Genomic DNA, 56,457 nt, shown 5'->3' with positions numbered 1-56,457 from the left:
TACCAGCTCGTGACCAGCACAGCGCTATGGATGTCCTTGTCCGCGAGCGTCTGGCGCGTCATCCGAGCGTTTTCCATCGTGCTGCCCGATTCGCATTCATGGTCGATGCGATCCGCCGGCACGCCGGCCATCACAAGGCGGCGCACGATCACCAGGCAATCGCCCTGCCCGCTCACGAACACACGCGGCGCCACGCCTGCGTGATACAGCTCGGCCGCGCCGATCACACGCTGGCCCGATTCCCCACCCAGCACGACGATCACGTCTGCGCGGGCGGGTACCGACTCCTCCCGTAACCAAGCCTTGGACTCGCGCACGAGCACGGCACCAATCACCACGGCGACGATAGCGCCAGCGCCAATCACAGCCAATACGTTGCGAACTGCCGGGCGACGAAAAACCGGACCAAAAACCATATCGAGAATGCGCATTTGAGGACAAATCCAGGCGCCGGACGCGCCTGAAGCCAAGCCGGTATCATCGCCACTGTTCAGCGGGCAATGCAAACACTGGGGCACCGGGTTGTATCCTGCCCACGCACATTGCGTCAATCGGATTCAAAAGCAGGTGTTTATGGAACTGCAAGGCAAACATTTCGTGCTCGGCCTGACGGGCGGCATCGCGTGCTACAAGTCGGCCGAACTGGTACGGCTGCTGACCAAGGCCGGCGCTACGGTGCAGGTGGTAATGACCGACGCCGCCACGCACTTCATCACGCCGGTGACGATGCAGGCGCTTTCCGGGCGCCCCGTCTTCACGTCCGAATGGGACAACCGCATCGGCAATAACATGCCGCACATCGACCTCTCGCGCGAGGCCGATGCCATCGTCATTGCCCCAGCGTCGACGGACTTTCTCGCCAAGCTCGCGCACGGCATGGCGGACGATCTGCTCTCCACGCTGTGCATCGCGCGCGACTGCCCGCTGCTCGTCGCTCCCGCCATGAACCGGCAGATGTGGGCCGCGCCCGCCACGCAACGCAACGCCACCCAACTGCGCGCCGATGACGTCACCCTGCTCGGCCCCGATGCCGGCGATCAGGCCTGCGGCGAAGTCGGCGACGGCCGCATGCTGGAGCCGGAAGACATCGTCGAGCGGCTCATCGGCTTCTTCCAGCCCAAGCTGTTGCGCGGCCACCGCGTGTTGCTGACGGCCGGGCCGACATTCGAGCCGATCGACCCGGTGCGCGGCATCACGAATCTGTCCAGCGGCAAGATGGGCTTTGCGCTGGCGCGGGCCGCATCGCAGGCCGGTGCAGAAGTCACGCTCGTCGCGGGGCCGTGTCACCAGGACACGCCCGCCGGCGTGCTGCGCATTGATGTACAGACCGCCCAGCAAATGCACGACGCCGTGATGCGCGAGCTGGATACAAGCAAGAACGACATCTTCATCGCCGTGGCTGCCGTGGCCGACTGGCGTGTCGCACAAGCCGCCGATCAGAAGCTCAAGAAACAGAACGACACCGACGTGCCCACGCTCGCGTTCACGCAGAATCCGGACATCCTGGCTGGTGTTGCTCGCCGCCCGAACGCGCCGTTCTGCGTCGGCTTTGCGGCCGAAACGGAGCGTCTGGAAGAGTTCGGTGAGGCCAAGCGCCAGAAGAAAGGCATTCCGCTGCTGGTCGGCAACCTCGGCCACCAGACCTTCGGCCGCGACGACAATGAAGTCGCGCTGTTCGACGCCAAGGGCATCACGCGCCTGCCGCGCGCCGACAAGCTGACGCTGGCGCGCCAGATCGTCGCCGCCATCGCTGATCGTGTGAACGGAGCGCGCTCATGAGCACCCCCATTCGCCTATCCGTCCTCGACCAGAGCCCGGTCATCTACGGCCACAGCGCGCGCGATGCCATCGCCGCGACGGTCGACTTAGCGCAACTCGCTGATTCCCTCGGCTACACGCGCTACTGGTGCGCCGAGCACCACGGCCTGCGCGGCGTCAGCAACCCCGCGCCGGAAGTGATGATCGCCCGCGTGGCGAGTGCCACGAAGCATCTGCGCGTCGGCTCCGGCGGCGTGATGCTGCCCTACTACAGCCCGTTCAAGCTGGCCGAGCAATTCCGCCTGCTGGAAGCGCTGTTCCCCAACCGCATCGACCTGGGCGTCGGCCGCGCACCGGGCGGCGACATGCGCACGGCTGCTGCCGTCGCCATGGGCGACTACAACCGCGGCGACATCTTCCCGCAGCAGGTGCAGGAACTGATCTGGCACCTGACGGGCACGCTGCCGTCCGATCACCCGGCTTATGGCGTGCTCCTGCAACCCGAGATCGACACCAAGCCTGAGCTGTGGATGCTCGGCTCCAGCGATTTCGGCGGCGCACTGGCGGCCCGTCTGGGCATCCGCTTCGCCTTCGCGCACTTCATCAACCCGCACGTCGGGCACATCGTCACGCAGCAGTACCGCACGGACTTCGAACCGAACTACGACGCACGCCCGTACAGCGCCGCCGCTGTCTTCGTGATTGCCGCAGACACGGAGGCCGAAGCGCGCCGCTACGAAGCCGCCGTCGACCTGCGCCGCCTGCAGATGGCACTCGGCGCCAACGGCCCGATCCCGACGGTCGAGCAAGGCGAAGCCCACGTCTATACCGAACGCGATCAGGCCATCGTCATGCGCGAGCGGCCGCGCAGCATCATCGGCACGCCCGAGTCCATCGCCGACCAGATGCACACACTCAAGGACCGCTTCGTCGCCGACGAACTGATCGTGCTGACCGTCGCACCGAGCTACAAGGCCCGCCTGCGCTCGTACGAGTTGCTGGCCGAGGCGTTTGCGCTACCATCTCCCGCTTCTGTCACCTCCTCTTCGGCCTGCCCCGCATGAAACTCGACGTCAAGATCCTCGACGCCCGCCTGCACGAACAGCTCCCGCAGTACGCCACCACCGGCAGCGCCGGGCTGGACCTGCGCGCCTGCATCGATGCCCCGCTCACCATCGAGCCCGGCACCACGCACCTGATCCCGACCGGCATGGCCATCCACCTGGCCGACCCCGGCTATGCGGCGCTGATCCTGCCGCGCTCGGGCATGGGCCACAAACACGGCATCGTGCTCGGCAACCTGGTCGGCCTGATCGATTCGGACTACCAAGGTCAGTTGATGGTCAGCACGTGGAACCGTGGCAGCACAGCCTTCGTGCTCAACCCGATGGAGCGCCTTGCGCAACTGGTGATCGTGCCCGTGGTGCAGGCCGAACTGAACATCGTCGATGACTTTGCGGAAAGCGACCGCGGCGCAGGTGGCTTCGGCAGCACTGGGCGTCACTAAGCATCGTCCACGCACATAAAAAAACGGCCCGGGATTTCCGGGCCGTTTTGTTTTGGAGCGATCGACTGAACGTCAGGCTTCCGCTTCTTCCTGCGCGGGTGCCGGCGGCGCCTCGTTCTCGGAGAACTCCAGCTTCACCGCATCGGCATCGTCCAGGTCCACAACCACCTTGCCGCCGTTGGTCAGCTTGCCGAACAGCAACTCGTCGGCCAGCGCCTTGCGGATCATGTCCTGGATCAGGCGCTGCATCGGGCGCGCGCCCATCAGCGGGTCGAAGCCCTTCTTCGCCAGGAAGCGACGCAGGCGCTCGGTAAAGATGGCATCCACCTTCTTCTCGTGCAGTTGCTCTTCCAGCTGCATGAGGAACTTGTCGACCACGCGCATGATGATTTCCTCATCCAGCGAGCGGAAGCTGATGGTCGCATCCAGGCGGTTGCGGAACTCCGGCGTGAACATGCGCTTGATGTCGGCCATCTCGTCGCCCTGCTCGCGCGTCGTGGTGAAGCCGATGGTCGCCTTGTTCATCGTCTCGGCGCCCGCGTTGGTCGTCATGACGATGATCACGTTGCGGAAATCCGCCTTGCGGCCGTTGTTGTCGGTCAGCGCGCCATGGTCCATCACCTGCAGCAGGATGTTGAAGATGTCCGGGTGCGCCTTCTCGATTTCGTCCAGCAACAGCACGCAGTGCGGCTTCTTGGTCACGGCTTCCGTCAGCAGACCGCCCTGGTCGAAGCCCACGTAGCCCGGAGGCGCACCGATCAGCCGGCTCACCGCATGGCGCTCCATGTACTCCGACATGTCGAAGCGGATCAGCTCGATGCCCAGGATGAACGCGAGCTGCTTGGCGACTTCCGTCTTGCCCACACCGGTCGGGCCACTGAACAGGAATGAGCCGATCGGCTTGTCCGTCTTGCCCAGCCCCGCACGCGACATCTTGATGGCCGAAGCCAGCGCATCGATGGCCGGGTCTTGACCGAACACGACCGACTTCAGATCGCGCTCCAGCGTCTGCAGCTTGCTGCGATCGTCCTGCGACACGCTTTGCGGCGGGACGCGGGCGATACGCGAGACGATGTCTTCGATCTCGCTCTTGCCAATCGTCTTCTTCTGCTTCGACTTCGGCAGAATGCGTTGCGCGGCACCCGCTTCGTCGATCACGTCGATCGCCTTGTCCGGCAGATGGCGGTCGGTGATGAAGCGTGCCGACAGCTCAGCCGCAGCGGTCAGCGCCGACGATGCGTACTTCACGCCGTGGTGCTCCTCAAAGCGCGACTTCAGCCCGCGCAGGATCTGCACGGTCTGGTCGACAGTCGGTTCCACCACGTCGATCTTCTGGAAGCGCCGCGACAGCGCTGCGTCCTTCTCGAAGATGCCGCGATATTCCGTGAACGTGGTCGCGCCGATGCACTTGAGCGCACCCGACGACAGCGCCGGCTTGAGCAGGTTGCTCGCGTCCAGCGTGCCGCCCGACGCGGCGCCCGCACCGATCAGCGTGTGGATCTCGTCGATGAACAGGATCGCGTTCGGGTTGTCCTTGAGCGACTTCAGCACGCCCTTCAGGCGTTGTTCGAAGTCCCCACGGTACTTGGTACCGGCCAGCAGCGCGCCCATGTCGAGCGAGTAGACAACGGACTTCGACAGAATGTCCGGCACCTCGCCCTTGGTGATGCGCCATGCCAAACCTTCCGCAATGGCGGTCTTGCCGACACCAGCCTCGCCCACCAGCAGCGGGTTGTTCTTGCGGCGGCGGCACAGCACCTGCACCACGCGCTCGACTTCCTGCTCGCGGCCGATCAGCGGATCGATCTTGCCGGCCTTGGCCAGACCATTCAGGTTCTGAGTGAATTGCTCCAGCGGGCTTTCCTTGCCGTCGCCGCCTTCACCTTCGGGGTTGGCGTCACCGTGCTTGGCCGGTTCTGCCTGATCCTTGCGGATGCCGTGGCTGATGAAGTTGACGACGTCCAGCCGGGTCACGCCCTGTTGCTGGAGGTAGTACACCGCGTGGGAATCCTTCTCGCCGAAGATGGCGACCAGCACATTGGCACCCGTCACCTCTTTCTTGCCGTTGGAGGTGGATTGCACGTGCATGATGGCGCGCTGGATCACACGCTGGAAACCTAGCGTGGGCTGCGTGTCCACCTCGTCCGTGCCGGGCACCACCGGGGTGTTGTCGGCGATGAAGTTCTTCAGATGCGTTCGGAGGTCTTCGATATTGGCGGCGCAGGCACGCAGCACCTCCGCGGCCGTCGGGTTGTCCAGCAGCGCAAGCAGCAGATGCTCCACCGTAATGAATTCGTGGCGAGCCTGGCGGGCTTCGACAAACGCCATGTGCAGGCTGACTTCCAGTTCTTGCGCGATCATGCTTCCTCCATCACACACTGCAGCGGGTGGCCCGCCTGCCGTGCATGGGTTGACACCAATTCCACCTTCGTCGCGGCGATATCCCGGGTGTAGATACCGCACACGCCCTTACCTTCCCGATGCACAGTCAGCATGATCTGTGTGGCCGTCTCCCGGTCTTTGCTGAAATATTGCTGAAGGATCATCACGACGAATTCCATCGGGGTGTAGTCGTCGTTGAGCAGCAGCACCTTGTACATCGCGGGCGGTTTGAGCGCTTGCTCTTTCCGCTCGAGGACGGTGCCTGCATCGTGTTGTGGAGTGGTCGCTTGCCGGATTGCCATGGTCTTATTCTAACCACTCCTTTCGACTTCGCAATTTAGGGAAATAACGCCGATTTCAAGCCCTGCAAATGGTTTGGCCTGAATTGCGTTCGCCTGTCGGCACTCTGGGCGAGGGCGCTCCGCCGGCCAGCCGAGGGCTGGAAACGGGAGACGCGCCAAGCTTGAATGCTGAGCGTTTCCGGCACGTGGGGACGATTTGCGGAATTTCGAGCAAAACCTCTTCAAAAACTGACCGATTTTCGCCACAAACCCACCTTTGGTAGCCTTGACAGTCAGTTACTTTCCTCGAACAATCGAATTCAACATGTGCGTCTTACTGCCCCAAAAACACTTGGCAGCAAGCCTCATGAATGGTGAGCCCGGGAGGCCTCACACCAGTCGACAACAGATCGACAACCGCATCAGGCTGTGGCGTTTGCCACAAGAAGACCGATCGCTGGCGGCGCGGTTCCACCCGCGCCTTTCGTCGTACCTCAAGCACGACGATCCGGCGATGACTGCGCGGTACCGCTCTGGACTGCCCCGACAGGCATACCCTCCCGGCTTGGACTTGTGTTTTCTCGGAGGGGTTTTCATGGCACTCGGTACGGTCAAATGGTTTAACGACGCCAAGGGTTTCGGCTTCATCTCGCCTGACGAAGGCGGCGAAGAGCTGTTTGCGCATTTCTCGGCCATTCAGATGGCTGGCTTCAAGACGCTCAAGGAAAATCAGCGCGTCTCGTTCGAAGTGACGCAGGGCCCGAAGGGCAAGCAGGCCACCAACATCCAGGCTGCCTGATTGGCGTCATCCGGTACCCGGCCCCTGGCAAGGGTACTGAAATGCAAAAAACCCGGCGACCTGCCGGGTTTTTTGTTGCCCTGGCGGTGGAAAATGGCGGCAACACCGCACTTGCGCAACCCGCCATTTCGGCTGGCCGTGCGCTACGGTAGTGGTGCCCCCCCCCCCCGTTTGTCCGCCTCATCCCCTCAAGGAGCCCCGTATGACTTGCCACCTGATCCGCACCACTGCTGCCCTCGCCCTGGTTGCCGCGTTGCTGCCCGCCACCGCCCAAGCCCAGATCGGCGATCTCATCAAGGGCGCGACACAGAGCAACAGCCAGGGCGCATCCGGAGGCCTGGGCAGTCTTGGCAATCTCGGTGGATCGGGCGGTCTGCCCTCGCTGGGCTCGCTCACCTCCGGCAGCACCGGCAACGTGGCCGGCGTGCTGGAGTTCTGCCTCAAGAACAACTACCTGGGTGGCGCATCGGATGCGGCTTCGGTCAAAGACAAGCTGCTCGGCAAACTGGGAGGCGCCCCGGCCTCTGACACTGGATACAGCAATGGCACGAAGGGCCTGCTCACCGGCTCCAGCGGCAGCACGTTCGACTTGAGCAGCGTGAAGGAGCAGATCACGAAGCAGGCCTGCGACAAGATCCTGTCGCAGGGCAAGTCGTTGCTGTAAGTCAGCCGGGCAGGCGCGCGGGCACTACACTGCCACTATCGGCAAGCGCCCGTCTGCCTGCCCGAACGCGCAAGGAGCCCCATGCTGGAAACTGCCGCGCTGGCCGCAGGCCTGTCCTGGACCAGCGGATTCCGCCTCTACCTGGCCGTGTTTGCCGCCGGTGTACTGGGCCGCACAGGCTGGCTGCACCTGCCGCCGGGGCTGCAGATGCTCGAATCGTGGTGGGTGATCGGGCTGGCCGGTGTGCTGGCCGTGGCTGAGTTCCTAGCCGACAAGATTCCGGGGTTCGATTCCGTCTGGGACAGCATCCAGACCTTCATCCGCATTCCTGCCGGGGCCATCCTGGCGGCAGCCGCTTTTGGGCAACTCGATCCGCAATGGATGGTGGCGGCGGGGTTGATTGGCGGCACCTTGGCTGGAACGGCGCACGCCACCAAAGCCGGCACGCGTGCGCTGATCAACGCTTCTCCCGAGCCGTTTTCGAACTGGGTGGCGTCGTTCAGTGAGGACATCACGGCGACTGGCGGGCTGTTGATGTCGTTCTTCCTGCCAGTCGCATTCTTGGTGGTGCTGGCGATCTTGCTGCTGGTGGCTGTCTGGCTGCTGCCGAAGCTATGGCGTGGTGTGCGGCGCCTGCGTGATGTGCTGCGCGGGCGCACATCGGAGCCGCCTGCTGCCGGCCCCACCCGCCTGCCGCGCTGACGCTTCACCCCAAGAAGCGCAGCAACCCAAACAGCGCCAGGGCCAGCGCGCAGGACCACCCTGAAAACAACACGCGCCACACCCGGTGGCGCGGAATGAACCCCACACCACGCACCAACCCCGCACTCATCGCCCAGAACAGCAGCATGGCGAGGGTGTGGTCCGCATGGCCAGCGCCATTGGCGACGATGTACGGGTACACCGTGCCGACCGCCATGACGATCAGTCCGGCAGCTAGGCTGGCTGCGTGGATGCGCGGCTTATGGGCGTCGCTCACTTCGGCCGTGCTCACACGCGGTCCTCGTCAGTGGCGGCACCAGCGGCGCGTGCGTCGCTCACCTCACCCCACATCGCATTGAGCACAGCCAGCAGCACGGCAAAGCCGACGCCCAGGACCCAAGTGAAGTACCACATGTCATGTCCTCCGGTGGCTAGCAGGGTTAGTAGAGCGAGTGCTCGTTGGCCCGGATATGTTCGACCGTTACCTTGCCGCGCATCACGCGGTAACACCAGCTCGTATAGACGAGGATGATCGGCGTGAAGATGATCGCTGCCCAGAACATCAGGCCCAGCGTGAAGTGGCTGGAGACGCTGTCCCACACCGTCAGGCTGGCGGCTGGCATGCTGGACGATGGCAGTACGAACGGAAACATCGATGCGCCCGCCGTGGTGATGATGCCCGCCAAGCCCAGCGCGGACAGCACGAAGGCCATCAAGGTACGCCCTGCCCGCACCAGCACCGTCGCCAGCAGCGGCCCAATCACGCCGAGCAAGGGCAACAGCCAGAGCAACGGCTGCACTTGGTAGTTGTGCCACCACGCATCGGCGGCGCGCGCCACCGTCTTGGCCATCGGGTTGGACACGCCAGCCGGGTCGATGGCTGAGGTGACGGCATAGCCTTCGATGCCACCCCAGCGCAGCCATGCACCCGCCGCGACGAAGGCAATCACGGCGACAATCGCGGCGCCGGTTGCGGCCTTCGTCGCACGTTGCTGGATCGCCCCTTCGGTACGGTGCGCGAGATAGATGCCGCCGTGCATGGTGATCATCGCGCTCGACACCACGCCGGTCAGGATGGCGAACGGGTTCAGCAATTGCCAGAAGGTGCCGGTGTACGTCACCACCATGAAGGTGTCGAAGTGGAACGGCACACCCTGCAGCAGATTGCCGAACGCCACACCAAAGATGAGCGGCGGCACCGCGCCCCCGATGAAGAGCCCCACGTCCCACGCTTTGCGCCACGTGGCGTTGTGGATCTTGCTGCGGTAATCAAACCCGACCGGGCGGAAGAACAGCGCCCACAGCACCGCGAGCATCGCCCAGTAGAACCCGCTGAACGCCGTGGCATACACCAGCGGCCACGCGGCAAAGATCGCGCCGCCGCCGGTGATGAACCAGACCTGGTTGCCGTCCCAGTGCGGGGCGATGGTGTTGATGGCGACACGGCGCTCGTCGTCGGTCTTGCCGACAAACGGCAGCAACGTGCCAACGCCCATGTCGTGCCCGTCCATGATGGCGAAGCCGATCAGCAGCACGCCGATCAGCAGCCACCAGATGACCTTGAGGGTGGGATAGTCAAACATGGTGGCCTCCTCAAGCGTGGGCGGCTTCGAAATCGTAGCGACCGGTGCCGAGGCTGCCGGGGCCCTGCCGTGCGAACTTGATCATCAGGTACATCTCGACAATCAACAGCAGCGTGTAGAAGCCGATAAAGCCTGCCAGCGAGCCGTACAGGCTGGCCTCGCTCAGCGTCGACACGCTCAGGTGCGTGGGCAGTACGCCGTAGATCGTCCACGGCTGGCGACCGTACTCGGCGACCACCCAGCCAAGCTCAGCGGCAAGCCACGGCGCGGGCAGCATCCACAGTGCCCACCGCAGCAGCCAAGCCGGCGCCTTGCGCTGTGGCCGCAGCGTGCTCCAGAACGACAGGCCGAACAGCGCCAGCATCAGGAAGCCCAATCCGACCATGGCACGGAAACCCCAGAACATCGGCCACACGCGCGGCACGGTGTCGTCGACCGCCTTGTCGATGATCTCGGGCGTGGCTTGGCGTACGTCGGTCACATACTTCTTGAGCAGCAAGCCGAAGCCCAGGTCTTGCTGATGGATCTGCAGCGTTTGGTGGGCAGCGGCATCGTCCGGGTTCTTGCGCAGCGTTTCCAGTGCGGCCACGGCTTCGATGCCGCTCACAATACGACCGCGGTTGCGCACCTTGATCTCGTGAATACCCGGAATCTGCTTCGACACGGAGCGCGTGCCGATCAAGCCCATCACATAGGGAATCTCGACCGCCCAGTCGTTCTTCTGCTCGCGCTGGTTGATCGACGCAATCACGTTGAAGCTGGCCGGTGCGGGCTCGGTCTCCCACATGGCTTCGATGGCGGCCATCTTGGTTTCCTGCGCTTCGCCCACCGTGTAACCGGATTCATCGCCCAGCACGATCACAGAGAGCACGCTGGCCAAGCCAAACGCCGCCGCCACACGAAAGCTGCGTCGCGCGAATTCCACATCGCGCCCGCGCAGCAGGTACCAGCTTGAGATCGACAGCACGAACATCGCGCCTGTCACGTAACCGGCTGACACCGTGTGCACAAACTTGGCCTGCGCCACCGGGTTGAAGACGACGGCCCAGAAGTCCGACATCTCCATGCGCATGGTCTGCCAGTTGAAATCCGCACCCACCGGGTTCTGCATCCAGCCATTGGCGATCAGGATCCACAGCGCGGAAAGGTTGGTGCCGATCGCCATGAGCGTCGTCACCAGCAAATGCTGCGTCTTGGTGAGGCGATCCCACCCGAAGAAGAACAGGCCGATGAAGGTGGATTCCAGGAAGAACGCCATCAGCCCTTCAATGGCCAGCGGCGCCCCGAAGATGTCGCCCACGTAGTGCGAGTAGTACGCCCAGTTGGTGCCGAACTGGAATTCCAGCGTGATACCGGTGGTCACCCCCAGGGCGAAGTTGATGCCGAACAACTTGCCCCAGAAGCGCGTCATGTCTTTCCAGATGACCTTGTTGGTCATCACGTAGACGCTCTCCATGATGACCAGCAGCCAGACCATGCCCAGCGTGAGCGGCACGAACAGGAAGTGGTACAACGCCGTCGCCGCAAACTGCAGCCTGGATAGATCGACCAAGTGCTCGGATATCACGGATGCCCTCCCTGCGCGGGTGTTGTCACGCCAAACCGGTCGGCGGCCCGCTCGGCATCGACCGGCACCTGGTGATCCCGCACGAAGACCCACCACAGCACGGCCAGCACCGCCACCTTGATGGTGACGGCAACAAACAGATGGCGCGCAAGGCGGCGATCGTTGGGGCTCACAGGGTCGGGCGCTCCAGGGGCGGGCCAGTGCCATCGGCGAAGCTTCCTGCCGATGGTACAGAAAGTCACATGGGAGCCAGTCTAGTCACCGTTGCGGTGACTGACAAACGTTTCCCGACCGCATTTGTGAGGTATTGCCCACCCGCAGCCGCGTCACGACGGTGTGCGACGCGTGCTGCACCGCGCCAGCACGGACGCACCGCTAGCCAATGGGGCTTTATCTGACCCGCGAGCCTGACGCTAACTGCAGAGCCGCTGCAATCCGGCAAGGTCGCCACGGGTTGCCAGCTGGTGCACCTGGGTGGCAAACGCCTCGCACTGCGGATGCTCGGCGCGCAGCGCATCGGCCCAGTCGATCAGGTCGGAGATGGCGCCGAGGTCGATCAACGCCAGTGCAACGGCGCGTGCCTGCGGCGGCGGTCCGACCAGCGGAGCGGCCTCCGAGGTGTCCGTCACCGGTGGATGACGCCGCAGCCCCAGCAGCTGCGCCAGCGTCTCCTGCAACTCGGCCAGGTTGATCGGCTTGAGCAGCGCCGCATCAAATTCGGGCGCGGCGGGGTCGTCGCCAGCCGTCGTGGTTTGAAGAATTGCCGACAGCACCACCACGGGAACCCCCGGGAGGTGTGCTCGGGCGGCACGCAGCACAGCAAGGCCGTCGGCGCCGGGCATCAGATAGTCGGTCAGTACCAGGTCGGGGTGTGCACCGCCCGGCTGCGTCATCCGCTCGATGAGCGACGCGCCATCGGGCGCGGTTTCAACAGCAAAGCCGAGACTGGACAATTCATCGGCAAGCAGGCGACGGATGTCGGCGGTGTCCTCCGCAACCCAGATGCACAGGCCTGTGCCGTCGATGCTGGGTACCGCTGCACCGATGGCCGCGACATGGTGGCGCGATACCGCGTCCTCGGCGGCAACCATCGCCGTCACGTCCAGACGCATCGACGTACCAACGCCCGGGGTGCTGTCGACCGTCAGCGACCCGCCCATGCGCTCGGTCCATTGCCGGACGATGGCCAGCCCAAGCCCAGTCCCCGGCTGCGTGCGTGCCGTGTCCAGCCGCTGGAACGGTTCGAAGATGCGTTGCTGATCTGCGGGCGCGATGCCGAGCCCGGTGTCCTTGACGATGAACGTCAGCCGCACCGGCTGCGCGATCTCGACCTCACCCGCACAGTCGATCAGAAGTTCGATTCGGCCATCGGTGGTGTACTTGGTTGCGTTGTCCAGCAGATTGCCGAGCACCCGCCGCAGGCCCTTGGCATCCAGCTCCAGCACGGGCGGCAACGGACGCTCGATACGGAAGCTGAACTGATTGCCACGGCGTCGCGCCAACTCGGCACCTTCCTGCACAACGGCATCGAGCAGGGCATGCACGTAGACCGGCGTGCTGTGCAATGCATCGGGCTCACCACCGCGTGCGTAGTCGATCAGGTCGTTCACCATGGCGAGCATGTGCCGCGCACTGCGGCCGATGATCCGGCCCCGCTCGGCATTCTCATGACCGGCGGCCTGTACCAGCTCGGCAAAGCCGATAATCGACGTCAACGGTGTCCGCAGATCGTGGCTGATGCGGGCGAGGAAATCGGTCTTGGCGCGGTTCGCTTCGTCAGCATCGATGAGCGCGGTGCGCAACTCCTGCGTGCGTTCGACCACCGCACGCTCCAGCTTGTGTTGCTCCTGGCTCTTGGCATCCAGCAGCGCCTGCTGCATCGCTGCATGCGATGCGGATGTCTCACGCGAGCGCCGGACAACCAGTGCACCCATCATCAACAGGGTCGCCAGTTCCGCCAGCCAGGACAGCTTCAAGCCCGCATGCCAACCACGGCTCAGGATGCCGTGAATCTCCAGCAACCCGATCACCTGCACCAGCCAGACCATGCCAAACGAGAGCATGAACAGCCTGGCATTGGGCAAACCGCGACGCCAGGCATCGGCCATGGAGATCACCCACAGCACGTTGAACGATGCGACGACAACGTTCGAATAGATGGCCCCAGCGCGGTAGTCCCCCAGTGCCGTCCATACGCCCCCGACCAGCAAGAGCATGACGACGATGCGGTAGAGCCACTTCCACGCAGCAATACGACCCAAGCCGACAAAGGTCACGGTGGTGGCCGCATAGAACACGGTGGTCAGCACGCCCAGTGTTGAAGGGGCGCGCAGGACCCACTCGCCGCCCGCCTGCAAGACGTAGCGGTACAGGTAGCCCTGGATGGCCATGTTGTAGAGCACCGCCAGGCAGATCCACCCGAACAGGCCCAGGAAGGCGCGGTCGCGCCAGGACCATCCCTGGATCAGCGCGTACAGGGCCAGCAGCAACGCCGGGCCAACCAGAAACGCCTGCAGCATCAGGTCATGACCTTCCTGCTGCCGGAACGCAGCCGGCTTCCACAGCCGGGGGTCGAGGTCGACCGCCGATCGGCTGTAGATGCGCAAGACAAACGTCACCCGCTCGCCCGGCGCCAGGGTGATGGGAAACACTGGAATCGTTGCTGCAACGGCGCGCGTGCTCAGCGGCAAGCGGTTACCCGCAAGAATGGACTCTCGTGCCGCATCTTCACCGGGCGGGAGCCGGAAGTAGTCCACCGACTCCAGCCGCGCGGGGCCGACCGCCAGCCAGCGCGTGACGTGCTCGGCGCCGCTGTTGTAGAGCGTGCCCTGAAGCCAGAATCGGGAAGCGCTATAGCCCGGCGTCAGCGTTGTCCCGGAAATGGGCTTCCAACTGGCGCTGGCGAGCGCGTCCTTGAGATCGAGCTGCCCGGCCTTGTCTTCCAGCACGGACAGGGTCGGCAGCAACGCAAGCGATGGAGCATCCGTGTGCGCGCCACGCCCGACATCAACCGGCTCCGCCCACGCAGCCCGACCGACCAGCCCCATCAACAGGCTGAGCACAAAGGCGACGCAAACCACCCAGCGCAAGCGCCGTCCCGACGATCTGATGGCGAGCGCGGGAGCGCTCACACCCGGTCTCCGGAGCGCTGCCGGAAGTGGCTGGGCGGCAGACCAAAGCGCTCACGAAATGCGGTGGAGAAATTGGCCGTGGTGCTGTAGCCCAGCTCCCGCGCAATCGTCTGCACGTCAAGCGCAGTTTCGGACAACATGCGCCGAGCCTCCTTCATGCGCTCCTCGCGCAGGAAATCGAACACGGTCACGCCCACGCATTGCTTGAACGCCGCATTCAGCCGCCGCGCATTGGTGCCGACTGCGGCAGCAAGCTCCACCAAGCTGGGTGTTTCGGCAAGCCTTTCGAGCAACAGCTTGCGCGTCGCCCGGTACAGAACGGCGTCCAGCGTGCTGGAATGCGCACTCACCGCATCATCCGCCTGCGGCGTGCCACTTGGCGCAGCAACGGGCTTCAGGTGAATGCACAGGCGCAGGCGCACTTCCTCGAAGTCGAACGGTTTGGTCACGTAGTCCACCGCGCCGGCCGAGAGCCCCGCCACACGCTCCTCCGGCAACGCGGCGGAGGTCAGGAAAATCAACGGAATCGCCCGCGTGACCGGGTTGGCCTTGAGCAGCCGGCAAGCGGTCATGCCATCGCAGACGGGCATGCGGATGTCCATCAGGATCAAGTCCGGCACCACGCTCTGAGCCTTCTGCACGCCGTCCTGCCCGTCCTGGGCGATATAGACGCGGCAACCCCTGCGCTGCAGAAAGTCCACCAGCAGCATGCGACTCTCGTCGACATCGTCAACGATCAGGATGCGTTGACCGCGCAACGGATCCGAAGACAGGGGTACAGGGGTGTCGGGCATGGGCGCGATTAAAGCATGCCCACGACTGAAAATGGGGCGCCCCTCTCCGCCTCTCGGCAGCAAAAATTGCGGTACTGCGCCCCTCAAGTTCCTGTACCGATTGCCGCCCGAACAAAATTCTTCCTGTCAGCAAAACAAATGCGCATTGGCGCAAAACCCCCAGCCCCTCGCACCGCAACGCGCGAGATAAGTTGGTTGTATGCGTTGCGCTCGCAGTCTGCCCCTCCCCCGGCAAGCCAACGCGAGCAGACCTGACAGGAGACCAGCGTTGCTTGAAGCGCTAGCGGACTTGGCACAGCCCCCCATTGACATGAACCATCCAGCCGACGGCGGAATGAGGCATCGACTCACCATCGAAGTCTTCTTCGACCTGATTTGCCCGTGGAGCTGGGTCGGCATCCGCCAACTGGCCACAGCCATGCGCGAGTTCCAGAGGCGGTACCCCGCCGTCGAGATCAAGATCCACTGGCGCTCACGCCCGCTGTTGCCGGAAGTACCGCTAGGCGGCACGACATATCAGCCGTTCTATCTGGCCCAGTCTGGCAGCCCCACTGCTGTGGCCTTGCGGCGCTCACAAGTGCAGCACGCGGGGCAAGCCGTGGGGATCGCGTTCGATTTCAAGCGCATCCGCATCCTGCCGAACACCGCAATCGCGCACGGCCTGATCGAGCACATAGCCAGGCAAACCAGTCCACAGCAAACCATTGGATTGGTCGAGCGGTTGTTCAAGGCGTTCTTCTCTGACGGCGAGAACATCGGCGACCCGCACGTGCTGGAGCGGCTGGGTCTGGAGCAAGGTGTGGGACGACCGATGCTGCTTGCCTGTCTGAATGACGTGCGCAGTCACCTCCCCCCTCCTGCCCCGGAACGGCCACGGCGCGGCCGCCCGATAAAGGAAGACGTACTGAGCACGCCCCACTTTGTCTTCAATGGCGTTGCCGCCGTGTCCGGTGCGAGGTCCACGGATGCGCTGCTGATGAGCATGCTGCGCTCCATCGACGAAGCGTGAGTAGCGCGGCGGACGGGTGGCGAACGCCTAGCTAGGCGGGAAATCCGCCGCGCTGGCGAGCAGCCCCAGCGACTGCGCCACCGGCGACCAGAGCATCCACTCGGCCAGGGCCTGGGCCGGCGTCATGCCGGTCTGTGCAATCGCACCTAGGGCCGCCGCGAGGGGATGTCCATCACGCAGTGCGCTGAGCGCTGCGTATTGCCAATCGCTCAGGGCATGCATCGATACCCGGTAGCGCACGCGGCTGACCGCCACATGGCAAGGCGCGATCCCGGGGCAGGCCGGCACCGCATCGCCAGCTTCCATGGCCTGCCAGAATGGAATCAGGTCGAGCCTGAGCGCGAGCAGCCTCACGCAGGGCGGAACCGCCCAGGTCATTGCGGGGTCCGGCGCAAGCCCCAGCAGATGGGCGGAGGGTGGTTTCACCGTGCTCGCCTGCTCCATCCCGCGTGCGCGCAAGACCTCGGTACGCGCCCGTTCCAGGCTCGCAAGCTCGATCGGCAGCAGCGCGACGCCGTCATCGGGATCGGTGCCCGCAGGTAGGTGTCGCGCCAGGAAATCGGGAAAGCCGTTGCCCAGATCGTAGAGCGTGGTCGATCCGGATGGATTTTCCCAGAGGCAAGCACGGGCGAAGAAGCCGAACACGTCGCGCCCCATGAGGCGTTCGAGCATGGGGTAGTCGGCGGACAGGCAGTCGTACAGGCGCTGCAGGTAGCCGTCGGCATAGACCCCCAACCGCCGCTGCGGGCTCGCCACGCCGCCCGCACGAATCAGGTCGTCGGCCGTGAAGCCGAAACGATGCCGCGCCAGCGTCAGACCGTGGTCCGCACCGCCGGGCGCAGTCATTACGGTCATCAGCCAGCGTTGAACATCATGGAGCGGGTGTGATGGCATCGCATTCCCTCACCTGGAAATCCAGCGGCGTCGAATACACGGTCGTCATGCCTGCCGTGGCGCCGGCTTGCCCGCTCACCACGTCATGCATCGGCGCACCGGCCGGCGACGGCATCTCGCCGCGGAGCGCGACGCGGGCCTTGTCCAACTCGGCCAGCAAGACCGGATAGTCGGGAATGTCAGCATCCCATTCGAGCAAGGTGGAGACCGCGCCGCGCGGCATCGGCGCATCGTCGGGCACCGTCGCCCCACACAGTTGCTGCGCCAGCACATAGAGCTGCCACACACGCGGCGGCACCGCGCGGTCGTGCGTATCGACCAGCAGGTCGCCGCAGTCGGTCGGGCCGGCCAGATGCAGCTGCACGATGTGCTCGGGCGGCAACCTGCGCAAATATGCCTCCGGATCAAAGCCATGGTTGTGGCCAGACACGTAGACGTTGTTGACGTCGAGCAGCAGGCCGCAGCCGGTTTCGCGCGCCAGCCGCGCCAGGAAATCGCACTCGGTCATGGTGGCGCCAGCGAACTCGAGGTAGCTGCTGGGGTTCTCAAGCACCAGCGGACGCTGCAGGAAATCCTGGACGGCTTCCACGCGCTGCCGCACGTGCCGATAGCTGGCTTCGGTCAAGGGCAGCGGCAGCAGATCATGCGAATTCACGCCGGCCACGCCCGTCCAGCACAGATGATCGGACACCCAGGCGGGTTGGATGTCATCGGCCAGTTGCTTGAGCCTGGCGAGGTAGTCGCGGTTCAGCGGATCGGTGCTGCCGATCGACAGCGACACGCCGTGCATCACGACCGGCACCTCGGCGCGAATGCGCTCCAGTGCATGGCGCGCGTAGCCGTGGTGGTCGATGAAGTTCTCGCTGATGATCTCGAACCAGTCGACGCCGGGGCCGTGGCGCAGGATATGCGGAAGGTGCGTGGTCCGCAGGCCAACACCAAAGCCGAGATTGGGCAAACCCAGTCGCTGAACACGCATAGGAAGAGGAAGACGGGTGTTCGGGTGAAATCGAACTGAGCCAACGCAGCGCCCCGCCCAACCCGGGCAGGGACGCATGCACGACAACGCTCAGGTCGACGGCGGCAGCGCGATACGCAGGTCGGTCGGCTTCGGCGGATCGCCAACTGGCTTGCCGCGGTGGGCCATGACCTCCTTGTAGGCCTGCCATGCCTTGTCGTAGACGGAGTCCCCCAGCGCGAAGGTCATTTCACCGATCTTCTGCTTGGTATGCTGCGGCCCGACAAAGTCATACAAGAGCATGGTGCCGCCCTCCGGATAGAGCTGCGACGCGGAGATCGGTACCGCGCAGCCACCCAAGCTGCCGCAACGATTGTCACTGGGCGCGCTGTACGGCCCCGGTGCCGGGGTCGGGCCGCCGCACAGATTCTGGTCAACGGCATGGCTGCGGCTCTTGCGGCCATGCACCCTGAAAGGCGCCGGCCCAGTGCCCTGCCCGGCCGTGGCTGTGTTGGCAGCACTGCTGCTATGCCCACAGGAACCACCTCCGGTGTCGAGCTGGGCGAAGCCACAGCCGCCTTGCGCCTTGCAGCCATTGGAGCCGCGGCAGCTGTGGTAGATCTCGATGGCAGCACAACTGGCCTGGTCGCCACCGTTCAGATCAAGCGCCTGACAGGCGTGGTAGAGCCGCTGATCATCCGGCTTGCCAATGCCCAAGCCGAGGTCCGGCGCCCGCCCGAAGACAGCCCAGCACAACGAGACACGATCGCCCGAACCGACCATCGACGGATACGGGAAGGTGGTCGAGGCGACTTTCCAGTACACGTCGAGTACGGTCGTGATGCCCGCAATGGCACCGACGGCCACCTTGCTGAGGGTGGCGTATTCCGTCGCGCCCTGCTGCTTGAGCCGGTTCAGCGCATCGGCAATCGCCTGCGGGGCCGGAATCGATTGCGAATCGTTGGCCGGGTTGTAGTCCGGGCTGGTCAGCATCTTTGCCGTCCACGTGTTCTTGGGATCGGCGTGCCACTTCTCCCAGGTCATGATGTGCGGCAGCTCGTGGCGCAACGCCTCGAAGCGCTCCAAGTGGGTCTCGGCCGCATAGTGGTACCTGGCCTCGGCGTCGGCTGACGGCGCATCCTGGCCACTCGCGGTGTACGAGGGATAGTCGACCTCGAGGGACTGCCGGTCTTCACGGTATTTTTCCTTGACGGCGTTCAGCGACAGCGGAGCAGGCTGCGTGGGGCCAAGCTGATAGCGCAGCAGCGAACGGCCCAGCGGGACCTGGCTGCCTTCGCCCTGATCGGTGATGGCCGACATGAAGGTGATGACCTTGTTGAATGCCTTCACCGGATCCGCCAGGTCTTCCTTGTTCAGGACGGTCTCAAAGCGTGGGTATTCGCGCCGCGGATGCCCCTGGACCGTGGTGTTGAACATGTCCTGCTGGACGCAGTTCGGGTCGAACAGCTTCTGCCAAAGCGTCTGGCCATCGGTGTATTCGATCCGCAGGTACTGCGCGTAGCACTCATACATGTGGCCGATGGAGCCAAACATCGGCAGATCCGTCTCGCCCTTGCTGGGGTTCCAACCGTTGAACGGCACCGTCGGGAAGTAGTCCCGGCGCTTGTCCGGCTGCAGAACGTCCATCGCATCCTTCTCGGTCTGCTCGATGGCACAGAAGAGGTCAAGCGTGTTCTTGTTGAGCGCGCCCAGATTGACCTTGGTGTCGTGATAGCGCGTCGTGTCCAGCAGATTGAGCACGTGCGGAATCTTCGTTTGTTCCGGGCCGTAGCAAGACCAGCCGTGGTCGGGCTGCTGAAGTGCGGGACTGGTGAACGACGGCGTGCCGCCAATCGCCGTGCAGATGTTGGCCGCCATCTGCAGATGCAGCATCTCCTGGATGAACACGCTGAACACCAGATTGAACGCCTTGTCTTCGCGCGTAGCCGGCCGGGCCGTCGGGGCCATGCCCGGCCAGCGGCGCCCCTGGTAGTAGCTGATGTCCTGCGCGTTGATCTCGTGGGTGCCGAACACCGAATACAGACCGGTCATGTACAGCGGGATCGTGAACAGTTCCACATTGATCGCCGCTTGCGCTAGCGCCCGCACCGCAGAGGTGTCTGTGGCCAGATCGTCCAAGCTCCGCTCGCGATAAAGCAGGAGATTGCTGCTCGCCTCTCGAATGTTCATGCGTTGTCTCCGTTGAAAATTCATGCAGGGAATGGGCCGGACACGCCACCATGCAGCCACATCAGGAGATGGCGAGGTCCGGACACCGAGCGACTGCACGGCACACCACGCGCGCTTGCCCTTCATCGCGATAGCGCGCGCTTCGGAGAGAGGGGATCGTTTTTATGTGCCGCGTGACATCGGAAGTACCGGCGGTCTGGAAGTACAGCCTAGGAGGCCACCCACCCGGTCGCAATGCGACGGCGGAGGGGGATCAGATGGAGAGAAAGGATGGAGGGGATGCGTCCACGCAGTCCGATCCGTGCGGTTCCACGGGGGCGCCGATAGCGTTTAGACCGTCGCCTAGGCGCCATGTCTAATCATCATTGTGTAGGTGACACCCGCCCGTAAGAAAACGGCTGAAAGGCTGCCCACGATCGTGGCTGGTCAGCATCGACACCCAGCTCGGTTCGATTGTGGTTCGGTGACTGCCCTGCTCGGAGGAAGCTGCGGTCACTACACTCAACGCAATCGCTTTCACTGATAGTGCGCACAACAAAAAACCCCGGTCAGCCGAAGCTGCCGGGGTTTTTTCACATCACGGCCGAAGCCGCGAGGCGTGTTCGATCATTCTGTGTAAATCGCCAGCAAAGCCTTATGCATCAATGGTGGCTTGTTGTCAGCCCTCAAAAAACCCTCCGATTTACACTCACTAGCGCGCGGCTGGCCTTCGTTGCAGCACCCAGCCGATGCGCCGCCTACCCGAAGTAGAGCCAGCACATCGCAAGCGCCAACACTATCAACACCAGCATCCATGGCCAGCCTGAACGCCTAGGCACATCCTGGTCGCGCAGGTTAGACATGCGCTGAGAGTACGACAGACCAGTGCCGGGAACACCTACAGTGCCGCGAGGGCCGCTTCGACCGCCAATATTCAGGGTCGCCCCTTTCCCGCCGACGGACAGCGATATGCCCGATTTGCTGATGTTCAGATGCACACCTGGGGCGATCTTGATGCGGCGTTGAAATCGGAATGGCATAGCATGCGTTCTCCCTTTTCCAGGCGATTCTACTTCCGAGTCCTGTACCGGCGCCTGATCAGCGAGCGACGCCGGTATCAGAGCGTCGGTGACAAATAGATGGGGCACCGAGTGCATAAGCTACGTATTAGGCACACCTAATACGCAATGCCGTAGAGTCCATGGCTGCGCCATCTACCCGCGTCATGCCATGACACCACGTTCCGCCGGCACATTCTTCGCCAGGCTGATCCCGTCCATCATTTCTGACCTTCGTCGCATTGCGAGCCGCTCACGCGGCGAAACCACGGTCGAAGATCTCCAAACTGAGGCGTGGCTCGTAGCGGAGGAGTTAAGCCGAGACCGTGATCCTCCGCCAGATGCGGGCGACAGGGGCTTCCAGCAGCAAATACTCGGTCGGCTCTACAACCGCTTTGTCAACTTCGCAGACAAACACCTGCGCTTCGCTACGCGTATCGACGAGCAGAGAGAGGATGATGATGGTGGGACGCGCGAGAACTCTATCGCGGCAGCCTTGGCAGCCCCACCGGAGTACGAACCATCTCGGGCAATCGAGAAGCAAGAAGACGAACACAGGCAAGAGCGGCAGATCTTGGGACATTTCGCCGAAGCCGTTGCGTACCTTCGCATCTTCGCATCCATGGGAAACGATCGATGCGCCGTCGCGGATCACCTGGCGATTGGGGCCGCCACCCTGCGCAGGAGAATCGAGCATGCGGAGTGGACAGTGAAAACCCAACCGTCACTGTTCGATGGCGTCACGGCCATACCGGACGACTTCATGCCCCCACGCAGGAATCGCCTCGCGTTGGTTACCACTCGCACCGCGAGTCGGTTGCCGCTCCCTCTCGCGCAGTTCCGGCTATTTGTCCGGGCCTACATCCCCATACGCCGAATCTGATCGCGCCCAAGTGGTAACCACCACTGGTAACTTGTTCTTACTGGACACGCTAACGCGGTCGCGGGGTCGCCGGTACCCGCGGTGCCCGAAGCGCCGAAGGACCCGGGCGCGGCTGGGAGGCTGACCAACCCCGTCAATTCAACAGGGATTGCGCTTTCTCGGGCGCGCCGCCGCCCGACACGAGCGCAGCACGTGCGACGCTCCTTGCGTGCCCTATGGCTTCTGCGGTGACTGCATCCGTCAGATCGCACCGGATGTATAGCGTTTCCCTGCCTCGATCAAGCGTGCGCCGCAGACCGACAGGCTGAATCTGGCGGCCGCACGGCTTGGCGAACGCAATGGCGAGGTAGGCCTTGGTCGTGCCCAGATTGAGGAATTCGCTCGGCACGAACATCGTGCCAGCAACGGACAGAATCCCGCGCGCGGCCAACCAAGGCCATCAGCCCAATCGGTCGTGCCGGAATTGCGCTTTCTGACGCCTGGATGACCGAAACAAAAACGCTCACGGCACCTCGGTCACCGCCGGATTCCATAGAATCTGGCATCTGCTATGGCCGTGGCGCGAGTACGGCATAGCCTCGGCCCATTGCTCGCCGGCCTCGGTCAACTCCCATTCGTCGCGTTCGTTGCGAAACGGCAGGCCGCGCTTGGCGAGCCTCAGATTGGTTGCCTTGCCCGACAAGCCAAACAATTTGCCAAGTTGCGCCGCATTGAGCGCGCAGACCGGCGCGTGGTCTCGACGGCAATGCTGGTGTTCTCGTGGACGCAGCAGAGCAGCGCCGCCATCGCGATACCCAGCTTGACGCCAGGAACCTTGGCAATCGCCTCGCCAATCAACAGGATCGACGACATACGGTCCTGGGTCGGCGCCGGCAGCGCGGCTATGGTGTTCGGCATCGCGTATGCGCCAGTCTTGCTGATGGCTGGCAGCACCTCGTGCGTGACCCACCGCTTGAACCGCTTGGATTCCTCCTTGGTGCTGCCGAGAATCAAAGAGTACAAACCCGACTCGTTGATGTGGTTCGCAAGTTGCGTGCGGCCCAGGCTGTCGATGACCTCCAGTTTCTGGAGGTCATCATTATCGACGTGGGTCGCCAGTGCTCAGTGCGGGTTGACATAGCCCAGCGCAGTGCAGACGGCATTGGCCGGGAACCACGGATCGCCGTGGTCGTCGGAGACGACGCGCACGTCATGACTTTCGAACTTGAACGGAATGATGTTGCTCACGGTTTCTCCAGGACGAATCAGCCCAATGCTTGACGGATGCGCGCGGGGTTGCGCGAAATCACGTTAATGATCTGTTGCTCGCCGGCGGCCGTCTCAAGGTGCTGGCCTAGCAGAGACGAATCTGGAACGTTCACGAGTTTCACGTTCAGTCCACCGCCTCCGCCAGCCACCATACCGCCCTGCGCGTAGCGGTGCACTGTCGGCGTGGTCGCGCGGGCAATGCCGGGCGTGCCATTGATTGCATGCAGAAGCGCCAACATTCCCGGCTTCGCGACCGCCCCAGCATTCACGACGAACTCGCCATCGGAAAGCATTGCCGGAATGCTGTCGCTAGTGGATGTGCCAGGCCCGCGGATATGACCTCCGGTAGCCGCTGCAATAGCAAGTGCACTCGCACCACCTAGGCTTGCCAGCAAGCCACCGCCGCTGCTGGCTGCACTGCCAGCCTCAAGCAACGCTGCAGCAGCTGTGAGCTGTGCTGCAGCCGCGGCCAACCCGGTCCCGGCGGCAGTCAACGTTGTCCCAGCCGTAGTGAGCGCAACGCCGCTGGCCGCGCCACCTGCAGAGCCCGCAGCATCACCGCCTCCGCTCGCCCCGCCGAACAGGTTTCCAATGGCATTGAGTACACCACCCGCACCACCTGCACCCCCAGAATCCCCCGCAAGCCATTTCACAAACTGCTTTGCAATGAATTCCGATTCCATCTTGGCAATCGACTGCACAAAGACGAGCGCCATGTTCCGAAAGGCATCCCCAGCGTTCTTTGCGTGCGTCACAATATCGAACAGCATCGTCGAGACGCCGTTCTGGAAAGCGTTCTCGGCCGTTTGTTTGAGAGCGGCCATGTGCTGTCCCGCCTCATCGGTCGCCGTCTTGATCTCATCGATCTTGAGGCGGAATTGCTCAGCTTGAGCAATGATCGTCGGGTCCTTCGTTTTCTCAGCGAGAACCTGTAGTTTCTGTGCAGTGGCCTCCAACATCGGTAGGCGCGCACGCTCCAGATCGATAATCTGCTGTTCGGCTTGGATTGGGAACAGAACACCAGCGCGCACCTGATCTTGGATCGCCTTGATCTTGGTGGTGAGGCTGGTCAGGGTTGCATCAGCCTCATGCTTGGTCTGGTCGTAATTGATCTTCGCCAGCCCTTCGTCTTCGTGTTTCTGGAGAGCGGCATCGATTTCCGGCTGAGGGGCGCCGCTCTTCTTAAGATCAAGAGCGAGCTTTTCCATTTCCAACTGGAGCTGTAGCTTCGCAGCTTCAGTCTTCTTTCCTTCCAGTGTGAGCAACTTTGCCTGCGCTGAAAGTTGCTCTTCGTGCAATTTTCGCTGTTCCTGCAGCTCCTGGGCCTTGAGGCTATTGAGCTGCGTCTGGCGCTCGATTTCCTTAGTCTGAATCTCACCGTCGAGCTTCACCAATTCGGCCTGATTACGCAGTGCATGCGATCCGTCATCACCAAGCGGCGCAGGCGCTGATGCAACGGCAGCACGGCGACGCCTCAAAATCGAGATCTCCTCATCAACCCGCGCGTTGAGCATATTGGCGCGGTCAGCGAAGTACTGTGCGAGTGCGATCTTTCCTTGTTCATAGGCATTCTTCTCCGCCTCCTCTTTGAGTTTGGCCTGAGCTTCGAAGATATGGAGTTCGGTATCGAGCATCGCATTGATGAGGGCTAGGCGAGCTTGCCCGACAGCGCTGATGTCCTTTTGGACATTCGTAGCGTTTTCATCTTCCGCCCCTTTCCCGGGCTTTGCTTTGCGGTCAAAAACGGGCTGATGCACCGCCTCATTCAGGCTCTTCAGGGCTTCCGCCGTGCGCGCATACGATGCCTCCGGTGTCGCCGGCATATTTCGAATATAGGCAAAGTCACCCTTAAACAGGTGTGACCAAGCATCGGCGAAGGTGGACAGGCGCGCCGACACGTTGCCGAGCGTTTCGCCAATCGCACTACCGATCACCTGCATCGCCTTACTGACGACATTGACTGACCAGCCAACGACCTCGCCAAGCATCTTGAAGCCGCTCGCACCCTTGTTCGTGTCGCGCACGATGCCATTCATGGCGTCTTGCACACCTGGCATAAGGCCGGCCATGAATTGAGTTGCCAGGCCCTTGCTGGTCTCCCCCATCTCCTTCATCTGGCGCTTGACGGCCCCCATTGCGACGATGGTGTCGCGATCGAGGTACAAACCCATCTCCTTGAGCTTGTTCAACAGCGTCTCGAAGCCTTCATGAGCAACCTTGTCGAGCGCGGCCTGCATGCCTTGCGCACCCTTCCCGAATAGCTGCACCTGCAATGCCGCGCGCTGGGCAGGATCCTGAATACCGGCGAGCTTCTTCGTAACGGTTTCGAGTTTTTCATCCATGCTCATTTTGGCGAACTCGGACGACTTGATCCCCATCTCAGCAAGCGCAACAGCGGCCTTCTTGGACCCAAGCTCAGCCTGCCCGGCCGTGATAGCGAATTTCTGGAGGCCCTTGGTGAGAGCTTCCTGCGCGGCAGCGGATGGCCCGGCCGCTTTCATGTAGACCTGAATGGCGTCGGTCGACAGCCCCGTTTGCTTAGCCAGCTTGCCCATGGCGAGAGCGTTTTCCTGCACCTCGTTGGTGAGCGCCTTGAACTTGGCGACGATCGCGCCAATGGTGAAGGCAGCCGCGAGCGACGCGGCGTACTTTTTGACGAAGCCGGTTAGCTTGTCGAAGGCGGCCGATCCTGCGTCGCCGGTCTTCATCGCCTCGTCGCGGATAGCCTTCGTCGCGGCGATGATCTCGGAGACCCCCTCGGCGCTAAATCGTGTCTTGACTTCATCGGTCATCGTTCACCTTCACATTCGAATCGCCGCGCTGGATCTGCGGCAGTTGGGGCGGCTTTCCGTCGCCCTTCATGTGTGACGCCAGGGGTACCAGGCCAACTCAGCGAATTCATGGTCGCGGCGTACCGGCTCGCGTAGTAGATGCATATAGCGCAGCAAACCCACGCGCAACGGCCACCACAGCACGACCCTGACGCGGGTCGTACTCGGCATTCACACGAATCAGGTCGTCCCAATCCACGAGGTGCATGCATCCCCCATTCCAGGGAGATCCGATTTCGGGGAAGTCTCTGAAGAGGAAAGCCCCGTGATGAAAAAATAGAAGAGAACACCGCCAGCCAACTCGCGAAGGTCGCTCTTGGCCTTCTCGTCGGTGACACCGCCAAAGAACAGCGCATTCGCTTTCACCATCTCGATGGTCCATTCGGAGTCTTGCTTGTCAGCCGGAATCAGCAAGCCTGCGAGCAATTCCAGTGCCGATCCGCTCTGCCACACTGTTTCAGCTACCCGGTTACCGAAATGCTGTTCGCTCTCGCCTTCGGCAAGCCGAAGACTTGGCAATCCAGCTTCGCGCACACGCTGCATGAGCCAGGTGCTGTGCGCCAATGTCCCATTCTTGATCGGCCGAAATTCGCGCCCTTGAATGATGATCGTCTGCATCTCAACTTCCTATGTGGTTGAAAAAACCGGGCTGCCCCGCCCCAAGCAGACCAGCCGATAAGCGGAGGCAAGCGCCTCCGGAGGGGGAACGTTGAGCCAGTTGCAGCAAGTGGTACCGCGGCTCGGTCGGATGATTCAATGGCTCGTCGATGCACATGCATTGACAAACCCGACGATCTTTTCGATCTGGTTTGGTCTCGATTGACTGACAGCGGCGCATGCCATTTACCAGGCAATACCGCTATTGACCGGAGCGCCGGGCCTTTGTGCTGGCCTTGGCCGTTCGGCTGAGCGTATCGAACACGGATGCCGCCTCGCCGAGCGCATCACATTCCGTTCCCAATAGCTCAATCTGGTCCAGGATTGCAGCGGCGTTGACGCCGGTGAGCGAACGGCCGCCGGTGATGTATGACTGGTCGGGGGCGAAAGCCACATTCGCCGCGATCCACACGTCGAGCTGTGTCTGTGCCTGCAGTGGGGTGATACTGGTCATGTCAAAGGACGCGGACCGCCTGAATGCGGCGATTCTGTGCGCCCCCTCACTCGACCATCAATGAAAGTTTCCCTTTCGGTCCTGTCGACATGCTGGGATTGCGCACTCTGGGGACACGCCGACCAGCGCTGAACGGCTGGCCCGCTTCGAGCATCTCGTGAAGCTTGCCAAGGTCACGATAGAGCGCAGGGTTCACAACCGCCTCCAGGCCAAACAGCATGCCGAGCACACACATCTCAGGGGCAGGGTTTCGACGGCATGGGACAGTCCACCATCTCCCCAAACGCTTCACGCACCAAATCGTCGATCACACCGACATCATCCGCCGACAAATGGGGAATCCGGCTCTTGGCCTCGCTCGCAACGGCCGGCATCCACGTCTTTAACTTGCTCGCGAGCTTCGACCGCACCGCATTCACGTCCACCACGTCGATAACGTTGCCCTCGGCCTCGTCCGCCTCGACCTTGCCGACGCACGCCAAGTCTTGCTCCCGCATCGCACGGCTGTCCATATCGCTGCTGGCATCAGTCACTTCAGCCGGCCACATAAACACCAGCGAACCATGCGAAGCCTGCGAAGGAACCTTCGCAGTGTCGCCAAGGCCGGTGTTCGGCTTGCTGGCGCCTGTGTTTTTCGCCGAGGAGATGTCTGTGGCGACTCGGCCGAGTTTCCCGTCAAACCCTTTAGATATGCGGCAGTCCGCCCGTGCGGGCTGTACGGCTCGCCGGCTCACGCCGCAGTATTCCGCGCAGCCTGTGGCCTCCTTCCAATCGGGCAGATTGCCCCTCGGCTACACCCCCTGCGAAGACGCTCCATTTCGCATGTCTAGATACTCGTTGGGGTCGCCGGTACCCGCAGGCCCCGAGTCGTCGAAGGACCCGTGCGCGGCCGGTCGGACCGCCAACCCCGTCAATTCGGCCGGGATTCCGCTTTCTTTTCTTGGGCTCGCCGACTGAGGCGGTGAAGTCGGCACGTATTCAACGTATCCGGCGCATCCAACCACTCATGATGCTGCCAGCGCAGCGCCGTGCCCATCTGGCACCGTACCGGCACACCGTGCTCGTGACGCGTCATATGCTGGCAAGTGCTGCACTTACGAATAGCGTCATGCTCGGCCACTGCCTGCCGCCCTATGTCAGCGACACGTGCCACGGCCTCGATAGCGCCCAGGCGCTCACGAAAGTACGCCAGATCGTCAGCCAGGCTGGAAACAGGCTGACGAGCAACCAAACCCAGCAAATGAGCCCGGTAGTTATCCGGCCAGCCCTCTATGTCAGCCACCTTGCCGATGGTCGCGCGGAGGTCAGCATGCAAACCCGCCACGCCCTCTGGCGACATCGGCGGACACCACGGCATAAATGGCCCATCCGCCACCGGGTAGCCCGACGGATCAGCGACGTCAGTCGCAGCCCGTCGCAGATAGGCCACGATTTCTGGTTTGCGGGCGGCGAGTTCTGGCTTGAGCGCGGCAATTGAATCGGCAGGACCGCGCAACTTCACTCCATCTCCATTCAGAGACAGGCGGACGCCCATGGCCTTCGCCTTGCTCAGGATCTGAGCAACGCTCATACCTCGTCCTCCGCGTCATCGTCGGCTGATTCCAGACGAACAACGCCACTCCCTCTGCCGTGGCGGTCTTCGCGGTCTTTGTCAGAAGTGGCGAAGTTCGCCTCCCCGGAAACCCTTGTAATTCCAGAAGGCCGCCACGACTTCCGAAGGCCGCCACCGTTTGGAGAGTGGCGGCGTTCATCGTCTTCGTGGCGGACTTCGGCAGGAAGCTCCCACACCCACCCTTCTTTCATACCCCCCTTGCGAGCCTCGGCCCCTATCTCACGCTTTGCACGTTCAATAGTCCGCCAGGCGTATCCGGCGCCGGTCGCATCGGCCTTAATGACCTTCACCGATGTCGGGCCGGCCTCCAGCAGTGAGCGCAAGAAGTCGGCCGCCTCATCGCGCTCTGTTCGCTCTTCCTGGTCGTCTTCCTGCTCGATGTCGCCCAGAATCTCGCGCGCGGTGCCCTGGATCAGTTCGCCCCACACAATCCGGGAGGCGCTGATGCCAATGCCGGCATCCACTTGTTCGATGCCGTAAGCTACGCCTCCGTCATCCAGGGAAATGTTGGACTTGGCGCGGGCCAAGATGCGGCGCTCGGCGGCTTCATCCTTACCGGCTACCAACACCATGCGAGCCAGCGCAACGAACGCTTGAGAGCCGATTACGCGTTCTGCTGGGCTTGTTCCCTTCGTGCCCTTGGCGAAGTGCGATATACCGAGCACTGCGCACCGATGGGCTGCCGCCACATTCACCAGATCCTGCAAATTGCGGCGCACGTCATTGACGCGGTGGGCATCTCCCGACACGGCAGACACGATGGGGTCGACGATCAGCAGATCTGCGCCGCCCATTTCAGTCAGCCGCTCAGACAGCAGATGCATGTCTCTGGCCGGATCGAATGGCTGCAGCTCGCCGTTTTCGTCTGCCACAGCTTGTGCAAAGTGGATGCGGCGAAGATCAGCGCCGGCGGCCATCAGCCGCGGGACCAGCGTGTCGGCCGGGTCGTCTTCGCTCGACCAGATCAACACGCCCCCTGACTTCTTCATCCTGGAACCATCCGGCCACGCGCCCCCTGTGGTGACAATGGCCGCCATAGCGAGCGCCAGCGTGGTTTTGCCGGTGCCGGGCGAGCCGGCCAAGATCGAAATCTTCCCCGCGGGTAGCCAGTCTGGCCACAACCAGGTGATAGCTTCCGGCACAACATCTGCGGCGCACGTCAGCAATAAGCGGAGGCCGGCCGGGTTCGCCTGCTTTGCTTGGGCCGCCTCGAAGGTGGCTTGCGCATCAGCCGTGGCCGGGACCAAGTTCTCAATGAGTCCCATGCGCGCCTCCCTTTTTCAGGATGACGATGGCGGTATGCCGCCCGCTGGTCAGCAGCAGCAAGCGCCGAGGGTCCGCCTGCAGGATGCCGGCGATCAGACCTCGCACCAGGGCGCAACCTGTGTCGTCATCGATCAGCAGCTCGCAATCGAGGCCTCGGAAAGCCGACAGGTCGTCGTTCGGGCTCGGCTTGTATCCGGGCGTGACAGAGACTGCCGGCACCCATTTCGCAATGCGGCCGCCGGCTTGGATAACGATCCAGCCATGACGCGGGGTCAGGCCCGAAGCGCGGGCACGATGAAGCGGCAGCAACCAGTTTGGGCAACGCGAGGCGTGAGCGCCCCCACCCGGCTGCCCGTGCAGTCGGTTTAGACTCGGATTCATGGGTATTAGGCTCCCAGCAGGTACCAGACAGCCGCGCAGAGACTGCGCAGCGAGGTCAGAACGTGGTGATGCGGGACAAACCCGCTCGGTAGGGTCATTGCTCCACCTCGGCGGCTAGATCAAGCAGCAGCTTGGTTTCAAGCGCCAAGTCTTCGGCAAGCCCCATGACGGAATCCAATTCGTCGGTTTCAAGACTTTCCAAGGTGCCGCCGTCATTGGACCGAAGTAGGCGCAGCAATGCGTGCAACTGATCGATCTTGGTCGATGCCATCGCCTTCGGCGGACACCCTGAGAGGCGATCCGCGACGAAGGTGTCATCGCCCTCAACACAGGCCGCAATGTTGTAGCGAGACACAGAGGAAGCTGAGGTAACGGAGGTGAGCTTAGGCATGGCTCACCTCCACGTCGATAACCTCCTGCACCACCTGCGCAAGCTCCGCCAACAGCAAGGCAGCGTCAGCAATGGTTTGGCGGTCACAACCATCATGAGATGCTGCATCCACGATCAGCATGGCAATGGCTGCCATGCCGTCTGTTACGACTGGCGTGTTGTGCACCGACAGAAAACGCGCACCGGTCTTGTTGGTTTGCTCGGCGTGAGCAAGGGCCTTAGACATGGCTCACCTCCACGGCAACAAACACCACGCCAACGATGGCGTCAGCAATGCCTTGCGCGAAGGCTTCGTTGAACGCGCGGCGTCGCTCTGCCAACTCGGTGAAGCCCATGCCGCAAGCGTGCGCGGCAAAGCGGGAGTCGCGCCACGTCGCGGCGGACATCACAGGGTTTTCCAACCAGTGCACTGCGGCGGCGCGGCCGGCGGCTATCGAGAGGGAGAATTGGTCTTGCTCAGGACGAGCGAGGGCTTTAGGCATGGTGGCCTCCATCGTGATTGAGGAAGGCCCGCCGTTCATCGCCAAATGAGGGTGGCGGGCCAGACAGCGGGGTTGGCGAACCGGCACGATGGAACCGGCAGACCCGAAGGTCTCCCCGCCCGGCCCGCCATGATTGAAGGCGCGCGAAGGCGTGACGGACGAAAAAATACCGCCGAGCGGCGGTTGTCCGCCATCGTGTGCTGGGTCGCCAAACCCGGCCCCTGCTGTTTCAGGGACGCGCCCAGTATAGCGCGACTGGAGGCGTTTACAAGCGGAGTCAATCCGTTGCGGGGCGTAGTGGTGATTCATTTCGCCTCCACCGATTCGCCGGCCAGCACAGCGCGCAGCTCGCCCACATTCCAGCGTGCGGACGCACCGAACTTGCGGGGCTTGGGTAGGAGACCCGCAGCAGAGCGCCGCCAGACGGTGGTGCGGGTAGTGGAGAAGAGCGCCGCCACGGTCTTGCAATCCACGTGGGCGCTATTTGGCAGGTCATCAAACCCAGCCAAGGGTGTAACGGGCATCGGCATCGCGTATCGCTCCAATAGGTTGGCGCGATACCGAATGACTCCCGCTGTATCGCACCGTACTTATTTGTCACGGGTCGATACGGATTTAATAGCGCTGCGCCCGCTAAAGCGAGCAACGGAAATCTAGGAATTTCGATCCGTACTCACTCACACGGATTTCTGTTCCGGAACGGATATCCCGGTTTTTCGTTCCGCTTCCTCTCGCGCCTGGGAGTGGAGTGCATTGATCGAAGGAAGAGCGACCGCCGCCAGAGCTAGGGGCTTAACTACCTTCCGAACACGATCAGCAAGACTGACATCGTATTCACCAGGGAACAAGGCAAATCCCATCTCTTGCTGGCTGATGCTCGCGCCATGAATCTCAGCCCACGCCGTCAAATCAAGGTAGGCAAGAATGCGGAATTCATGCCATCCGTCAAAGTCGGATTGATTGAAGCGCTTCTGCAAGTTCGGAATGCCCATGGCGGCACGTGTTTCACGCAGGAACTCGCGAAAATCATCAACTAGCTGCTCCTCCGAAGCGTACAGATTGACCGTTACGGGCACTTCGCCAAATGTATTGACCCCACAATCCTCCAGCATTTGCCACGCTGGCACATCCAATAGCTCTGGCGCGGCTACGCCACCGCCCACGACGCCATCTGATTTGATCGATGACTCCCAAGCGCTGAGGACTTCTAGATAGTCGCCGCTCCATTCCGGGGGCAAATTCAGCTTTCCGGACAGATAGTCCAGCGCCGACATGGGCCGCACCTGGGTGGAAAGCACGCGACTACGGAAATCATCCCACTCCCCGATTTTGGGGTCCGCGTCGAGGGGCGTACTCAAGAGCCTGGTAATCGATTGACGCAAGGCGTCTGAATGGCCGCCTTGGTAGTTGTGCATTATTTGTTGCCACAAACCACGGTGCGCCAGATTCGTGTACCACTCAACGCTGCCGAAATTCTCGCAAGCATCGTACTTGCTAATATCGAATTCCTTCGGCACCTTCTTAGTCGACTTCTTGCGTCCCATGGCGTCCCTGTAACCACTCCCTAATGGAAAGAGGCCGCGCCAGCCGGTAGGGTGGCCGGCTTTTTGATTGGCCGTTCTAGGCGCGGCCCATAGCTGTCAGACGTTGGCGGCCCTGCCCTTGATGTTCACCACGTTGCCGGCCGCAGAGATGGCGGCCTGCCGGTCGATCTCGTCGGCTAGGTATTGCAGCGCCTTGCGCCGCTCAGCTTCCAGCTCGTGGTGGTGGTAGCTAGCCGCCGTCTGGCTACGCTCGGTGTGGGCCAGCAGCAGCTCCACTACATCGCGGCTGAAGCCGTGCTCACGCAGAAGCGTTGCGGCCGTGCCTCGCGTGCCGTGCGGTGAGAAATCAGGCACACCAAAGTCCAGGCGCTTGAACAGGTGGTTGAGCGTTGCATCGGCCAGGGGCACGGTCGGGATGGATGGCGACGGAAAGACGTACTCATAGCCGCCGCTCACCGCCCGCTGTACTTCCAGAACCTCCAGCGCCTGGCGCGACAGGTAGACCCGGTGCGGCCGGCGCGACTTCATCCGCTCGGCGGGGATGTCCCACTGCGCCTTGTCGAAATCGAATTCCGCCCACTTGGCACGCAGCACCTCGTTTTTCCGGCACATGCTGTACATCAGCAGGTGGACGGCTGCGATCGTGGACGGATGCGCCCCTTGCTTGCCAAGTGCCCGCCAGAACGTGGCTAGCTCCGATTCGCTAAGGTGGCGGTGATGCTCCGCCTTCGGGACCGTGACAACGCCGCGCAAGGGCCGCGCCGGGTTGGACTCCACCAGCAGCTTTTGGATGGCGTAGTCATAGCACTGCTGGATGATGCCGCGCACGCCCTCCGCGGTGTTCGGCGTTGGCCGCAAACCCTCGACAATTGCCAGCACGTGGGCGGGCTTCACATCCGCCAGTGCCTTGCGCCCGATGGCCGGCCACACGAACCGATCCAGGCGGGACTGAATCTGCTTCCTGTAGCCCTCCGTCTTGCCTGCCAAACGCTCATCGATCCACTTGAGGGAAAACGCCTTGAACAGGCGGTCGTCGGCGTCTAGGGCATCCCGCGCCACCCGCTCGGCCTTCGCTTCACGCCTGTACGCCGCAGGGTCTTCACCACGCTCGACCATCGCCCGGTATTCAGCGTGCCGGTCGCGGGCATCGGCCACGCTGATTTCGGGATAGCGCCCGATGGTGACTTCGCGGCGCTTGCCGCCCAGCCGGTATTGGTAGGCCCAGGTCTTGGCTCCGCCCGGCGCGACCAGCACGAACAACCCGCCGCCGTCGACCAGCTTGTACCGGCCATCCTTCGGCTTGGCGTTGTTGATCCGGGTCGGGGTCAGTACGTAGTTGAAGTGACGCATGGAATCACCCTCCAAATGGAGTGTTTGGAGTGTTTTCCGGGGATAGTTACCCTCCGAATTACACTCACTAATGGAGTGTTTCCATGATACCGCGTGATACTGCATGAAACAAAAAACCCCGGCAGACCGTTGATCCACCGGGGCTCTATGCGTCAGCCTGAGACTGACTGAAACGTGCTTACATGTTGTCGATCATCACCTGACCGAAGCCCGAGCACGACACTTGCGTCGCGCCTTCCAGCAGGCGGGCGAAGTCATACGTGACCTTCTTCGACAGGATCGACTTCTCGATCGACGAGATGATCAGGTCAGCGGCTTCCGTCCAGCCCATGTGGCGCAGCATCATTTCGGCCGACAGGATTTCGGAACCCGGGTTCACGTAGTCCTTGCCAGCGTACTTCGGTGCCGTACCGTGGGTGGCTTCGAACATGGCAACGGAGTCGCTCAGGTTCGCGCCCGGGGCGATACCGATGCCGCCGACTTGTGCAGCCAGTGCGTCGGAGATGTAGTCGCCGTTCAGGTTCAGCGTCGCCACCACCGAGTACTCGGCCGGACGCAGCAGGATCTGCTGCAGGAACGCATCAGCAATCGCGTCCTTGATGACGATTTCCTTGCCCGTCTTCGGGTTCTTGAACTTGCACCATGGGCCGCCGTCGATCAGCTCGGCGCCGAATTCCTTCTGTGCCAGCGCGTAGGCCCAGTCACGGAAACCACCTTCCGTGAACTTCATGATGTTGCCCTTGTGCACGATCGTGACCGACGGCTTGTCGTTGTCGATCGCGTACTGGATGGCCTTGCGCACCAGACGCTCCGTGCCTTCCTTCGAGACCGGCTTGACGCCGATGCCCGAGGTTTCCGGGAAGCGGATCTTCTTGACGCCGAACTCGTCCTGCAGAATCTTGATCAGCTTCTTGGCCTTCTCGCTCTGGGCTTCGAATTCGATGCCGGCGTAGATGTCTTCCGAGTTCTCACGGAAGATCACCATGTCGGTCTTCTCAGGCTCTTTCACCGGCGAAGGCACGCCCTTGAAGTAGCGCACCGGGCGCAGGCAGACGTACAGGTCCAGCTCCTGGCGCAGCGCCACGTTCAGCGAACGGATGCCGCCGCCCACCGGCGTCGTCAGCGGGCCCTTGATGGACACCACGTAGTCCTTCAGGACTTGCAGGGTTTCTTCCGGCAGCCACACGTCCGGGCCGTACACCTTGGTCGACTTCTCACCGGCGTAGATTTCCATCCAGGAAATCTTGCGCTCGCCCTTGTAGGCCTTCTCCACCGCTGCGTCCACCACCTTGATCATCACCGGGGTGATGTCGAAGCCAGTGCCGTCACCTTCGATGTACGGAATGATCGGGTTGTTGGGAACGTTCAGGGAGAAGTCTTGGTTGACGGTGATCTTCTCGCCGGCCGGGACCTTGATGTGTTGATACATGGACGACTCCAGTGCAGACCGCAGGTGAGCGGGTGGACGGTGGGGGTTGACAGCACAACGCGCCGCTCCGGGGTGGCCGGTGTGGCACGCTGCAATGAACTGGTGATTCTAGCCGGGTGCGATGACGCTCTCACGATGCACCGCACAAACCTTAACTCTTATATAAGACACAAGAGTTAATTTCGCATTATGCCGGAAAATTTCACCATCCGCCACAGTCCCGCACATGGCGAAACGACGCGTCAACTGCTGGGCGGGGCGGCCGAGAGGTGCTCGATCAGGCTGCGGGCGTCGGCCAGCGCGGGCGTGGTGCCTGTCTGGGCGGTCCAGGCATCGACCAGGCGGCCAAGAGCGGCGCGCAGTTCATCGTGGCGATCAGCTTCCAGCAAGCCGATCAGGCCCGCGCCATCCAACCCCGGGTGGTGGCGCACCAGCCAGGCCAGGGTCTGGACGTGGTCGACGAAGTGGGCGTCGACCCGGTACAGATGGCTGAAGCAATCCAGGCCTGCACGCCGGTCGAGCGGCTGACCGGAGAGCGTCTGAGACACAAGCATGAAATCGTCCAGGCTGGAGGCGGCCCGTTCGGGGGACCGGCTCGCCCCTACGATGACGGCGAGCACGGCCAGCGCCCCGCTACCCAGCAGAAAGTCGCGACGGGTGAATCGGGCAGGCTTGAGGGGGTGGGAGGACAGCAGAGGAAGCGGCACGGCAGTTCTTGGGCAGAGTCCGAGCGATTTTCAAGGCCGCGCCATCTCCATCCAATCAGACACGTCCGAAAGCCCGGCCTTCCGGCGTAGCGGTCAGGCACCTTTCTTGCGCAGCGCAACATGCGCCACATCTCGGCAGACGCGCTACCCGCTCCACCGCCGTCTTCTCGAAAAAAAATCAACGCGACGTGTCAACGCGCCCGTAACGGCCTGCGTTATTGCAGATGACTCATTTAGCGGGTCGTTGGTTAACTCACTGATCTATAAAAGGATTCACCATGAAGAAGCTGATCGCTGCCCTGATCGCCGGCCTGTTCGCTACCGGCGTGTTCGCTCAAGCCTCCGCTCCGGCTGCTGACGCAGCTGCTGCTCCGGCCGCTGAAAAGGCTGCCCCGAAGGCCAAGAAGCACGCCAAGAAGCACAAGAAGGCCGCTAAGAAGGCTGACGCTGCTGCTCCGGCTGCTGACGCTGCCAAGCAATAAGCTTGTGTTTCTGCCGGGCCCTCGCGGCTCGGCTGACACAGAAAAGCAGATGCATATGCATCTGCTTTTTTTTTCGCCTGTCTTTCACCCACCTTTTGTGCAATCCCGAGCAGGCATGCGGGGCTGTCAAAATAACGCCATCTGCCTTGGGTACCTTGCGCCTTCCTCACAACAAGAATCAGGGAAGGCGCAATGGAAATTCGATCGATGTTCGCTCCGGTGCGGCGCAAACGCACCGTGTTCACGATGGTCACACTTGCCGCGCTGACCGCCGCTGCCGTGATTGCCGGCTGCGGCGGCTCGTCGTCCGATTCAACGCCGGTGGCTGCCGCGCCTGCCGACGCCGCCACCGCCGATAGCAATATCCAAGCTGCATGGGTCGAGATTGGCGACAGCAACCAGGCTGTCGTGCGCGCCGTCACCACGTATACGAACAGCGCCTCCCCGGCCGATAGCTCGGTCTGCCCGCTGCTGACGATAGACGGCACCTCCACGCGCATGAGCCTGCGCGTGGCTGCCGGCACCATTGCCCAGCGCACCACGGCCAGCGCCGCCAGCGATTCGAAAGCTTCGTCCTTCCCTGTGAATGCCTGCGAGGCCACGGTAGCGTCGACCGCAAAAGCCGCATCGATCGGCTCGCGCGTGCTGCCGCTGCCCAAGGCCAACCCGCAGCGCGTGGTGATCCTGGCGGACACCGGCTGCCGCATGAAGAAGTCGAGCAACACGTTCCAGTCGTGCAACGACCCGCTGTCGTGGCCGTTCGCCAATGCCGCCACCACGGCCGCCGCGATGAACCCCGACCTCGTCCTGCACGTGGGCGACTACCACTACCGCGAAAACGCCTGCCCGCCCGATGTAGCCGGCTGCCAGGGCAGCCCGTGGGGCTACGGCTGGGATACGTGGCAGGCGGACCTGTTCCAGCCTGCCGCCCCACTGATGGCTGCCGCCCCGTGGGTACTGGTGCGCGGCAACCATGAGGAATGCGCGCGCGCCGGCCAAGGTTGGTACCGCTTCCTGGACCCGCGCCCCTACTCCGCCGCCCGTTCGTGCGATGACCCGGCCAACGATACCGGCGCCAACGCGTCGGACCCGTACGCCGTGTCCATCGGCAGCGATACGCAGGTCATCGTGTTCGACTCGGCCAAGGCGGGCACGACCGCGCTGGCCACGACCGACCCGTGGTTCCAGACCTACCAGAAGCAGTTCAGCACGGTGGGTACTCTGGCCGCCAAGCCGGGCGTGATGTCGATCTTCACCAACCACCACCCGATCCTGGGCTTCGTGCCGATCGCGGGTGCCACGCCGCTGGGCGGCAACGCTGCGCTGCTGTCGGTCATGAACAGCCTGAACGCCACGGCCTACTACCCGCCGGGCGTGCAGGTGGCGCTGCATGGCCACGTGCATGACTTCCAGGCCATCAACTTCACCAGCAACCACCCCGCGACCATCGTGGCGGGCAATGCCGGCGATTCGCTGGACGTGGCCCTGCCCGATCCGTTCCCGGCCATCAGCCCGGCTTCGGGCGTGACGGTCGGCAGCATCTCGCACAACAACTCGTTCGGCTTCATGGTGATGGACCGCCAGCCGGCACCGGCCAAGGGCTGGCTGTTCAAGGCCTACACAGTGGCCGGCAAGCTGCTGACCACCTGCACGCAGAACGGTTCGAGCCTGGTATGCGACAAGACGGGCTTCGTTGCACCTTGATGCGCCCGAGCACTGCACTGCTGGTTGCCGCCACGTTCTTCTCAGGCGTGGCGGCCGCCGAATCGATCGGCATGACGCCCAAGCTGGACGCCGTGCCGCCGCCCGCCGAGTCGACATCGTTCAAGCCGGACTCGAACCTTGTCGCACTCGGCAAGCGGGTGTTCTTTGACCCCCGCCTGTCGGAGCCGCAAGGCACATCGTGCGCGGCGTGCCATGACCCTGGCCGCGCCTTCGCACCCACGCTCAAAGGCGAGGCGCTGCGCATCGGCGTGCCGGCCGGCAGCCGGCCGGGGCACGTGGCGCCGCGCAATGCGCCTTCGCTGCTGTACCTGCGCTACCTCCCGCAGCGCTACTTCTTCCAGGACGACGACGCGAGTTTCCCGTCGCCGTTTGGCGGCTTCTTTGTCGACGGCCGCGCCGATTCCCTTGCCGAGCAGATCCGCGGCCCGCTGTTCAGCCCCGATGAGATGGGCAACCCGTCGCCGCGCGCCCTGCAGCGCAAGGTAGCCGGTACCGACCTCGGTCAGGCGCTGACGAAGCAGTTCGGCGCAGATGCGGTGCGTGACCCGGAACGCCTCGTCGGTGTACTGGGCAAGGCGCTGGAAGCCTACTTCCAGAGCGACGAGATGGCGCCATTCACGTCGCGCTTCGATGATTTTTTGCGCAAGCGCACGCCGCTCTCCCCCGCCGAGATGCGCGGCCTGGCCCTGTTCCGCAACCCAGACAAGGGCAACTGCGCGTCGTGTCACCTGATGGTGGAGTCATCGTCGCGGCCGGAGCGTTCGCTGTTCACGGACTTCGGCTACGACGCCATTGCCGTGCCGCGCAATCCGCTGCTGCCCGCCAATAAGGACGCCAAACACTTCGACGTGGGCCTGTGCCAGACCGCCCACAAGCTCAAGTGGCCCGAGCCAGATCAGTGGTGTGGGTACTTCCGCACGTCCGGCCTGCGCAATGTGGCGGTACGCCAGACCTTCATGCACAACGGCGTGTTCCGCACGCTGCGTGACACGGTGGCCTTCTACGCCACGCGTTCGACCGACCCGGCGCAGTGGTACCCGGGCACAAAGGGAACACCCCTGCGGTTTGACGATGTGCCTGCCAAGTACCAGGGCAACATCAACGTGAACGCCGTGCCGATGAATCGGCGCCCCGGGACCTCACCGGCGCTGTCGGAAGACGAGATCGACGACATCGTCGCCTTCCTGCGCACGCTCACCGATGCCCACTACGTGGGGCTGATGCCCGACCCGGCGGCCGACAAGGCGCGCTCGGCACACGCGCCCAGGGCAAGCGCCAAGACCGTCGCCACCGAACGCCAAGCCACAAACACGCGGTAACAACTTCATCACCGCCCTAGCCGCTGTCTCATTGACGGCGGCTAGCCGAGTACCGATCATGGAGCGTTTCGTTTCTGACCCGCTCCCTCCATGACCACCCTGTCCCGCCTGCTTGCCGCGCTGTCCGTGGCCGTTGCCGCCACCGGCGCATTTGCGCAAACACCCACCGCCCCCCAAACCGGTCTGCCCATCGCCGACCTGACCATCGGCATGTACAAGGTCAAAGCTGAAGTGGCCGCAACCCAGCAATCGCGCGAGATCGGCCTGATGTTCCGCAAGACCATGCCCGACACGGCCGGCATGCTGTTCGTGTTTGACGAATCTGCCGGCCACTGCTTCTGGATGAAGAACACGGACCTGCCGCTGTCGATCGCCTTCATCACCGACGACGGCACCATCTCCGACATTGCCGAGATGAAGCCGCAGACCGAAGACAACCACTGCCCGACCAAGGCCGGCGTCTATGCGCTGGAGATGAACAAGGGCTGGTTTGCACGCAAGGGGATCAAGCCCGGCACGAAGGTGGGCGGGCTGCCCCGCTAAGCGCGACACATAACAACAGAGAGGAGACCGCCGCATGCACGCTTTCGACAACAACCGTCGCCGCTGGATGCGGCAAGCCGGCGCGCTGGCCGTGGGCGCCGGCGCTGCGTCCGCAGGCTGGCCGCTGGCAGCCTCAGCCGCTGATGCACCCAAGGGCACGCGGCTGATCCTGCTGGGCACCGGCGGCGGGCCCACGCCCAAGAAGAACCGCTCGGCGCCGGCACAGGTGATCGTCATCAATGGCGTGTCGTACGTGGTCGATTGCGGCAACGGCGTGGGGCGCCAGTACGTGAGTGCCGGGCTCAAGCTCAAGGCCATCCGCCACGTCTTCATCACGCACCAGCACTCGGATCACAACGCCGACTACGGCACGCTGATGCTGCTCGCCTGGGCCACCGACCTGACCGGCCCCGTCGACGCCTGGGGCCCGCCCCCGCTGGCCGCGATGACGACCAAGTTCCTCGAGCTGTACGACTACGACATCCGCACCCGCATTGCCGATGAAGGCCGCCCGCCGCTCGCTCCGATGATTCACCCGCACGAACTGACCGAAGGCGGGCTGGTGATGCAGGACGCCAACGTGAAGGTGACGAGTGCGCTGGTCAAGCACCCACCGGTGTCGCCCGCGTTTGCGTTCCGCTTTGATGCGGCGGACCGCTCCATCGTCATCTCCGGCGATACGGCACCGAGCGAAAACCTCGTGCGGCTGGCGTACGGTGCCGACGTGCTCGTGCACGAAGTCATGCATCTGCCTTCGCTCGACAAGCTGCTCTCCACCGAACCCAACGCCAAGACGCTGCGCGAGCATCTGCTCGCCAGCCACACCTCTGCCGAAGACGTCGGCCGCATCGCCACCGAGGCCAAGGTGAAGACGCTGGTGCTGTCGCACTTCGTGCCGGGCGGCTATCCGTTCCTGGAAGATTCGGTGTGGCTCGATGCGGTGCGCCCGCACTTCAAGGGCGAGATCATCGTCGGGCGTGACTTGCTGGAAGTCTGACGCGGCTGATTACCGCGTCGTTTCGTTGCAGTCGCGGTAGAGCATGTTGCGGTTGCCGGGCAGGGTCTCGTCGGTCAGGAAGCCGGTGGGGCCCTTCGTCCACCACACATACTGGCCCGACGCGTAGCGCGCACCCGAGGCCGCGATCACATTGGCAAAGACGAGCGTCTTGCCGTCGAGCACGATGGACGCCAGCGGCGTATCCCCCACCGTCATGTACTTCACCGCGAGGGTCTTGCCACCCTCGCAGGTGTAGCGCACATCGCGCGGGTCCTTGATCGGCAACGCCGTGTAGGCACGCGCCTGGTCAATGGCCTTATTCAGCCCGGCCTTGGCAAAGTCGAGCGCGGTATTCAAATCATCGGACGACATGCCGGGCACCGGCGATTGCTGTGCCACAGCCGCGCCGCTGAAAACACCGGCAGACAGCGCCACGCCAAAGATCAAAGCAGTTGCAGAACGTCGCATCGATCAGTCTCCTTGGGAAGGTCAACAGACACCGTTAGACGCGCGTGCGACAAAAAAGTTAGTCGGCTGCGGCAGCGTCCACGTTGGCACCGGTCTTGAGGACGAACGGCGTCGGCTCCAGGCGTTGCGGCAGCTCGTCGGACAGCGCACGGGCGGCTTCGGCAAAGCATTGCACGAGGCTATCGGCCAGTGATGACGGTGCATGATGCTCGGCACGCATGGCGCGCACGTCGAATGTTTGCGCCGGCTCCAGCGCGAAGAGCGCGATGCGGTCCATGCTGCCGGTGGCGGCAGTGAACTGATCGAGCATCGTCACGCCCAGCGACTCCTCCACCAGCGAGCGCGCCAGCGAATACGTCTGCACCTCCAGCGTCGATTGCGGTGCCAGCCCGCCGCGTGCCAGGGTCTGCCCGACCAGCGAGCCGAGCGAGATTCTGATCTTCCAGCCCGATGAACGGCTTCTCGGCGACGAGCTTGTGCAGCGCGCGGCCATCCGTCTTGCCGCCGACCCAGGCACGCGGCGCGGCCAGCAGGATGCGGCCCTGCGCAACGGGCGTGGTGCTGATGGCGGGATGCACGGGCGGCGCGAAGGCAAAGCCCACGTCGATATCTTGCGAGAGCAAACCCTGCACGATCTCAGCCGTGTGATGCGTGAACACGCGCACCAGCGTATCCGGATGCCGTTGCGAGAAGCGCCGCACTGCGGGCGCGAGGATACTCGGCGCCAGGCTGGGCGTGGCCGCTACGCGCAGGCGCCCGGCCCCCTTGTGGCGCAGATTGGCCGATACACGCCGCACACGCTCGACCTCCTGATACAAGCGCTCGACCTCGGAGAACAGCTCGAACGCCTCGGCGGTGGGCTGCAAACGCCCCTTGGTGCGATCGAACAAGCGAAAGCCGAGCTGCAATTCCGTGTGCTGCAGCACACGTGTCACCACGGGCTGCGACACGTTCAGCATGCGCGCCGCCTCGCTGACGGTGCCCACGAGCATCACGGCACGGAAGACTTCGATCTGGCGCAAACGCATGGCCGCCAACCCTCACGATCCAACTAGGAAAGCGCCGATTGTGACATCCGGCGCCGGTCTTCGGCTAGGCGGGCGCGGATGCAGCCACCGTAGCGGCCCCGCCCTCCGCTTCCAGCGCGTCCAGAAACACGCGCACCTTGCGCGGCACCAGCTTGCGCGCCGGCATCAGTGCATAGACGCGCAACGCGGTCAGCTCGAAATCCGGCAGCACGCGCACGAGCCGGCCCGCCTCGACCTCCGCATCGCCCACGGAGCGGGCCATGCGGGCCACGCCCAGGCCACGTACAGCGGCGCGGGCGCGCATCTCGGCATTGAGCGTCTGCAGGCGCGGCTGGATGGGAATTTCAATGGGCTCGGCCGTCGGCTCGCCAACGGGCCGGAAAGCCCAACTCGCGTCATCGGGGCCGGACAGACACGGCCAGCCGGCCAGATCGGCAGGCGTCCTGAGCAGCGGACGTTCCGCCAGCAATGTCGGTGAGGCGTACAAACCACGCGGGATCATCACCACGCGCCGCGCCACCAGCGATGAGTCCGGCAGCACCTGATCGACCATCACGAAGACGATGTCGTAGCCGCTGGCCAGCAGGTCGGGCTGCTCCCACGAGATATGCACCTGGATCTGCAGATGCGGGTAGCGTGCCAGCGTGCGGCACACCGGCTCGGTCAGATGCTGCGCGCCCACCTCGTACGGCGCGGCGATGCGCAGCGTGCCGGCCACGGTTTCGCTGGCGGCGGTGGTGTCGGCGTGGACTTCGCGCAGGCGCTCGAACAGCGGGGCGATGTCGTCGTAGAAATGCGAGCCAGCCTCGGTCAGGCGCAGCTGGCGCGTGGTGCGGGTCATGAGCCGCACACCGAGCGCGGCCTCCAGCCGCGATACGGCGGCACTGGCGGTCGATTTGGGAATGCCCAATACCTCGGCGGCGGCGGTAAAGCTGCCAGCCTCCACCACACGGCAGAAGGTTTCCCAGTCGTTCCACTCCATTGTTCGCATGACTGGACAGTGTTCCTAGAGTTGGCCGTTTATCCGGCTGGCGGGCAAGTTTATGCTCGGGCACATGTCGCTGCAAATCCTTCCGCCCGCCTCGTTGCGGGCGTTTCCCCATTTTTCTTCCGCTCGCATCCACGCTTTTGGCCTGGCGGTGGGCTTGGCCACGGGCCTCGATTTCGTCTCTTCCCAGATGATGGCTGTGGCGGGCCAGCATATCCAGGGCGGCGTGCATGCCAGCCCGGATGCGTATCTGTACGCCGTCACCGCCTATGCCGTGGCGGCCGTGGTCGCCAACCTGGCCATCGGCCGCATTGCCGCGCACGTGGGCTACCGGATGTTCGCGCTGGCGGGCATTGTGCTGTTTGGCATCGGCTGCGTGGTCTGCGCAACCTCCAACAATATTGGCGAACTCGTCATCGGCCGCACCATCCAGGGGCTGGGCGCGGGGGGGCTGTTCTCGGCCTCGCGCATTCTGGTGCAGCTCACCACCGAGCCCGATGAACGCATTCCGCCCATGCTGATGTTCAGCGTCGGCCTGTTCGGGCTGACGACCATCGCGCCGTGGATCTGCGCCGAGGTGCTCGAATACAGCGAATGGCGCGTGATCTTCTGGCTGGAACTGGTGCTGGCCGTGGTCGCGTGGATTGCGATGTTCTTCCTGCCGCCTGAACGCCACCAGCCGCGTACACGTGCCGCCCGCCGCCCACACGAAGCCCCGCCGGAAGATGGCGAATGGGACTGGATTGGCGTGGGTGCAATCGCCATCGGGGCGTTGTCGTTCCTGATGGGCCTGTCAGAGCTGCGCTACAACCGGTTGACCGCATCGCCCGTGATTCCGCTGTTGCTGCTGGGTGGTGCGGCCGCGCTGCTGCTGGCCATCCACCGTCTGCGCACGCACCCGGACCCGTGGCTCGACCTCTCGCGCCTGAACGGCCGCCGCTACCTGTGGGGCATCGGTTTCTATGGCGTCTATTACCTGATGAGCGGTTACTGGTCGTACCTGTTCCCAGCCGTGTCGCAAGGCGGGCTGGGTTTCACGTTCCGCACCACTACGCTGTTCCTGATGATCAGCGGCGCGGTGTCGACGGTGGTGGCCGTTGTCATGACGGTGTGGCTGCCGTTCTTCTTCCGCAAGCGCCGCTTTATCGCCATCGGCTTTGCCATCTATGCCGCAGCGGCGGTGCTGCTGGCGACGAGCCTGATGCCAGGCGCGCCGGACTACGCGTTCTTCCCCGTGTCGTTTCTGGAAGGTATGACGCCGGGCACGGTGATGATCCAGATCGCGATGATGACCTACCTCGATCTCGACCGCGAAGACTTCGCGCACGGCTATCAGATGAAGAACATCGCGCGCCAGTTCGCCACGGCGGTGGGGACGGGTCTGGCCGTGGTATCGCTGCAGACGCAGCAGGCCGAGTCGCGCTCGCTGATCGTCGCGCACGTCACGCGCTTTACGTCGGACCTGCAGGCGGCCAATCCGCTCACGCCGCAGCGGCTGGCGAGCCTGTCGGCCGAGATTGATCGGCAAGCGACGTTGCTGGCGGGTACGCAGCTCTTTAGCTGGTTTGCGGTGGCGTGTGGGGTGTTGGCGGTGGTGGTGCTGGTGCAGCGGTCGCTGCGTTGAGTGCTACCAACACGCTTGATGATTCAAATCCTTGCTCATTGGGGATGCGTGCCAGGCTATCCATGCCAGATAGATCGGTGGAAAGCCATCGATGGTGGGATGCTCGGAGTCGCATAGGCACATGAATCGGGCAAGGTTCGCTTCGAAATTTCCCATCGAACGCGCGCGCTGCCTCAGCCGAACGAACGTTCGCTGTCCGTGCCTGGCCGTTTGTAGAACCACCGTCCCGGCTCCAGAAAGGCAAACGGCGTATTTGGTCGGGTGCAAACGTCGAGGAAGCGCCAGCCCTCTTTCATATACAACGCCCCAAAGCACTCGTTGCGATCGGTCCAGCCTTCCCACACGCCGGATTCCGGACAGATCATGCCGGTGCGCAAGTCCATTTCTGAATATTTAAGGCGCTTCTTTTGGTTGCGCTCCTCGATCTCATCGGGATCCAGATACCAACGGCCGATGTCGATGTTTCGCAAATCCGTTGTCGTCTCAAAATCCGATAACCTGGGCTGCTCTCCGGCAGCTTGGTATCTGGTATTCAAAGTTACGTCAAACGGAGAGTCATCCGGCATCGGTAGCCGATAGTTAAAACTGGCGATATCCAGCCTTGGTGATGTTGGCTGAGGTGGATTGAAGTATCTCAGCTCTTCTTTCCGGTAGCCGTCTATCAGTTCACCATTCTTGACTTTCTTTAGTCCAAGGCGAGACTCAAATAGATCGCGCGGGATGTTTGATGTGATCCATGCTTGCGTGGTCAGCCTAAACCCTCTGGAATTTCCAGATTTATCTTTTTCTTTGTTTGCATATTGATAAAAAGTAAAGTAGAAATCTTTTCGGCCGTAAGTGTATGATGTTTTGTCATCAACTTTATAGGGGTCTTGTCGGCCAATTTCTCTCTCAATGTCATCTATTGAGATCGTCCCCGCAGACCACTGAATCCCAAGACTGGTCACACGCAACGCCTGCTCGCGTTGCTCCTCGGTCATGTGCCGTTGCGGCGGCATCCAATCTGGGCGGCTATTTTGTTTGGCTTGATCATTCTGCATTTGTGGCATTCCCGCTGTTGCGTTGCCGGCCATTCCAAGCCATAGCGTACCGGCGGCTACACTGACTTGCACCCACACCATCCAGCGCTTTCCCCCGCATCCAATACGAGCCCGCTGTGTTGCCACAATAGAAGGCGTCGTTCTCCCATGGGCGAGACAGATAGCCTTCGCCAGTTTCATCCGCTGCCATATGTTCCACATCAATTGGTGTGCCTCCTGCTCCGACGTTGCTGAGTGACTCCTCAGTTTCCTTCTTGACTACCACGTACTCTTGATTGAATGGCGCTTCATCAGAGGCATAGGGTGGATACCATGGCCTCTCATGCCTTTTCTTGCGACTCTCGGCATCCGTCTTGTAGAGCCACAGATGCCAAAAATAGACACCGATTGCCATTTGTTTAATGCCGGCACGGGCCAGCGTGTCGTCGGGCATGACTTGTTTATTTGCAATTCTGATGATTTTTTTAGCAAGAGAATCATCTGCGGCAACGCTCGACGGAAATTCTCTGATTTTAGGAAGATCAGGAAAGTAATGTTCGCCCTTCTGCATCATGACGAACATCCAGAAATACTGCTGGCAGTGGCGTGCTTCATGGCACACCGTATCCACAAAGTCAGGAAGAATATCCAGCCTAGCAGTCTCCCTGTCTTTGGCGGCAAACATGGCTTCAAGCGCGCCACTGTAGATAGAGAGCAACCATTCCCCGTGACTAAATACGCCTTTGGTATTCTCGGTCTTGCCGACCAATTGGTCGGAAATTTTTACGATGGGAACAGCAGACGCCGGCAACGCAAACGCTCCGGCAGCAGGCGAAGTCAGCAGTTTTGATATGACTTTCGATAGCAGATCAGCCAGAGGTTCCGCTTGGTTTTCGAGTGGCACTCCTTGCAACACCAGTTTCGGCGTCCCACTCCCAAAGTATTTGTTCCCCCATTGGATATCCTCCAGCAGCAGCTCAGTCATCGCCTTGGCATACTCCGCAATCACCGGGAAGTCCAGTTGCCGGGGCGTCCTGGCATCCTGCGTGCTGTAGCGCAGTCCCCAGTTGTAGGGGTGGCAGAGCGCGTAGTCGATGCTGAGGGTTGGGTGGCTTTCGGCATCGTCATTGCGCTGTGCCCGTTTGCCGCCTAGCGGCTGGGATGCGCGCTTTTCAGTGACGATCTCGGGCGGTGTGGCTGGTGCAGGCTGCGTCAAGACAGACTCAAACATCGCCGCCGGGTTGTCGGTGCCGTCGTTATGCAAAATATCCACAAACGCCGTCTGCACCGCGTTGGAGAGCACCAATTGCATCTCACCCGCATCGTTGGTACGGCCCGTGATGACCTGCCCATCTTCAAGCGTGATCCGGTAGGGCTGATCGGGAATGCGCAGGCCCATGCCGTTTTCCACCAGCACAAAGGGCTGCGCGATCTTGGCCTCAGACACCACCGTCATGGGCACTTGCACGGGCTGGGCCAGCGGGTCTGCCGTAGCGTGCATCGCCGCGTGCACCATGTACTGTCCGCCCGTCAGGCCGGTGATGCCGGCTTTGGAGATTTCAATGACCGAGCCGCCGCCGTTCAGGCGAATGCCTTGCTGGCCCGTCAGGTTGATCCAGTCAGCCTTGCTGATGATATCCACCACCTTGTGGGCAATGAGGCTGAGCTGATCGTTTTGTGCCTCGATCTCGACTCGGCCAGAAGCGGCCGTGATGCGCACACCGAGTTTGTAGGCGAATAGCGAGATTCGATCGCGTACGGCTGCCATCAATGAGCGGCCTGCGGAAAGGCTGATGTGCTTGCCCGAGGTGAGCGCGGTGTGCGCGTCGCTGGCAACGTGTGTGCTGCCTGCGGTGGCCGTCTGAATGCCGGCCGGGCTGGCCAGCGTCAGGTGCGGCTGGTCGAACTCCGGGAAGGGTGCTTCAGGCGTGGCCGCATTGCCGCGAATGGCCTGCGCCTGTGCCTTGATGGCGGTGACGACGTCGTCCTGATTGACGGTGCCATCGTGCGCGAGGTGCTGCCGCGCGAGCTGGGCATGCGCTTCGTGAATGTCGCGCGCCTGTGTCAGGCGTTGTATGGCTTCGCCCGCGTCTTTTGCATGACCGCGTGCTTGCTCGCGCTTGTCGGTGCTGATGAGCATGCCCAGACCCGAGCGCAGCACACCCCAGAGGTCGGTGCGCAACTCAAAGCCGCGCCCGCGCTCATCCTGTCGGCCTTGTGTACCGGCAATCCGCGTGTTGTAGCCGAGCGCCAGGTGCGACGTGCCGTGGTCGCTACCGATTTGCGCCTGGATCTTGCCCTGGGTATCGTCCATGACAACGGTATTGGACGATGCGTGCTGGCCGAACTCCCGGCTACGAAATCCGGCCAGCGCGGCGTTGCCCGGCAGCGCATAACCGGGGTGGCGCCAGTGGTTGGTTGCGCTGCCGATGATGACCGGCAGGTCTGGGTCTCCACCCATGAATGCCACTTCCACTTCGTGGCCAATGCGGGGCACGAAGGTTGCGCCAAATTCTGACCCTTGCCACGGGCTGAGTACGCGCACCCACATACTGTTAGGCGCATCGCCATGCTCAGACTTGCCCGCCCATAGGTAGCGGATGAGGACACGTCCTAGGCTGTCAGTCCAAGTTTCGCTTTCTGCTGACGCCCCTTCAGGGGCAATCACCATTGCGTATTCCGTGCCGCCGATGTTGGGCTTGGGAACCGTGCGCGGTAGATAGAACAGGCACGATTGGGGCAGAAGTGCAAAGCTGGTGCTGTAGCGGTACCGGCCGACCCCGGACGATTGCGCCACCTCTTCCACCGTCAGCGTCGCGGACAGCACTGAGTATTCACAATTGGCGGCTTTCTGCGGGTGCTCAACGATGTGAAGGGTGTGCCCCGCCATGATGCCGCGCAGGTTGCCCGCGCCCGAGACAAGACGCGCCTGGCTGTGCAGCGCGTGCGCCATCACGGACGCCAGATACTGAGCCTCCTTCTCGGCCTCGTTGCCCGCGTCTGCGATGCCCGATGCGCCAGCCTTCGGCTGCGAGAAATCGCCCCACATGTCATGCGCTTGCTCGGTGTGCACGTGATCGTGCGGGGCGTCTGATCGGAACTGAAAGTCACCGCCACCAGCGCGCGTGGCCGCGTCGTTTGATCGGGAGTAGTCATAGTCATTGATCGTGACCGGCCCCGTGACGAGCTTGTTCGCGATCGACAAGGTGTGAATGGTTTCCTCGTCGGTCCGTTTTTCGGCGGGCCCGGTGTAGCGAATGGTCTGATAGGCTTCGCCGTGCCTCTGTAGCGCCCCGATCTTGTTGTTCAGCACCAGGCAGTGCCGGCCATTCTCGTGCTTGAAGTGGTAGAAGATGCCCCACTCCTGCCATAACCGATGCAGGAAAACGGCATCGGACTCGTCATGCTGGCGCTGAACCTCGCGCAGCGGCCAATAGTCCATGCCCCACGGCGCGTTAAGCCGATATTCCACGGCATAGGGGTAGGCTTCCAGCACCGCCCTCGTGATGTCCACCACGGACATGTTGTGGAACAGCCGCCGTTTTTGGCCGGTTTCCGCTAGCGATAACCAAGGGCGCAGCCGGAACCGGTACAAGTATGAGCGCTCGGTTTCCTCACCCAGCATTTCTGCCTGATCGATGATGGCGGAGATCTCTCGAACGCCTGCGCCAACGTTATCCATGTTCACGCGCCCAGGCGCAAAACGCTGAATGCCCTCGATCTGAATATGGAGCGTGACTTCCTGCTTGAGCAGCGCGTTCAGGTCGATGTTGGCTGCTTGCTCCAGGCTGACGTTCGGGGTGTTGGCAGTCCGACAGGTGAGCGTGTATTCAAATAGGCTGCCAATCGCCTCGGTGCCGTGCAGCTGTGAGGGAATGAGTAGCGGCTGTTTGATGCCGTAGGTCGGTAGACACTCACCCACCAGCTCCAAGGTACGCGCTTGATTGAATTTGAACATGCCGTGTCTGCGGTTCTATTTTTGAATAAGGGTCGCTCCGCAGCCGGTTTTGTCGCCAAGAAAGGCAACGCGCGTTCCATTATGTGTACGCTGGCCGGTGGCGATAATTGGATATGTGCCACCACATTTTGGGCATTCGACTTGATGACCATCCAGCGCGACGGCAATGCCCAGGTGTTTCAAATTGCTGGCCGCTTCGACGATGGTTCCGCCGTGGTCGGTGATGTCTCCAAGCCGAGCGACCTCCCGGCCGTTGGGGTCTCGCATGATTTTTAGTTCTATTATTTTTCGGATGACCAATATTCTGGTCGTCGCGTGCGGCTCAGGGTGATTCTTCAAGGAAGTTTGCAAAAATCACCGTGGTGCAATCTGCCGCGGTTGAACACGAGAACGCTGAGCCCCGACCGCGCTTGCTCGTGCTGTGCGGTGGGCTTGCGAAAGGGATTAGCCCACCCGCATCGTCTCCAACCGCCGCCACGCTGCCTTGACGTCGCGCACCAAGTCCGCACACATCCACAAATAGGTCGCATGCGTAACGGCATCCAGATGCTGAAAGCGCTCGTTGCCGAGGTCTTCAATCACGCTGAACAGCGTCTCGAGCTTGGCAATACCCGCATCGAGTTCATCGCGCGCAGCATCAATGCACGGTTGCAGACTGGGGGAAATGGGGGATTGGGTGCCTGTCATCGGCTGATGTCTCCCTTGCGGTGGTGAGGAACCACCCACCGCAAGGGGTGGGCGGGCACACGACGAGGTTGGAAGACCGACGAACAAGCAAGGCGGCAGGGCCGAAGCCCTCCCCGCCGCAGCCCGCCCGTATAGGCGAACGACGACGGCCGCAAGAACTTGAGTGCTTGCGGGCTTATTCGAACGAGCTTCCAAACTCGGCTGCGCCTGTCTGACGCGAGCCCGGGCAGTGTAGCGAGTGCGCGCGTGGTTGCGCAAGGCGACCCAATCTGAAACTGCGTGCTCGGTTAAACCGACAAGACGCGCGCAATAAAGTCGGCTTTCGTCCGACGATAGACATCCATCGGTTGCCCAGTGCAGGCCACCTTCAGCGCATTAAACGCACCCACCAATGCCGGATCACGCAACAGGCAGTCTCGGAATCGCACGAACACATCCAACTCAGAACCCCGTGCGACCAATTGCACGCCCAACGGTGGGTGATGGTTGTCGTCCTTGAACGCCGAAAACTCCGCACTGCGGAATGAACCGGTATTGCGCGCATAGCCTGTCGCCAGCAGCGCATCAACGCGGGCAACGTCTTCACGATTCACGCGCACGCAAACATCCAGGTCGCCTTTGGTCAGACAACCTGGAATGGCCGTTGAACCGATGTGAACGATGTCAGCAGAAGGCGGCAACCGACAGGCCCACGCTGCAACGAACGCCGCAAACGCTGCATCTGCCTGCGATGCCACTTCATCGTGGCGCCGCAGTGCAAGCGTATCGACTGTCATGCGCTACGACTTCTGCACCGCGTACTTCCCCGCTCCCGTCACAGCCAGCAAAAACAGCCCGCCCATGATGCTGAGGTTCTTGTAGAACTGCACCATGTTGGCGGTCTGCATGGCGCCTTCCACGTTCCAGAAGGTGTGCGCGATGAGCGCGGTGCCCAGCACGAACAGCGCCATCAGCAGGGCCAGCGGTCGCACCCAGAAGCCGATCAGCAGCGCGATCCCCACGCCGAACTCCATGACGACCGCGACGGCGGCGGCAGCCATCGGCATCGGTGCCCCGACCGAGCCCATGTAGCCCACGGTGCCGGAAAAGCCCGTCAGTTTTCCCCAGCCGGAAATCAGGAACAGCAACATCATCAGCACGCGGCCGAGCAGGATCAGCTCGTCGCGCCAACGTTCGACAAACGCGTTCATGTCGGCCTCCGGGGCCCGTTGGTGATGCTTAAAGTTTAGGCGCTGTAGCCCCAAGTGTGGTTTCGAGCGCATCGAGTACCGCCTGGATCACTCCATGCCGCACGTGCTCGCGCCGCTCAATCATGCCGACCGTGCGCACAGGCGTTTGCGGCGGCATGGGCAGCACGCGCAGGGCGGGGTCGCTTTCCCAGCTGGCGCGGCGCAGGCGCGGCACCAGCGTCACGCCCACTTGCTGGCGCACCAGTTCGACAATCGCCTCGATCGAGTTGACCTCAATGAATTCGTTGACGGCCATGTGCGTCTTGCGCAAGGCGCGGTCGATGAGTGCACCGGTGCGTACCGCGCGGTCGAAGCGCAGGAACGGATGGGTGCGCAAGACCTCTTCCGCACGGCCGCGCGTGTGACGACCCGCCACCACAACCAGCGGCTCGGTATAGAGCGGGTGCCAAGCCAAGTTGGCGGGCAGGCGCTCCAGATGCTCGACCACCAGCGCGCCATCCAACTCCCCCGTCTCCACCTGCTCGGCCAGCTCGCCGGACTTGCCCGTGATCAGCTTGACGTCGAGCCCCTTGTGCGCCTGCTTGAGCCCCGCCACCGCGTGTGCCAGCGAGCCCATCACCGATACCACGGCGCCAATCGCGACGGCACCGGCTAGTTCGGTCTGCGGTTCATCGCCGATACGCATGGCGTCGTACAAACTCAGTAGGTGCTCGGCTTGTGGCAGCAGCGTGCGGCCATGCGCATTGAGCGTGACGGTGCGCCCGGACCGATCGAACAAGTCGCGGCGTAACTCGGCTTCCAGCGCGCGCATCTGCAGGCTGACAGCCGCCTGCGTGAGCGCTACGCGCTCGGCGGCGGCGGCAAACGAGCCATGACGGGCCACGGCAACGAAGGTGCGGAGGAAGCGGACAGTGCTCACACGGTACTCACAAGCAGGCGCAGATGATTCTCAAGTTTTTCTTAACTTATATCCAATGAATTTTAACTTTATTAAATTCAACGCACCGCAAATAATCATCCGGTCCACTGAACTCACTCCCCACCCCTAAGCCATGTCCCACCGCTTCGATTGGCAGAACCCCTACCCCACCGTGCGCATTCCGCTGTTTGCGCGCAATGTCGTCTCCACCTCGCACCCGCTGGCCGCGCAGGCCGGGCTGCGCATGCTGCTTGCGGGCGGCAGCGCGGTGGATGCAGCCGTTGCTGCGGCGGCCATGCTCACCGTGGTGGAGCCCGTTTCATGCGGCCTGGGCAGCGATGCCTTCGCCATCCTGTGGGACGGCAAGGCGCTGCACGGCCTGAACGCCTCGGGCACGGCACCGCAGGCGTGGAACCTCGACTACTTCCGCAAGAAGTACGGAGAAGATGCCAACGGCAACCCGAAGCGCCCCACGCGCGGCTGGGATGCGGTAACGGTGCCCGGCGCCATCTCCGCCTGGGCCGCCCTGCATGCGCGCTTCGGCAAGTTGCCGTTTGCCGATGTGCTGGAACCTGCTGCGCAGATTGCCGAGCGCGGCCACACCGTCGCGCCCATCGTCGCGCACAAGTGGGCTGCGGCGATTGCCGATCTGCAGAACCAGCCGGGCTACGCGCAGGCTTTCATGCCGCACGGCCGCGCGCCGCAGGTGGGCGAGAAGTTCGTCTTTGGCGATGCCGCCGCCACGCTGCGCCGCATCGGTCAGACCAACGGCCGCGATTTCTATGAAGGCGAACTCGCCGAGCGCATTGCCGCATACGCACGCGAATGCGGCGGCGCCATGACCGCGCAAGACCTGCGCGACTATCAGCCCGAGTGGGTCAAGCCGATCACCAAGCGCTACCGCGGCTACGACCTGCACGAGATCCCGCCGAACGGCCAGGGTATCGCCGCGCTCATCGCGCTGGGCATTCTCGACCGCTTTGATCTGGGCGCCCTGCCCGTCGACTCCGCCGATTCGCAGCACCTGCAGATCGAGGCGATGAAGCTCGCCTTTGCCGATCTCTACAAGTACGTGGCGGACCCGCGCTCGATGGAAGTCACGCCCGAGCAGATGCTCGACGATGCGTACCTCGATGCACGCGCCAAGCTGATCGACATGTGCCGCGCGCAGGTGCCGACCTTCGGCATGCCGCGCGCGGGCGGCACTGTGTACCTGACGGCGGCGGACGAGAACGGCATGATGGTCTCGTTCATCCAGTCCAACTACATGGGCTTCGGCTCGGGCGTGGTGGTACCGGGCACGGGCATCAGCCTGCAGAACCGCGGCTTCGGTTTCTCGATGGATGCACGCTCGGCCAACGTGGTGGAAGGCGGCAAGCGGCCGTTCCACACCATCATCCCGGCGTTCCTCACCAAGGATGGCAAGCCGCAGATGAGCTTTGGCGTGATGGGCGGCGACATGCAGCCGCAAGGCCATCTGCAGACACTGGTGCGCATGCTCGACTACAAGCAGCAGCCGCAGGCCGCGTGCGACGCGCCGCGCTGGAAGGTCAACCGTGATTTCACGCTCGACGTGGAGGCCACCATGAATGCCACCACCGTCGCCGCATTGGAAGCACGCGGGCACAAGCTCAAATCGGTGGCCGATCCGTATATGGATTTCGGCTCTGGCCAGTTCATCTGGCGCCTGTCGGAAGACGCTGACCACGGCTACGTGGCCGCCAGCGACAGCCGCCGCGACGGGCACGCTGTGGGCTTCTAGACAACGCCACACAAGCACGCTGCTTCGTCGGCTAGGCCGAAGCAGCGTGTTGCAGCTCCCATAAAAAACACGACCCGGCCGGCACCAAAGGAACCCTCTTCATGACCGCTCCCTCTGCGGCAGGCGCTGCTGCGCCCGCTCGTCCTGTGAAAACCGATGCGGCCCACGCACGCCGCATCGTCATCTCGTCGTCAATCGGCAATGCGCTGGAGTGGTACGACTTTCTCGTCTACGGGTTCTTTGCGTCCATCATCGGCAAGCTGTTCTTTCCGGCGGATGACGAGTGGGTGTCGCTGCTGTTTGCGGTGGGCAGCTTTGGCGTGTCGTTCATCACGCGGCCGGTGGGCGCGATCGTGCTTGGCATGTATGCGGACAGGAAGGGACGAAAGGCCGCACTGACGCTGTCGATCCTGCTGATGATCGTCGGCACGCTGGCGATTGCGGTCATGCCGAGCTACCAGCAGATCGGTATCGTTGCGCCGATCACCATCCTGCTCGCGCGCCTGGTGCAAGGCTTTGCGGTAGGCGGCGAGTTCGGTAGCGCGACGGCGTTCATGGTGGAGCACAGCACACGCGGGCGCGGCTACTACGCAAGCTGGCAATTCGCGAGCCAGGGCATTGCGACCATCCTTGCGGCGGGGCTGGGCGCACTGCTCACGGCGTCACTCACGCCGGCTGACCTGGAGGGCTGGGGCTGGCGCCTGCCGTTCATCTTCGGCCTGCTGGTCGGTCCGGTCGGTTTCTATATCCGCCGTCACCTGGACGAAACGCCCGAGTTCGTTGCCGAGCAGAAGAAGACGACGGTCGACCCGCAGACCTCGTTCAAGGCGCAGTGGGGCAACCTGCTGCTGGCGGTGGGCGTGGTGGCGCAGTCCACCGTGTCGGTGTACGTGCTGCAGCTCTACATGCCGACGTATGCCGTCAAGCAACTGCATCTGCCGGCCGCGCAGTCGTTCGCGGTGGTGGTGCTCAACGGTGGGCTGCAGTTTCTGCTGTCGCCGGTCATGGGTGCGTTGTCCGATCGCATCGGGCGCATCCGCATCATGCTCACCACGTCGGTGCTGATGATCCTGTTGATCTATCCGATGTTTGCGCTGCTGCGCGCGTATCCGACCATCGGCGCGTTGCTGGCGCTGCAAGCCGTATCGGGCATCTTCAAGGCGGCGTATTCGGGGCCGATGCCGGCGTTGATGTCGGAGATCTTCCCCACGCGCGTGCGCTCGACGGGGCTATCGCTCGGCTACAGCCTGGGCGTGA

General features: G+C 62.8%; 56 protein-coding genes and 2 pseudogenes (2 of these 58 running past the window's edge). 16 read left to right on the top strand and 42 right to left on the bottom strand.

Annotated features, from left to right (window positions below; all coding sequences use genetic code 11):
• Positions 1-431 carry the 5' portion of a YdcF family protein gene (locus tag ACS13N_RS02110; protein ID WP_438930135.1) on the bottom strand. Its footprint begins 226 nt before the window's first position, so only the first 431 of its 657 coding nucleotides appear in the window; it begins with the start codon at positions 429-431; the stop codon falls past the left edge of the window.
• A gap of 142 nt (positions 432-573) precedes the next feature.
• On the opposite strand from ACS13N_RS02110, the gene coaBC reads away from it, so the two are divergent.
• Genes coaBC through dut form a run of 3 tightly spaced genes read left to right on the top strand, consistent with a single transcriptional unit; the run spans position 574 to position 3,265 of the window.
• Complete coding sequence (coaBC, locus tag ACS13N_RS02105) at positions 574-1,779, top strand: bifunctional phosphopantothenoylcysteine decarboxylase/phosphopantothenate--cysteine ligase CoaBC (RefSeq protein WP_438930134.1); 1,206 nt, start codon at positions 574-576, stop codon at positions 1,777-1,779.
• Positions 1,776-2,822, top strand: coding sequence for an LLM class flavin-dependent oxidoreductase (locus ACS13N_RS02100; protein ID WP_438930133.1), 1,047 nt, complete (start codon positions 1,776-1,778; stop codon positions 2,820-2,822). The genes coaBC and ACS13N_RS02100 overlap by 4 nt, the downstream gene beginning before the upstream one ends.
• Positions 2,819-3,265 (top strand): dUTP diphosphatase, encoded by a 447-nt coding sequence (gene dut, locus ACS13N_RS02095; protein ID WP_021195758.1) that lies wholly within the window; start codon positions 2,819-2,821, stop codon positions 3,263-3,265. Before ACS13N_RS02100 ends, dut begins: the two co-directional genes overlap by 4 nt.
• 72 nt (positions 3,266-3,337) lie before the next feature.
• On the opposite strand, the gene clpA is transcribed toward dut, so the two are convergent.
• Positions 3,338-5,626, bottom strand: coding sequence for an ATP-dependent Clp protease ATP-binding subunit ClpA (gene clpA, locus ACS13N_RS02090; RefSeq protein WP_438930132.1), 2,289 nt, complete (start codon positions 5,624-5,626; stop codon positions 3,338-3,340).
• Positions 5,623-5,949, bottom strand: coding sequence for an ATP-dependent Clp protease adapter ClpS (clpS, locus tag ACS13N_RS02085; RefSeq protein WP_003261876.1), 327 nt, complete (start codon positions 5,947-5,949; stop codon positions 5,623-5,625). Before clpS ends, clpA begins: the two co-directional genes overlap by 4 nt.
• Before the next feature lie 574 nt (positions 5,950-6,523).
• Here clpS and ACS13N_RS02080 point away from each other — a divergent pair.
• The 3 genes from ACS13N_RS02080 to ACS13N_RS02070 all read left to right on the top strand — a co-directional run bounded on the left by ACS13N_RS02080 (position 6,524) and on the right by ACS13N_RS02070 (position 8,093).
• Complete coding sequence (locus tag ACS13N_RS02080) at positions 6,524-6,727, top strand: cold-shock protein (RefSeq protein ID WP_004631953.1); 204 nt, start codon at positions 6,524-6,526, stop codon at positions 6,725-6,727.
• Between the two features lie 202 nt (positions 6,728-6,929).
• Positions 6,930-7,391: a DUF2501 domain-containing protein gene (locus ACS13N_RS02075; protein ID WP_438930131.1), complete on the top strand. Its 462-nt coding sequence runs from the start codon at positions 6,930-6,932 to the stop codon at positions 7,389-7,391.
• Positions 7,392-7,472: 81 nt separating this feature from the next.
• Entirely contained in the window at positions 7,473-8,093 is a 621-nt protein-coding gene (locus ACS13N_RS02070; RefSeq protein WP_438930130.1) for a DUF4126 domain-containing protein, read from the top strand.
• A gap of 4 nt (positions 8,094-8,097) precedes the next feature.
• On the opposite strand, the gene ACS13N_RS02065 is transcribed toward ACS13N_RS02070, so the two are convergent.
• The 7 genes from ACS13N_RS02065 to ACS13N_RS02035 form a co-directional block, all read right to left on the bottom strand.
• The gene (locus tag ACS13N_RS02065) at positions 8,098-8,385 is read right to left on the bottom strand and encodes a cyd operon YbgE family protein (protein ID WP_438930129.1); all 288 of its coding nucleotides are present in this window, start codon (positions 8,383-8,385) and stop codon (positions 8,098-8,100) included.
• Positions 8,382-8,507, bottom strand: coding sequence for a cytochrome bd-I oxidase subunit CydX (gene cydX / locus ACS13N_RS02060; protein WP_438930128.1), 126 nt, complete (start codon positions 8,505-8,507; stop codon positions 8,382-8,384). Before cydX ends, ACS13N_RS02065 begins: the two co-directional genes overlap by 4 nt.
• 26 nt (positions 8,508-8,533) lie before the next feature.
• Entirely contained in the window at positions 8,534-9,676 is a 1,143-nt protein-coding gene (gene cydB / locus ACS13N_RS02055) for a cytochrome d ubiquinol oxidase subunit II (RefSeq protein WP_438930127.1), read from the bottom strand.
• 10 nt (positions 9,677-9,686) lie between these two features.
• Positions 9,687-11,243, bottom strand: a complete 1,557-nt coding sequence (locus ACS13N_RS02050; RefSeq protein ID WP_438930126.1) for a cytochrome ubiquinol oxidase subunit I — start codon at positions 11,241-11,243, stop codon at positions 9,687-9,689.
• Positions 11,240-11,416, bottom strand: a complete 177-nt coding sequence (cydP, locus tag ACS13N_RS02045; protein ID WP_438930125.1) for a cytochrome oxidase putative small subunit CydP — start codon at positions 11,414-11,416, stop codon at positions 11,240-11,242. The genes ACS13N_RS02050 and cydP overlap by 4 nt, the downstream gene beginning before the upstream one ends.
• 240 nt (positions 11,417-11,656) lie before the next feature.
• A complete protein-coding gene (locus ACS13N_RS02040) occupies positions 11,657-14,374 on the bottom strand; it encodes an ATP-binding protein (RefSeq protein ID WP_438930124.1) in 2,718 nt (905 codons plus the stop codon).
• Positions 14,371-15,168 (bottom strand): response regulator, encoded by a 798-nt coding sequence (locus tag ACS13N_RS02035; RefSeq protein ID WP_438930123.1) that lies wholly within the window; start codon positions 15,166-15,168, stop codon positions 14,371-14,373. Before ACS13N_RS02035 ends, ACS13N_RS02040 begins: the two co-directional genes overlap by 4 nt.
• 334 nt (positions 15,169-15,502) lie before the next feature.
• Between ACS13N_RS02035 and ACS13N_RS02030 the strand changes: the two genes are divergently transcribed.
• A complete protein-coding gene (locus tag ACS13N_RS02030) occupies positions 15,503-16,177 on the top strand; it encodes a DsbA family protein (protein ID WP_438930122.1) in 675 nt (224 codons plus the stop codon).
• 27 nt (positions 16,178-16,204) lie between these two features.
• Here the strand turns inward: ACS13N_RS02030 and ACS13N_RS02025 are convergent, their stop codons facing one another.
• The 4 genes from ACS13N_RS02025 to ACS13N_RS02010 form a co-directional block, all read right to left on the bottom strand.
• Positions 16,205-17,023, bottom strand: a complete 819-nt coding sequence (locus tag ACS13N_RS02025) for an HvfC/BufC family peptide modification chaperone (protein ID WP_438930121.1) — start codon at positions 17,021-17,023, stop codon at positions 16,205-16,207.
• Positions 17,024-17,048: 25 nt separating this feature from the next.
• Complete coding sequence (gene bufB, locus ACS13N_RS02020; RefSeq protein WP_438930120.1) at positions 17,049-18,050, bottom strand: MNIO family bufferin maturase; 1,002 nt, start codon at positions 18,048-18,050, stop codon at positions 17,049-17,051.
• A 90-nt stretch (positions 18,051-18,140) separates the two neighbouring features.
• The gene (locus tag ACS13N_RS02015; RefSeq protein ID WP_438930119.1) at positions 18,141-20,219 is read right to left on the bottom strand and encodes a ferritin-like domain-containing protein; all 2,079 of its coding nucleotides are present in this window, start codon (positions 20,217-20,219) and stop codon (positions 18,141-18,143) included.
• Positions 20,220-20,956: 737 nt separating this feature from the next.
• Positions 20,957-21,238, bottom strand: a complete 282-nt coding sequence (locus tag ACS13N_RS02010; protein WP_438930118.1) for a DUF4236 domain-containing protein — start codon at positions 21,236-21,238, stop codon at positions 20,957-20,959.
• 190 nt (positions 21,239-21,428) lie between these two features.
• On the opposite strand from ACS13N_RS02010, the gene ACS13N_RS02005 reads away from it, so the two are divergent.
• Entirely contained in the window at positions 21,429-22,139 is a 711-nt protein-coding gene (locus ACS13N_RS02005) for a hypothetical protein (protein ID WP_438930117.1), read from the top strand.
• A 133-nt stretch (positions 22,140-22,272) separates the two neighbouring features.
• Here the strand turns inward: ACS13N_RS02005 and ACS13N_RS02000 are convergent, their stop codons facing one another.
• The 18 genes and pseudogenes from ACS13N_RS02000 to ACS13N_RS01915 all read right to left on the bottom strand — a co-directional run bounded on the left by ACS13N_RS02000 (position 22,273) and on the right by ACS13N_RS01915 (position 36,404).
• Positions 22,273-22,527 (bottom strand): hypothetical protein, encoded by a 255-nt coding sequence (locus tag ACS13N_RS02000; protein WP_438930116.1) that lies wholly within the window; start codon positions 22,525-22,527, stop codon positions 22,273-22,275.
• Positions 22,528-22,796: 269 nt separating this feature from the next.
• A pseudogene (locus ACS13N_RS01995) lies at positions 22,797-23,327 on the bottom strand (BRO-N domain-containing protein).
• Positions 23,328-23,383: 56 nt separating this feature from the next.
• Positions 23,384-26,179, bottom strand: coding sequence for a hypothetical protein (locus ACS13N_RS01990; protein ID WP_438930115.1), 2,796 nt, complete (start codon positions 26,177-26,179; stop codon positions 23,384-23,386).
• Positions 26,180-26,398: 219 nt separating this feature from the next.
• Entirely contained in the window at positions 26,399-26,836 is a 438-nt protein-coding gene (locus ACS13N_RS01985) for a hypothetical protein (RefSeq protein ID WP_438930114.1), read from the bottom strand.
• Between the two features lie 241 nt (positions 26,837-27,077).
• Positions 27,078-27,329 (bottom strand): hypothetical protein, encoded by a 252-nt coding sequence (locus ACS13N_RS01980; RefSeq protein WP_438930113.1) that lies wholly within the window; start codon positions 27,327-27,329, stop codon positions 27,078-27,080.
• A 46-nt stretch (positions 27,330-27,375) separates the two neighbouring features.
• Entirely contained in the window at positions 27,376-27,558 is a 183-nt protein-coding gene (locus tag ACS13N_RS01975) for a hypothetical protein (RefSeq protein ID WP_438930112.1), read from the bottom strand.
• 7 nt (positions 27,559-27,565) lie between these two features.
• Entirely contained in the window at positions 27,566-28,063 is a 498-nt protein-coding gene (locus tag ACS13N_RS01970) for a hypothetical protein (protein ID WP_438930111.1), read from the bottom strand.
• Positions 28,064-28,239: 176 nt separating this feature from the next.
• Positions 28,240-28,899: a hypothetical protein gene (locus tag ACS13N_RS01965; protein WP_438930110.1), complete on the bottom strand. Its 660-nt coding sequence runs from the start codon at positions 28,897-28,899 to the stop codon at positions 28,240-28,242.
• Positions 28,896-30,206 carry an AAA family ATPase gene (locus tag ACS13N_RS01960; protein WP_438930109.1) on the bottom strand — a complete coding sequence of 437 codons (1,311 nt, stop codon included), beginning with the start codon at positions 30,204-30,206 and terminating at the stop codon, positions 28,896-28,898. Before ACS13N_RS01960 ends, ACS13N_RS01965 begins: the two co-directional genes overlap by 4 nt.
• Positions 30,193-30,516, bottom strand: a complete 324-nt coding sequence (locus ACS13N_RS01955) for a hypothetical protein (RefSeq protein ID WP_438930108.1) — start codon at positions 30,514-30,516, stop codon at positions 30,193-30,195. The genes ACS13N_RS01960 and ACS13N_RS01955 overlap by 14 nt, the downstream gene beginning before the upstream one ends.
• Positions 30,517-30,682: 166 nt before the next feature.
• On the bottom strand, positions 30,683-30,979 hold the full coding sequence (locus tag ACS13N_RS01950) for a hypothetical protein (RefSeq protein ID WP_438930107.1): 297 nt from the start codon (positions 30,977-30,979) through the stop codon (positions 30,683-30,685).
• Complete coding sequence (locus ACS13N_RS01945; RefSeq protein WP_438930106.1) at positions 30,972-31,205, bottom strand: hypothetical protein; 234 nt, start codon at positions 31,203-31,205, stop codon at positions 30,972-30,974. Before ACS13N_RS01945 ends, ACS13N_RS01950 begins: the two co-directional genes overlap by 8 nt.
• Positions 31,198-31,770 (bottom strand): hypothetical protein, encoded by a 573-nt coding sequence (locus ACS13N_RS01940; RefSeq protein WP_438930105.1) that lies wholly within the window; start codon positions 31,768-31,770, stop codon positions 31,198-31,200. Before ACS13N_RS01940 ends, ACS13N_RS01945 begins: the two co-directional genes overlap by 8 nt.
• Positions 31,767-31,991, bottom strand: coding sequence for a helix-turn-helix transcriptional regulator (locus ACS13N_RS01935; protein WP_438930104.1), 225 nt, complete (start codon positions 31,989-31,991; stop codon positions 31,767-31,769). The genes ACS13N_RS01940 and ACS13N_RS01935 overlap by 4 nt, the downstream gene beginning before the upstream one ends.
• A gap of 147 nt (positions 31,992-32,138) precedes the next feature.
• Entirely contained in the window at positions 32,139-33,005 is an 867-nt protein-coding gene (locus ACS13N_RS01930) for a DUF6387 family protein (protein ID WP_438930103.1), read from the bottom strand.
• A gap of 96 nt (positions 33,006-33,101) precedes the next feature.
• A complete protein-coding gene (locus ACS13N_RS01925; protein WP_438930102.1) occupies positions 33,102-34,355 on the bottom strand; it encodes a tyrosine-type recombinase/integrase in 1,254 nt (417 codons plus the stop codon).
• 178 nt (positions 34,356-34,533) lie between these two features.
• Complete coding sequence (gene icd / locus ACS13N_RS01920; protein ID WP_438930101.1) at positions 34,534-35,784, bottom strand: NADP-dependent isocitrate dehydrogenase; 1,251 nt, start codon at positions 35,782-35,784, stop codon at positions 34,534-34,536.
• Between the two features lie 242 nt (positions 35,785-36,026).
• Entirely contained in the window at positions 36,027-36,404 is a 378-nt protein-coding gene (locus ACS13N_RS01915; RefSeq protein ID WP_438930593.1) for a sugar dehydrogenase complex small subunit, read from the bottom strand.
• Between the two features lie 365 nt (positions 36,405-36,769).
• Between ACS13N_RS01915 and ACS13N_RS01910 the strand changes: the two genes are divergently transcribed.
• From ACS13N_RS01910 to ACS13N_RS01890, 5 genes are all read left to right on the top strand, one after another.
• Positions 36,770-36,973: a hypothetical protein gene (locus tag ACS13N_RS01910; RefSeq protein WP_438930100.1), complete on the top strand. Its 204-nt coding sequence runs from the start codon at positions 36,770-36,772 to the stop codon at positions 36,971-36,973.
• Positions 36,974-37,165: 192 nt separating this feature from the next.
• Positions 37,166-38,677 carry a metallophosphoesterase gene (locus tag ACS13N_RS01905; RefSeq protein WP_438930099.1) on the top strand — a complete coding sequence of 504 codons (1,512 nt, stop codon included), beginning with the start codon at positions 37,166-37,168 and terminating at the stop codon, positions 38,675-38,677.
• The gene (locus ACS13N_RS01900) at positions 38,677-40,017 is read left to right on the top strand and encodes a cytochrome-c peroxidase (RefSeq protein ID WP_438930098.1); all 1,341 of its coding nucleotides are present in this window, start codon (positions 38,677-38,679) and stop codon (positions 40,015-40,017) included. Before ACS13N_RS01905 ends, ACS13N_RS01900 begins: the two co-directional genes overlap by 1 nt.
• Positions 40,018-40,107: 90 nt before the next feature.
• Entirely contained in the window at positions 40,108-40,560 is a 453-nt protein-coding gene (locus ACS13N_RS01895) for a DUF192 domain-containing protein (protein ID WP_438930097.1), read from the top strand.
• A 34-nt stretch (positions 40,561-40,594) separates the two neighbouring features.
• Positions 40,595-41,557, top strand: a complete 963-nt coding sequence (locus ACS13N_RS01890) for an MBL fold metallo-hydrolase (protein ID WP_438930096.1) — start codon at positions 40,595-40,597, stop codon at positions 41,555-41,557.
• A gap of 9 nt (positions 41,558-41,566) precedes the next feature.
• Here the strand turns inward: ACS13N_RS01890 and ACS13N_RS01885 are convergent, their stop codons facing one another.
• From ACS13N_RS01885 to ACS13N_RS01875, 3 genes and pseudogenes are all read right to left on the bottom strand, one after another.
• A complete protein-coding gene (locus ACS13N_RS01885) occupies positions 41,567-42,025 on the bottom strand; it encodes an MliC family protein (protein ID WP_438930095.1) in 459 nt (152 codons plus the stop codon).
• Positions 42,026-42,083: 58 nt separating this feature from the next.
• A pseudogene (locus tag ACS13N_RS01880) lies at positions 42,084-43,053 on the bottom strand (LysR family transcriptional regulator).
• 64 nt (positions 43,054-43,117) lie between these two features.
• Positions 43,118-44,035 (bottom strand): LysR family transcriptional regulator, encoded by a 918-nt coding sequence (locus ACS13N_RS01875; protein WP_438930592.1) that lies wholly within the window; start codon positions 44,033-44,035, stop codon positions 43,118-43,120.
• 73 nt (positions 44,036-44,108) lie between these two features.
• Here ACS13N_RS01875 and ACS13N_RS01870 point away from each other — a divergent pair, with 73 nt between their 5' ends.
• A complete protein-coding gene (locus ACS13N_RS01870) occupies positions 44,109-45,665 on the top strand; it encodes an MFS transporter (protein WP_438930094.1) in 1,557 nt (518 codons plus the stop codon).
• A gap of 173 nt (positions 45,666-45,838) precedes the next feature.
• Here the strand turns inward: ACS13N_RS01870 and ACS13N_RS01865 are convergent, their stop codons facing one another.
• The 7 genes from ACS13N_RS01865 to ACS13N_RS01835 all read right to left on the bottom strand — a co-directional run bounded on the left by ACS13N_RS01865 (position 45,839) and on the right by ACS13N_RS01835 (position 53,438).
• Complete coding sequence (locus tag ACS13N_RS01865) at positions 45,839-46,705, bottom strand: hypothetical protein (protein ID WP_438930093.1); 867 nt, start codon at positions 46,703-46,705, stop codon at positions 45,839-45,841.
• A complete protein-coding gene (locus tag ACS13N_RS01860) occupies positions 46,695-50,642 on the bottom strand; it encodes a type VI secretion system Vgr family protein (RefSeq protein WP_438930092.1) in 3,948 nt (1,315 codons plus the stop codon). The genes ACS13N_RS01865 and ACS13N_RS01860 overlap by 11 nt, the downstream gene beginning before the upstream one ends.
• 15 nt (positions 50,643-50,657) lie before the next feature.
• Positions 50,658-50,909: a PAAR domain-containing protein gene (locus ACS13N_RS01855; protein WP_438930591.1), complete on the bottom strand. Its 252-nt coding sequence runs from the start codon at positions 50,907-50,909 to the stop codon at positions 50,658-50,660.
• A 177-nt stretch (positions 50,910-51,086) separates the two neighbouring features.
• On the bottom strand, positions 51,087-51,329 hold the full coding sequence (locus tag ACS13N_RS01850; RefSeq protein ID WP_438930091.1) for a hypothetical protein: 243 nt from the start codon (positions 51,327-51,329) through the stop codon (positions 51,087-51,089).
• A 287-nt stretch (positions 51,330-51,616) separates the two neighbouring features.
• Positions 51,617-52,105 (bottom strand): GrpB family protein, encoded by a 489-nt coding sequence (locus ACS13N_RS01845; protein WP_438930090.1) that lies wholly within the window; start codon positions 52,103-52,105, stop codon positions 51,617-51,619.
• 3 nt (positions 52,106-52,108) lie between these two features.
• Entirely contained in the window at positions 52,109-52,519 is a 411-nt protein-coding gene (locus ACS13N_RS01840) for a DoxX family protein (RefSeq protein ID WP_438930089.1), read from the bottom strand.
• A gap of 28 nt (positions 52,520-52,547) precedes the next feature.
• Positions 52,548-53,438, bottom strand: a complete 891-nt coding sequence (locus ACS13N_RS01835; protein WP_438930088.1) for a LysR family transcriptional regulator — start codon at positions 53,436-53,438, stop codon at positions 52,548-52,550.
• A 133-nt stretch (positions 53,439-53,571) separates the two neighbouring features.
• Between ACS13N_RS01835 and ACS13N_RS01830 the strand changes: the two genes are divergently transcribed.
• Positions 53,572-55,200 carry a gamma-glutamyltransferase family protein gene (locus ACS13N_RS01830; RefSeq protein WP_438930087.1) on the top strand — a complete coding sequence of 543 codons (1,629 nt, stop codon included), beginning with the start codon at positions 53,572-53,574 and terminating at the stop codon, positions 55,198-55,200.
• A gap of 101 nt (positions 55,201-55,301) precedes the next feature.
• Positions 55,302-56,457: the 5' portion of an MFS transporter gene (locus ACS13N_RS01825; protein WP_438930086.1), read on the top strand. The gene runs 161 nt beyond the window's last position; only the first 1,156 of its 1,317 coding nucleotides appear in the window; the start codon lies at positions 55,302-55,304; its stop codon lies beyond the right edge, outside the window.

Origin of the sequence: Ralstonia sp. 24A2, assembly GCF_051783885.1 — a bacterium.
Classification (GTDB): Bacteria; Pseudomonadota; Gammaproteobacteria; order Burkholderiales; family Burkholderiaceae; genus Ralstonia.
Note: the sequence above shows the minus strand (reverse complement) of the source record. Positions and strands in the feature narration are given on the sequence as shown.

Excerpts from the sequence above, each read along its gene's own strand:
- ACS13N_RS01945 (WP_438930106.1), bottom strand. The coding sequence starts at position 31,205 with ATGTCTAAGGCCCTTGCTCACGCCGAGCAAACCAACAAGACCGGTGCG.
- ACS13N_RS01875 (WP_438930592.1), bottom strand. The coding sequence starts at position 44,035 with ATGGAGTGGAACGACTGGGAAACCTTCTGCCGTGTGGTGGAGGCTGGC.
- ACS13N_RS01830 (WP_438930087.1), top strand. The coding sequence starts at position 53,572 with ATGTCCCACCGCTTCGATTGGCAGAACCCCTACCCCACCGTGCGCATT.
- ACS13N_RS01950 (WP_438930107.1), bottom strand. The coding sequence starts at position 30,979 with ATGCCTAAGCTCACCTCCGTTACCTCAGCTTCCTCTGTGTCTCGCTAC.
- ACS13N_RS01855 (WP_438930591.1), bottom strand. The coding sequence starts at position 50,909 with ATGCGAGACCCCAACGGCCGGGAGGTCGCTCGGCTTGGAGACATCACC.
- ACS13N_RS01890 (WP_438930096.1), top strand. The coding sequence starts at position 40,595 with ATGCACGCTTTCGACAACAACCGTCGCCGCTGGATGCGGCAAGCCGGC.
- ACS13N_RS01910 (WP_438930100.1), top strand. The coding sequence starts at position 36,770 with ATGAAGAAGCTGATCGCTGCCCTGATCGCCGGCCTGTTCGCTACCGGC.
- ACS13N_RS01960 (WP_438930109.1), bottom strand. The coding sequence starts at position 30,206 with ATGGGACTCATTGAGAACTTGGTCCCGGCCACGGCTGATGCGCAAGCC.
- ACS13N_RS01870 (WP_438930094.1), top strand. The coding sequence starts at position 44,109 with ATGTCGCTGCAAATCCTTCCGCCCGCCTCGTTGCGGGCGTTTCCCCAT.
- ACS13N_RS01935 (WP_438930104.1), bottom strand. The coding sequence starts at position 31,991 with ATGCCGATGCCCGTTACACCCTTGGCTGGGTTTGATGACCTGCCAAAT.
- clpA (WP_438930132.1), bottom strand. The coding sequence starts at position 5,626 with ATGATCGCGCAAGAACTGGAAGTCAGCCTGCACATGGCGTTTGTCGAA.
- ACS13N_RS01850 (WP_438930091.1), bottom strand. The coding sequence starts at position 51,329 with ATGACAGGCACCCAATCCCCCATTTCCCCCAGTCTGCAACCGTGCATT.
- coaBC (WP_438930134.1), top strand. The coding sequence starts at position 574 with ATGGAACTGCAAGGCAAACATTTCGTGCTCGGCCTGACGGGCGGCATC.
- ACS13N_RS01900 (WP_438930098.1), top strand. The coding sequence starts at position 38,677 with ATGCGCCCGAGCACTGCACTGCTGGTTGCCGCCACGTTCTTCTCAGGC.
- ACS13N_RS02070 (WP_438930130.1), top strand. The coding sequence starts at position 7,473 with ATGCTGGAAACTGCCGCGCTGGCCGCAGGCCTGTCCTGGACCAGCGGA.
- ACS13N_RS01865 (WP_438930093.1), bottom strand. The coding sequence starts at position 46,705 with ATGCAGAATGATCAAGCCAAACAAAATAGCCGCCCAGATTGGATGCCG.
- ACS13N_RS01895 (WP_438930097.1), top strand. The coding sequence starts at position 40,108 with ATGACCACCCTGTCCCGCCTGCTTGCCGCGCTGTCCGTGGCCGTTGCC.
- ACS13N_RS02080 (WP_004631953.1), top strand. The coding sequence starts at position 6,524 with ATGGCACTCGGTACGGTCAAATGGTTTAACGACGCCAAGGGTTTCGGC.
- clpS (WP_003261876.1), bottom strand. The coding sequence starts at position 5,949 with ATGGCAATCCGGCAAGCGACCACTCCACAACACGATGCAGGCACCGTC.
- ACS13N_RS01840 (WP_438930089.1), bottom strand. The coding sequence starts at position 52,519 with ATGAACGCGTTTGTCGAACGTTGGCGCGACGAGCTGATCCTGCTCGGC.
- ACS13N_RS02100 (WP_438930133.1), top strand. The coding sequence starts at position 1,776 with ATGAGCACCCCCATTCGCCTATCCGTCCTCGACCAGAGCCCGGTCATC.
- ACS13N_RS01860 (WP_438930092.1), bottom strand. The coding sequence starts at position 50,642 with ATGTTCAAATTCAATCAAGCGCGTACCTTGGAGCTGGTGGGTGAGTGT.
- ACS13N_RS01990 (WP_438930115.1), bottom strand. The coding sequence starts at position 26,179 with ATGACCGATGAAGTCAAGACACGATTTAGCGCCGAGGGGGTCTCCGAG.
- ACS13N_RS02010 (WP_438930118.1), bottom strand. The coding sequence starts at position 21,238 with ATGCCATTCCGATTTCAACGCCGCATCAAGATCGCCCCAGGTGTGCAT.
- ACS13N_RS01985 (WP_438930114.1), bottom strand. The coding sequence starts at position 26,836 with ATGCAGACGATCATCATTCAAGGGCGCGAATTTCGGCCGATCAAGAAT.
- ACS13N_RS01980 (WP_438930113.1), bottom strand. The coding sequence starts at position 27,329 with ATGACCAGTATCACCCCACTGCAGGCACAGACACAGCTCGACGTGTGG.
- ACS13N_RS01940 (WP_438930105.1), bottom strand. The coding sequence starts at position 31,770 with ATGAATCACCACTACGCCCCGCAACGGATTGACTCCGCTTGTAAACGC.
- ACS13N_RS02035 (WP_438930123.1), bottom strand. The coding sequence starts at position 15,168 with ATGCCCGACACCCCTGTACCCCTGTCTTCGGATCCGTTGCGCGGTCAA.
- cydB (WP_438930127.1), bottom strand. The coding sequence starts at position 9,676 with ATGTTTGACTATCCCACCCTCAAGGTCATCTGGTGGCTGCTGATCGGC.
- ACS13N_RS02015 (WP_438930119.1), bottom strand. The coding sequence starts at position 20,219 with ATGAACATTCGAGAGGCGAGCAGCAATCTCCTGCTTTATCGCGAGCGG.
- ACS13N_RS01905 (WP_438930099.1), top strand. The coding sequence starts at position 37,166 with ATGGAAATTCGATCGATGTTCGCTCCGGTGCGGCGCAAACGCACCGTG.
- ACS13N_RS01845 (WP_438930090.1), bottom strand. The coding sequence starts at position 52,105 with ATGACAGTCGATACGCTTGCACTGCGGCGCCACGATGAAGTGGCATCG.
- icd (WP_438930101.1), bottom strand. The coding sequence starts at position 35,784 with ATGTATCAACACATCAAGGTCCCGGCCGGCGAGAAGATCACCGTCAAC.
- ACS13N_RS02030 (WP_438930122.1), top strand. The coding sequence starts at position 15,503 with ATGAGGCATCGACTCACCATCGAAGTCTTCTTCGACCTGATTTGCCCG.
- bufB (WP_438930120.1), bottom strand. The coding sequence starts at position 18,050 with ATGCGTGTTCAGCGACTGGGTTTGCCCAATCTCGGCTTTGGTGTTGGC.
- ACS13N_RS01965 (WP_438930110.1), bottom strand. The coding sequence starts at position 28,899 with ATGAGCGTTGCTCAGATCCTGAGCAAGGCGAAGGCCATGGGCGTCCGC.
- ACS13N_RS01885 (WP_438930095.1), bottom strand. The coding sequence starts at position 42,025 with ATGCGACGTTCTGCAACTGCTTTGATCTTTGGCGTGGCGCTGTCTGCC.
- ACS13N_RS02025 (WP_438930121.1), bottom strand. The coding sequence starts at position 17,023 with ATGACTGCGCCCGGCGGTGCGGACCACGGTCTGACGCTGGCGCGGCAT.
- ACS13N_RS02075 (WP_438930131.1), top strand. The coding sequence starts at position 6,930 with ATGACTTGCCACCTGATCCGCACCACTGCTGCCCTCGCCCTGGTTGCC.
- ACS13N_RS02005 (WP_438930117.1), top strand. The coding sequence starts at position 21,429 with ATGACACCACGTTCCGCCGGCACATTCTTCGCCAGGCTGATCCCGTCC.
- dut (WP_021195758.1), top strand. The coding sequence starts at position 2,819 with ATGAAACTCGACGTCAAGATCCTCGACGCCCGCCTGCACGAACAGCTC.
- ACS13N_RS01925 (WP_438930102.1), bottom strand. The coding sequence starts at position 34,355 with ATGCGTCACTTCAACTACGTACTGACCCCGACCCGGATCAACAACGCC.
- ACS13N_RS01930 (WP_438930103.1), bottom strand. The coding sequence starts at position 33,005 with ATGGGACGCAAGAAGTCGACTAAGAAGGTGCCGAAGGAATTCGATATT.
- cydX (WP_438930128.1), bottom strand. The coding sequence starts at position 8,507 with ATGTGGTACTTCACTTGGGTCCTGGGCGTCGGCTTTGCCGTGCTGCTG.